The 57,671-nt window shown below is 40.1% G+C and carries 38 protein-coding genes (1 of these 38 running past the window's edge); 20 read left to right on the top strand and 18 right to left on the bottom strand.

From position 1 onward, the window contains the following. On the bottom strand, positions 1-131 hold the 5' portion of the coding sequence (locus H6G08_RS28880; RefSeq protein ID WP_242046314.1) for a hypothetical protein. The gene continues 46 nt to the left of window position 1, outside the view; 131 of the gene's 177 nt are visible here — the first part of the coding sequence; the start codon lies at positions 129-131; its stop codon lies beyond the left edge, outside the window. Between the two features lie 393 nt (positions 132-524). On the opposite strand from H6G08_RS28880, the gene H6G08_RS28875 reads away from it, so the two are divergent. Together H6G08_RS28875 and H6G08_RS28870 are read left to right on the top strand one after the other, a co-directional pair. Further along, positions 525-1,103, top strand: a complete 579-nt coding sequence (locus tag H6G08_RS28875; RefSeq protein WP_190549378.1) for a Uma2 family endonuclease — start codon at positions 525-527, stop codon at positions 1,101-1,103. A 418-nt stretch (positions 1,104-1,521) separates the two neighbouring features. Then, complete coding sequence (locus H6G08_RS28870; protein WP_190549376.1) at positions 1,522-7,878, top strand: AAA family ATPase; 6,357 nt, start codon at positions 1,522-1,524, stop codon at positions 7,876-7,878. A gap of 4 nt (positions 7,879-7,882) precedes the next feature. Here the strand turns inward: H6G08_RS28870 and H6G08_RS38570 are convergent, their stop codons facing one another. The 4 genes from H6G08_RS38570 to H6G08_RS28855 form a co-directional block, all read right to left on the bottom strand. Beyond that, positions 7,883-8,005, bottom strand: coding sequence for a hypothetical protein (locus H6G08_RS38570; RefSeq protein WP_313943082.1), 123 nt, complete (start codon positions 8,003-8,005; stop codon positions 7,883-7,885). A gap of 96 nt (positions 8,006-8,101) precedes the next feature. After that, positions 8,102-8,287, bottom strand: coding sequence for a hypothetical protein (locus H6G08_RS38565; RefSeq protein ID WP_313943080.1), 186 nt, complete (start codon positions 8,285-8,287; stop codon positions 8,102-8,104). Beyond that, a complete protein-coding gene (locus tag H6G08_RS28860) occupies positions 8,284-8,526 on the bottom strand; it encodes a V-type ATP synthase subunit I domain-containing protein (protein ID WP_190549374.1) in 243 nt (80 codons plus the stop codon). The genes H6G08_RS38565 and H6G08_RS28860 overlap by 4 nt, the downstream gene beginning before the upstream one ends. 9 nt (positions 8,527-8,535) lie before the next feature. Beyond that, complete coding sequence (locus tag H6G08_RS28855) at positions 8,536-9,711, bottom strand: response regulator (protein WP_190549372.1); 1,176 nt, start codon at positions 9,709-9,711, stop codon at positions 8,536-8,538. A gap of 654 nt (positions 9,712-10,365) precedes the next feature. Between H6G08_RS28855 and H6G08_RS28850 the strand changes: the two genes are divergently transcribed. From H6G08_RS28850 to H6G08_RS28840, 3 genes are all read left to right on the top strand, one after another. Further along, positions 10,366-11,070, top strand: coding sequence for an RNA polymerase sigma factor (locus H6G08_RS28850; RefSeq protein WP_190549370.1), 705 nt, complete (start codon positions 10,366-10,368; stop codon positions 11,068-11,070). A 517-nt stretch (positions 11,071-11,587) separates the two neighbouring features. Beyond that, positions 11,588-12,475, top strand: coding sequence for a C2 domain-containing protein (locus H6G08_RS28845; protein ID WP_190549368.1), 888 nt, complete (start codon positions 11,588-11,590; stop codon positions 12,473-12,475). A 90-nt stretch (positions 12,476-12,565) separates the two neighbouring features. Further along, positions 12,566-12,778, top strand: a complete 213-nt coding sequence (locus H6G08_RS28840; RefSeq protein WP_190549367.1) for a hypothetical protein — start codon at positions 12,566-12,568, stop codon at positions 12,776-12,778. Positions 12,779-13,428: 650 nt separating this feature from the next. Here the strand turns inward: H6G08_RS28840 and H6G08_RS28835 are convergent. Next, positions 13,429-13,620: a hypothetical protein gene (locus H6G08_RS28835; protein WP_190549365.1), complete on the bottom strand. Its 192-nt coding sequence runs from the start codon at positions 13,618-13,620 to the stop codon at positions 13,429-13,431. 574 nt (positions 13,621-14,194) lie between these two features. Between H6G08_RS28835 and H6G08_RS28830 the strand changes: the two genes are divergently transcribed. Then, positions 14,195-16,270 carry a ShlB/FhaC/HecB family hemolysin secretion/activation protein gene (locus tag H6G08_RS28830; protein ID WP_190549363.1) on the top strand — a complete coding sequence of 692 codons (2,076 nt, stop codon included), beginning with the start codon at positions 14,195-14,197 and terminating at the stop codon, positions 16,268-16,270. A gap of 122 nt (positions 16,271-16,392) precedes the next feature. Here H6G08_RS28830 and H6G08_RS28825 read toward each other — a convergent pair whose 3' ends face one another. Then, entirely contained in the window at positions 16,393-16,689 is a 297-nt protein-coding gene (locus H6G08_RS28825; RefSeq protein WP_096580190.1) for a 4Fe-4S binding protein, read from the bottom strand. A 106-nt stretch (positions 16,690-16,795) separates the two neighbouring features. After that, positions 16,796-18,244 (bottom strand): nitrogenase cofactor biosynthesis protein NifB, encoded by a 1,449-nt coding sequence (gene nifB / locus H6G08_RS28820; RefSeq protein ID WP_190549360.1) that lies wholly within the window; start codon positions 18,242-18,244, stop codon positions 16,796-16,798. A gap of 1,063 nt (positions 18,245-19,307) precedes the next feature. Here nifB and H6G08_RS28815 point away from each other — a divergent pair. Then, positions 19,308-20,255 carry an NAD(P)-dependent alcohol dehydrogenase gene (locus H6G08_RS28815; protein ID WP_190549358.1) on the top strand — a complete coding sequence of 316 codons (948 nt, stop codon included), beginning with the start codon at positions 19,308-19,310 and terminating at the stop codon, positions 20,253-20,255. Between the two features lie 174 nt (positions 20,256-20,429). Beyond that, the gene (locus H6G08_RS28810; protein WP_190549356.1) at positions 20,430-24,524 is read left to right on the top strand and encodes a beta strand repeat-containing protein; all 4,095 of its coding nucleotides are present in this window, start codon (positions 20,430-20,432) and stop codon (positions 24,522-24,524) included. 151 nt (positions 24,525-24,675) lie between these two features. Here H6G08_RS28810 and H6G08_RS28805 read toward each other — a convergent pair whose 3' ends face one another. Together H6G08_RS28805 and H6G08_RS28800 are read right to left on the bottom strand one after the other, a co-directional pair. Further along, on the bottom strand, positions 24,676-26,409 hold the full coding sequence (locus tag H6G08_RS28805; RefSeq protein ID WP_190549354.1) for a ShlB/FhaC/HecB family hemolysin secretion/activation protein: 1,734 nt from the start codon (positions 26,407-26,409) through the stop codon (positions 24,676-24,678). Between the two features lie 456 nt (positions 26,410-26,865). After that, on the bottom strand, positions 26,866-27,228 hold the full coding sequence (locus tag H6G08_RS28800; RefSeq protein ID WP_190549352.1) for a hypothetical protein: 363 nt from the start codon (positions 27,226-27,228) through the stop codon (positions 26,866-26,868). 284 nt (positions 27,229-27,512) lie between these two features. On the opposite strand from H6G08_RS28800, the gene H6G08_RS28795 reads away from it, so the two are divergent. Beyond that, entirely contained in the window at positions 27,513-30,293 is a 2,781-nt protein-coding gene (locus H6G08_RS28795; RefSeq protein ID WP_190549350.1) for a CHAT domain-containing protein, read from the top strand. Between the two features lie 297 nt (positions 30,294-30,590). On the opposite strand, the gene H6G08_RS28790 is transcribed toward H6G08_RS28795, so the two are convergent. The 3 genes from H6G08_RS28790 to H6G08_RS28780 all read right to left on the bottom strand — a co-directional run bounded on the left by H6G08_RS28790 (position 30,591) and on the right by H6G08_RS28780 (position 34,102). Continuing rightward, positions 30,591-31,331: a DUF928 domain-containing protein gene (locus H6G08_RS28790; RefSeq protein ID WP_190549348.1), complete on the bottom strand. Its 741-nt coding sequence runs from the start codon at positions 31,329-31,331 to the stop codon at positions 30,591-30,593. 137 nt (positions 31,332-31,468) lie between these two features. Next, the gene (locus H6G08_RS28785; RefSeq protein ID WP_190549346.1) at positions 31,469-33,361 is read right to left on the bottom strand and encodes a sensor histidine kinase; all 1,893 of its coding nucleotides are present in this window, start codon (positions 33,359-33,361) and stop codon (positions 31,469-31,471) included. A gap of 27 nt (positions 33,362-33,388) precedes the next feature. Next, positions 33,389-34,102 carry a response regulator gene (locus tag H6G08_RS28780; RefSeq protein ID WP_096641852.1) on the bottom strand — a complete coding sequence of 238 codons (714 nt, stop codon included), beginning with the start codon at positions 34,100-34,102 and terminating at the stop codon, positions 33,389-33,391. Between the two features lie 37 nt (positions 34,103-34,139). On the opposite strand from H6G08_RS28780, the gene H6G08_RS28775 reads away from it, so the two are divergent. Next, a complete protein-coding gene (locus H6G08_RS28775) occupies positions 34,140-34,292 on the top strand; it encodes a hypothetical protein (protein ID WP_190549345.1) in 153 nt (50 codons plus the stop codon). Positions 34,293-34,558: 266 nt separating this feature from the next. On the opposite strand, the gene H6G08_RS28770 is transcribed toward H6G08_RS28775, so the two are convergent. Beyond that, positions 34,559-36,301 (bottom strand): matrixin family metalloprotease, encoded by a 1,743-nt coding sequence (locus tag H6G08_RS28770; protein ID WP_190549343.1) that lies wholly within the window; start codon positions 36,299-36,301, stop codon positions 34,559-34,561. A 435-nt stretch (positions 36,302-36,736) separates the two neighbouring features. After that, on the bottom strand, positions 36,737-38,407 hold the full coding sequence (locus H6G08_RS28765) for a glycosyltransferase family 4 protein (protein WP_190549341.1): 1,671 nt from the start codon (positions 38,405-38,407) through the stop codon (positions 36,737-36,739). A 282-nt stretch (positions 38,408-38,689) separates the two neighbouring features. On the opposite strand from H6G08_RS28765, the gene H6G08_RS28760 reads away from it, so the two are divergent. Beyond that, entirely contained in the window at positions 38,690-39,946 is a 1,257-nt protein-coding gene (locus tag H6G08_RS28760; RefSeq protein ID WP_190549339.1) for a hypothetical protein, read from the top strand. 233 nt (positions 39,947-40,179) lie between these two features. Then, positions 40,180-41,502 (top strand): FADH(2)-oxidizing methylenetetrahydrofolate--tRNA-(uracil(54)-C(5))-methyltransferase TrmFO, encoded by a 1,323-nt coding sequence (gene trmFO, locus H6G08_RS28755; RefSeq protein ID WP_190549337.1) that lies wholly within the window; start codon positions 40,180-40,182, stop codon positions 41,500-41,502. On the opposite strand, the gene H6G08_RS28750 is transcribed toward trmFO, so the two are convergent. Beyond that, a complete protein-coding gene (locus tag H6G08_RS28750) occupies positions 41,499-42,650 on the bottom strand; it encodes a DUF3466 family protein (protein WP_190549335.1) in 1,152 nt (383 codons plus the stop codon). The two genes, trmFO and H6G08_RS28750, sit on opposite strands and share 4 nt — an antisense overlap. A gap of 473 nt (positions 42,651-43,123) precedes the next feature. Next, positions 43,124-45,571 (bottom strand): ATP-dependent Clp protease ATP-binding subunit, encoded by a 2,448-nt coding sequence (locus H6G08_RS28745; protein ID WP_190549333.1) that lies wholly within the window; start codon positions 45,569-45,571, stop codon positions 43,124-43,126. A 292-nt stretch (positions 45,572-45,863) separates the two neighbouring features. On the opposite strand from H6G08_RS28745, the gene H6G08_RS28740 reads away from it, so the two are divergent. Next, positions 45,864-46,160 carry a DUF3288 family protein gene (locus H6G08_RS28740; RefSeq protein ID WP_190549331.1) on the top strand — a complete coding sequence of 99 codons (297 nt, stop codon included), beginning with the start codon at positions 45,864-45,866 and terminating at the stop codon, positions 46,158-46,160. A 105-nt stretch (positions 46,161-46,265) separates the two neighbouring features. On the opposite strand, the gene H6G08_RS28735 is transcribed toward H6G08_RS28740, so the two are convergent. Beyond that, positions 46,266-48,266, bottom strand: a complete 2,001-nt coding sequence (locus tag H6G08_RS28735; RefSeq protein ID WP_190549329.1) for an ATP-binding response regulator — start codon at positions 48,264-48,266, stop codon at positions 46,266-46,268. A 187-nt stretch (positions 48,267-48,453) separates the two neighbouring features. On the opposite strand from H6G08_RS28735, the gene H6G08_RS28730 reads away from it, so the two are divergent. From H6G08_RS28730 to H6G08_RS28700, 7 genes are all read left to right on the top strand, one after another. Next, entirely contained in the window at positions 48,454-49,557 is a 1,104-nt protein-coding gene (locus H6G08_RS28730; protein WP_190549327.1) for a glycosyltransferase family protein, read from the top strand. Positions 49,558-49,706: 149 nt separating this feature from the next. Next, entirely contained in the window at positions 49,707-50,480 is a 774-nt protein-coding gene (locus tag H6G08_RS28725) for an SDR family oxidoreductase (RefSeq protein WP_190549325.1), read from the top strand. A gap of 354 nt (positions 50,481-50,834) precedes the next feature. Continuing rightward, positions 50,835-51,230, top strand: a complete 396-nt coding sequence (locus tag H6G08_RS28720; RefSeq protein WP_190549323.1) for a VOC family protein — start codon at positions 50,835-50,837, stop codon at positions 51,228-51,230. A 799-nt stretch (positions 51,231-52,029) separates the two neighbouring features. Continuing rightward, positions 52,030-55,701 carry a PAS domain S-box protein gene (locus H6G08_RS28715; RefSeq protein ID WP_190549321.1) on the top strand — a complete coding sequence of 1,224 codons (3,672 nt, stop codon included), beginning with the start codon at positions 52,030-52,032 and terminating at the stop codon, positions 55,699-55,701. A 333-nt stretch (positions 55,702-56,034) separates the two neighbouring features. Next, on the top strand, positions 56,035-56,631 hold the full coding sequence (locus H6G08_RS28710) for a MiaE family protein (protein WP_190549319.1): 597 nt from the start codon (positions 56,035-56,037) through the stop codon (positions 56,629-56,631). Positions 56,632-56,651: 20 nt separating this feature from the next. Further along, a complete protein-coding gene (locus H6G08_RS28705; RefSeq protein WP_190549317.1) occupies positions 56,652-57,056 on the top strand; it encodes a VOC family protein in 405 nt (134 codons plus the stop codon). 24 nt (positions 57,057-57,080) lie between these two features. Then, positions 57,081-57,596, top strand: a complete 516-nt coding sequence (locus H6G08_RS28700; protein WP_190549315.1) for a leucine-rich repeat domain-containing protein — start codon at positions 57,081-57,083, stop codon at positions 57,594-57,596. Positions 57,597-57,671: the final 75 nt, after the last annotated feature.

The raw sequence follows: 57,671 nt of genomic DNA, 5'->3' as shown, positions 1-57,671 counted from the left end.
AGTGCCAGCCCATCCCAAGAAAGATATAATCTTGATGGTCTGGCAGCACGGTAAATTAATCCCACAATTGCCACTGAAGTCATCATCAATGCCACAACAGCTGTGAAGATATGCTCCTTTGCCAGCAACAAAATATCTGCTAGTTTAACGTGAGCAGGTTGTTCGGTTTCAAAAAAAAGCGTTCTAACTCGTGGGAAAGTTTAGCCATAAAATATCAAAAATTACTACAGTTCATTTCATACCAATTCACGAAATTACTGATACAAATCACTTCCTCTGCCCCTCTGCTTCCTCTGCCCCTCTGCTTGCCTATGTGTATCATTTTTAAAGTGAAGCGGTATCAGCACCCTGCAACCAAGATAAATCACAATCATAACGAATTATAAATCTTTGTGGAAGTTTGTTGAGAAAGCAAACCACAGCAAATTTACATTGCACTGTTGCTTAACAGGTAAACTCAGGGAGTTTGTGCTAGTCTCCCTAAGCTCCAAGCTAAAATCAAAACAAACTCGAAAAATCTTGCTATGGTAGCCTCCCAACAACCGCAAAAAATGACTATCGAGGAATATCTTGCATGGGAACCCCTGCAAGACCTTCGTTACGAATATGTTAGTGGCGAAGTTTTTGCCATGACAGGTGGTACAATTCCCCATAATGATATTGCACTGAATTTTTACACAGCTTTACGTCCACATTTACGTGCTAGAGGTTGTCGAGTGAATGTATCTGACGTAAAAGTGCAACTTACACCTACAAGTGCTTACTATTATCCTGATGTTGTTGTCAGTTGCGATCCTCAAGACTTCAATGCTCGAAAATTTATTCAAAACCCTAAAATAATTGTCGAAGTTCTCTCTCCTGGTACTAGCAGCAAAGATAGAGGCGAGAAATTTACTAATTACCTGCAAATTCCTTCTTTGCAAGAATATTTATTGATAGATTCCGAAAAAATCTCTGTCGAACGCTACTGTCGGGGAGAGGGAAGAATGTGGCTTTATTATCCCTATACTGAGGGAGATAAGATTAGCCTATCTAGTATCGAATTTGAATGTGCGATCGCACTTCTGTATGAAGGCGTTGTTTTGGGAACAGAAGCACAATAGAGTTTTTGATATCAAAGAACAGATTGCGATCGCCCTGGAAACATTCAATAATCCAGTAGACTGGACGAATTATTAATTTCAACCCTACCTCAAACCAGCCTGAAAAATCTGAGATGGGGTGAGATTTAATTAAGTGGTGATGCTGATAGCATTCCTAACTTTATGGACAAGGGATTTAAGAGTAGATATCCCACACAAGCTTTCCTATAGTGATGTGGTGGAGGAATCGAGATCAAGCGGATTGTCAAGCACGAGTAAAATTTTTTGCCTATACTGAGACATTGACAACCTAGAAAGATAAAATATTAGTAACAATATAGACCCAGACATTTACTTAGAAGTCGCTCTATATTTTATAATCATAATTTGCTATAAACTTTATTCCCTAAGCTTTTCAGGCTATTTTGTTACTCTCTATATGATTTCACAGCCAGATGTCACAATTGTCAGCCAACTTTACGAAAGTGCTAATTCATTCGTATATCGAGGCATATTTAATACCAATCGGCAAACCGTAATTTTGAAACTCCTCAAGGAGGATTATCCTACACCTGCCGAACTTTACCGCTATCAGCAGGAATATGAAATTACTCGTAGTCTTAACTTAGAAGGAATAATTAAAGCTTACGAGTTGAGAAAATACGAGAATACCCTTCTGATGTTATTGGAGGATTTTGGTGGAGAGTCTTTAAAAATTCTGTTACCAAACATTTCGTTTTCTTTACCAGAGTTTCTTAACCTCGCTATCCAAATCACAGATATTTTAGGCAAAATTCATCGAAAAAATGTCATTCATAAAGATATTAATCCATCTAATATTGTCTTCAATCCGCAAACAGGACAATTAAAAATTATCGATTTTGGTTTATCTACCCTTTTATCTCAAGAAAATATCGCCCTCCAAAGTCCGAATGTTTTAGAAGGGACATTAGCTTATATTTCTCCAGAACAAACAGGACGCATGAATCGTGCAATTGATTACCGCACCGATTTTTATTCTCTTGGTGTCACTTTCTATGAATTGTTAACAAAACAGCTTCCTTTTGATTCTGATGATGCACTTGAATTAGTCCATTGTCATGTTGCTAAACAACCCCTAAGTCCTCAGGAAATCAACTCAGAAATTCCCATAAATGTCTCGGAGATTATCATGAAATTAATGGCGAAAATGCCTGAAGAAAGATATCAGAGTACTTGGGGAATTAAGGCAGATTTAGAAACTTGTCTGACTCAATATAAAAGCGGTGCTATCCAAAGATTTACTTTAGGATGTCAAGATATTTCCCATCAATTACAAATTCCGGAGAAACTTTACGGAAGAGAATCGCAAATTGAGAGTTTATTGACTGCCTTTGAGCGCACAAGTCTTGGTAAAACTGAACTCATGCTTATTTCTGGATACTCTGGTATCGGGAAATCAGCTTTAGTTCACGAACTCTATAAGCTAATTACTGAAAAACGCGGATATTTTATTAGCGGAAAATTTGATCAACTTCATCGCGATATTCCCTATCAAGCTTTAGTTGCTGCGTTTCAAGAATTAGTGCGTCAATTGCTTACCGAAAATCAATTGCAATTACAACAGTGGCAAGAGAAAATTTTAGCTGCATTGGGAGCTAATGGACAAATTATTATTGATGTTATTCCCGAAGTTGAACTGATTATTGGTAAACAACCTGCTGTCCCCGAATTACCTTTTACAGAAGCACAAAATCGGTTTAATTTAGTTTTTCAAAACTTTATCCAAGTATTTTGTCAAAAAGAACATCCCCTAGTTATATTTCTAGACGATCTCCAGTGGACAGACAGTGCTACATTGCAATTGCTCCAGTTAATCATGACTCATGCTAATAGTCAATATCTGTTTTTGATTGGAGCTTATCGAGATAACGAAGTCAGTGCAACTCATCCGGCTATGCTGACTGTTGCAGAAATGAATCAGCAGGGGTTAGTTGTTAATCATCTCTCCCTTTCACCCTTAAATTTCCATCAAATTAATGAATTCATTGCAGAAACGCTGAAGACTAATTGTATCCATACCCAAAAATTAGCTCAGTTGGTTTGGGAGAAAACACAGGGTAATCCTTTTTTTATTAAGGAATTTATCAAGTCGCTTTATACAGATAAATTGCTGAAATTTGATACTAATGCTGGCTCTTGGTTTTGGGATTTGGAACAAATTATCAATAGTAGTATAACAGATAATGTTGTTGAATTAATGACAGAAAAGATTCAACGCTTATCAGAGTCAGCACAAAAAGTTTTAAAATTAGCTGCTTGTATTGGTAATTCTTTTGATTTAAAAACTCTGGCAGTTATTAATGAGAAAACTCAAAGAGAAACGGCTAAAGAATTATGGGAATCTATGCAAGCCGGACTGATATTACCTATCGGATATGACTACAAATTTATGCAAACAGAGCGAGAATTGCATGAATTAAAAATTACTTATAAATTTGCTCACGATCGCATTCAGCAAGCCGCCTATTTCTTAATACCCGCAAAGGAAAAGCAAGCAGTTCACTGGAGAGTTGGACAACTGTTATTACAAAACACTCCGCCACAGTTACAGCAACAAAAGATTTTTGATATTGTCAATCAACTAAACTTAGGTATTGCAGCAATAGATACTCAAGAAGAACGAGATAAAATCGCTCAATTAAATCTGATTGCTGGGAAAAAAGCGAAAGCCTCAGCCGCCTGGAAAACTGCTGGTAATTACTTCAGAATTGGTAGGAATTGCTTGAGCGGAGATAGCTGGCAAAATCAGTATGATTTAACCTTAATATTATATGTGGAAGCTGCCGAAGTAGCAAGTTCCTGTGGCAATTTTGAGGAAATGGATAAATTAGCTGATATAGTTCTACAAAAAGCTAATTCCTTGCTAGATAAAGTAAAAGTTTATCAAATCAAAATCCAAGCTTATACATCACAAAATCATCCTATACAAGCAATTGATACCGCACTGGCAGTATTAAAAATGTTAGGAATTTACTTTCCCAAAAAGCCGAATAAAATAGATATTTTACTCAAACTAGTAAAGACAAAATTAAGTTTTCTAGGCAAACGAATTGAGGACTTAAGCGAACTGCCAGAAATGACAGATCCTTACAAATTAGCAGCGATGCAGATTTTGTCAGATGTGGTAGCACCTGCTTATTTTGCAATACCAGAACTCTTTGCTTTAATTGTGTTTACACAGGTCAATTTATCTCTCAAATATGGTAATACAGCTACTTCTTGCTATGCTTATGCTACTTACGGATTGATTCTCTCTGGGGAAGTTATTGGAGATATAGAATCAGGCTATCAATTCGGTCAACTTGCTCTGAAATTGCTGAATAAATTCAATGCCAAAGAACTGAAAGCTAGAATATTTTTTGTGGTTAATTTCTTTATTAAACATTGGAAAGAGCATATTAAAGAAACCTTAACACCTTTGCGGGAGGCTTATGTAATTGGATTGGAAACGGGAGATTTAGAATACGCTGCTTATGCGGCAACTTCATACACCCATCATGCATACATTCTGGGACAAGAATTAGCAAAGTTGGAACCAGAAATGGCAATGTATGCTAATTCTCTCAAACAATTGGGACAAGAAACAGGTTATTACTATATCCAAATCAATCGGCAGCTGATATTAAATTTAATGGGAGAGGCTGAAGATAATTGTCGTTTAATCGGTGAGAGCTATGACGAAGATAAAATGCTACCGATTCATCTGGAAGCCAATGCCCAAAATATTTGTCACTATCTCTATTTTTATAAAATATTTCTCGGCTATCTATTTCAAGATTATCAGCAAGCTCTGAAATATACCCGTTTAGTGGAAGAATCCCAAGATAGTGCTGTTGGTAGTATTCCCCTAGCGGATTTCTACATATCTCTAATTTACTTAGCTATCTATGCTGATGTTTCTAAATCCGAACAAAAACGCATCGAAAAGCAGGTGAAAAGCAAGCTAAAAAATCTTAAAAAATGGGCGCATTTTGCACCAATGACTCATTTGCAAAAATTCTCTCTAGTGCAGGCAGAATTGCATCGAGTTTTGGGAGAATATACTCAAGCGATTGATTGTTACGATCGCGCTATTACCTTAGCGAAAGAAAATGACTATCTCAATGAAGAAGCTTTAGCTAATGAACTGACTGCTAAATTTTACCTCAATTGGGGAAAAGCACAAGTTGCCCAAGGTTATCTGATTAATGCTTATCACTGTTATCTGCGTTGGGGTGCGATCGCAAAAGTTAAGGATTTAGAACAGCAATATCCGCAACTTTTGCAGCGTTTTACCAAAACCAATATATCTCTAGATTCACGCCACAGCATACCTAATACTTCTGGTAGTACTGCTGGTGAAGTTTTGGATTTAGCCGCACTGATGAAAGCTGCTGTCGCAATTGCTAGTGAAATTGAACTAGATAAACTCCTCGCAACTTTAATGCGAATTCTGCTATCTAGCGCCGGCGCACAAACTGGCTATCTCATTTTAGAATCTTTGGGAGAATTACGAGTTGAAGCATCTGGTGAGGCAAACTCTGAGCAAATTCTCGTATTGCAATCAACTCCTATCGAAACTTGTCTACCTGCATCAATTATTTACTATGTTGCTAGGACTCAGGAAGGACTGATTGAAAGTAATGTTGCCCGTGAGGGTAGATTTACTCAGGACAAATATATTAAAAAATACCAACCAAAATCAATACTTTGTGCGCCACTGCTGAATCAAGGGCAATTAATTGGGATTGTCTACTTAGAGAATAATCTTGCAGATGATGTTTTTACACCAGATCGCCTGAAACTAATACAAATGCTTTCGACACAAGCCGCGATCGCGCTCAATAATGCTAGACTTTATACTCAAGTGCAATCGACGCAAAACCGATTGAATAAATTTCTCAACGCCATTCCTCTAGGTATATCAGTTCACGATGCCAAAGGACAACTGGTTTATGCTAATCAAGTTTCCCAGCAGTTACTCAAGATTCAAGATTTAGTCAAAGCTGAAGCCGAACAACTTGCACAAGCCTATCGCATATATCGGGCGGAAACTGGACAGATGTATCCATTAGAACAGCTACCCATAGTGCGATCGCTGGGCGGTGAAAAAATCAGGGCGGATGATTTGGAACTACACTCAACTGAGGGAATCAAGCCCTTAGAAGTTACCAGCACGCCAATTTTTGATGAAACTGGTAATGTAGAGTATGCGATCGCTACTGTTCAAGATATTAGCGATCGCAAGCAGGCACAGAAAACCCTGATTGAAAATGTGCGGTTAGAACAGGAAATTAGCGAACGCAAAAAAATAGAAGCAGAACTTGAACAAGCTAAAGATGCAGCCGAAACTGCTAACCGCGCTAAAAGCACATTCCTGGCTAACATGAGTCATGAATTGCGAACTCCCCTAAATGCGATTCTCGGATTTTCTCAGCTGATGAACCAGGATACAAATCTTTCTAGCGAACAAAAAGACAACCTGGAAATTATTCATCGCAGTGGAGAACATTTATTGACATTAATTAACCAAGTGCTTGACTTGTCGAAAGTTGAAGCCGGGCGCATGGTTTTATCCACAACTAACTTCGATTTATATTACTTACTAGCAGATATCGAAGATATGTTTGCATTGAAAGCCAAATATAAAAACTTGCAGTTGCAATTTGACTGTGCCCTTAACGTTCCCCAATATATCTGCACAGATGAAATTAAATTGCGGCAAGTACTGATTAATTTAATCAGTAATGCCATTAAATTTACCTCCTCTGGGAGCGTGTCTGTTAAAGTGGGTAGCAATGCAGACATCCACAAAAACAAGGGAGAAACAACTATTAGCTTTGAAGTCACAGATACAGGAGTTGGCATCGCTGCTGAAGAACTAGAGAATTTATTTCAGCCCTTCGTGCAAACCTCATCAGGGCAGCAATTACAGCAAGGAACGGGATTAGGATTAACAATTAGCCGTGAATTTGTGCGCTTGATGGGGGGTGAAATTACTGTCATTAGTAGTCAAGCTTTTTACTCTTCTGGTACTACTTTTAAATTTGACATACCAGTAGATATTGCTGAAGAATGCGTAATTAAGAATCCATCGAAAAGCGATCGCATTATTGCCTTAGCTCCTAACCAACCTCAATATCGTATTTTAATAGTGGATGATAAAGATTATAACCGCCAATTGTTAGTTAAACTTCTCAAAACCCTGGGTTTTGCAGTCCAAGAAGCTAATAATGGTGAAGATGCAATTAAAATTTGGGATGAGTACTCACCGCATCTAATTTGGATGGATATGCGAATGCCGATAATGGATGGTTATGAAGCTACCAAACGCATCAAAAGCACAACTAAAGGGCAAGCCACTGTCATTATTGCTTTGACTGCTAGTGCATGGGAAGAAGAAAAAACCGTAATTTTATCTGCTGGCTGCGATGATTTTATCCGCAAACCTTTTTACACAGAAACTATATTTGAAATGATGGTTAAACATTTGGGAGTCCGTTATCTTTATCAAGAACAAAAACCACCTTCTCACACTCCTAATCTAACTGTAGAACCGTTAAGTTTAACCGATTTATTCGCAGAAATGCCAAAATCATGGATTATAAATTTGCATGAAGCTGCCCTTGACGCAGATGCAGAATTAGTCTTACAACTCCTAGAGTTAGTTCCTGAATCTCATGCTTTAGTTCGTCAGACTTGCAAAAATTGGGTCAAAAAATTTCAATTTGAAAAGATTTTAGATTTAACTGAACCATTGATTGATGAACAATAAAAAACTAATCAAAAATAGAAACTACATTAATAGTAGATACTCTAAACATCGGCTTTGTGTTTTTCTCAGTTGTCACAAATTCCTCTGCACCAACTGACAATGCCGCAGCTACATGAAGCGCGTCCATAGCGGCTAAACCATATTGACAAGCAATATTATAAGCATCTTGTATTACTTTTTCTATGTCGTTATTCCAGTAAATGACGGCACTAAAGAATGATTCTTAAAATTCAGCTTCTGCCGTTTTTCGATTGTAAATTGCTTTAGGTATTACCTCCATTTTGATGAATTCTCTCGAAGCAAATTCACGGTTTGAATCTGCTAAAACTTCCAAAGCTTTTTCTGAATCTGCTCCCACACCACGCGCCGCAGTTACTAGCACTCCAGAATCAATAAAAGTTATCTTCATGCTTCAGTTTCTTCTAATCCCCCACGACGACTAGCAATTTCTTTTTCAATTTCATCTTGAGTTAATAAAGGTTCGCCAGAAGCAACAATTCGAGAGCGAATTTCGCGTAAACGTTCTCCCAAGGGAGTTTTATTTGCAGAGGTTTTCAAGCGAAGAAATTCCACAAAATCTAAAACTTCCTCTTGTTTGTCTCGTGGAAGGGAACGCCACTTAGTTAATAACTCTTGTTCTGCACTCATTTTTACTACCTACCTCTGATAATTTAGTTTAGCATTGTTCCATATCCCCTGCTCCCCTACCTCCCTCATCTCCCCATCATCTTTAACCTCGCGTACAGTCATCGAAAAGCCATCACCCAATTTCAACGCTATCAATTCATAGCATTTTGTTTGCATATTGGTTACCCAAAAAAATTCTTTTTCCAGGGTTTCTCCTGTTTCAACTACCTGCATTAACTGTTCAAACAATCCGGGAATGAGTTTATTGAGAAATTGCTTCTGTCCTAAATTATTAGTCAATTCTTCTCGTTTTTTATCCAAAATTTTAGCAAAGACAGGATTAACTAATAAATAGCGAAAATCTTCAATTTCTCCAGTTAGCATATCCCTCACGGCTTGCATAGCAGCAATTCCATCTCTGGAACTATTCAACAAACTGGCAAGGAGGGCGCGAGATTGGTAGAGAATTTCTGCGGTTTGTTGATGTTTCTCAATTTCTTGCCGCAGTTGGCGCTTTTGCTGTTGCAAAGTCAGGTGAGTTTGAATACGGGCGATAACTTCTTCAGTTTGACATGGTTTAGTAATATAATCTACTCCCCCCACTTCAAAAGCTTTGACTTTATCAAAAACTTCGTTTAATGCACTGAGAAAAATAATCGGAATATCTGAAGTTTCTGACTCAGCTTTCAGAATTGAGCAGACTTGATAGCCATCAATATCCGGCATTTTGATATCAAGTAAAATCACATCTGGTGGATTGTTGCGGATAGTTCGTAATGCCATATTACCATTAGTAACACTGCGAACTTTGTACCCCTGTTTGCTTAAGATATCGTTTAAAAAATGCAGGTTTTCAATCAAATCATCAACAATTAAAATATTACCTTTCGGGTCTTCAGTTTGATAGGTGTCACTATCGGAAATTTCGAGAGATGATTGAGTAAAGGTAGCACTTCGTCGTAAAAGTAAATGGCGAAAGTTATTTTTAGTTACTTTTTCTTCTAGTAAATCTGAAAGACGTTTCCATAATAATGAGGCTAAATCTTTAATATGCCCCACACTCATATATAAACTATCCGCCACAGCGTTGTAGGGTTCGCTTTCCCAAGCGGCTTTGAGGATTTCTTTCTCCGGGATAGTTAGTTTTTTACCTATTTTGGATTCTAGGGTCGAGTCTACCCATTTGATTGCTTCTTCAAGGGTCATGATATGTTTTTTAAGGGTTTTTAATGAGGAGATAATGTATTTTATTTTATACGTACTATGGCAATTGGCGATCGCTACTACTTCCGGTAAATGTTTTCGTATTTAAATATTATTTACTTTTATAGTTTTACATTAACCGTATTTTCTCGTAAATTTTTCCAAAAGAGAATAGATTTACTATAGTATTTATTTATCATTACCCTTAAGTATTGGTATTATACATTTCTCTTATTAGACGCTTTACCACTTGCTTTTGTGAATTTTATCGAGAGCTAGCCTCAATATAAATACTTGATATTAAAAAATATTTCCAGCAAAATCCGACTCATCCGACCAAAATACCCGACTTTTCCGACTATTACACAGCAGAGAATAGTAGTAACTTTACATACGAGCAGCAAATACCACGCTAGTGAATGTCCAAAACTTTACTAGTATCATTACTAACTCAATATTTATAAGTACAATTAAGTATATATAAATACTGGATTAGCAAAATATATACATTGATTAGTTTATTTACCCAAAAACACTGTAAATCTTCTAAATATAATGCTTCAGCCTAGTTGCGGCTAAAAAGTGAGTAATTTTTTATACGTTAGACCTTGGAAATCGAATTGCAATCAAATTAATTAGATTGTTGAGTGTCACATTATGGTATTTTCTCCAGCAGTTTTCTCTTCATCAGAGCGTAGTGGTTCTGATGATGTAAGTATGACTTTTTGGCAGCAATGGCAACAGTATCAAGATTATCTTTATCGTTGCTGCGTCAAGTGGATGGATGGAAACCCAACTGATGCTGAAGACGCCCTCAGTCGAGCGATGCTGAAAGCTTGGGAGAAGGCGCAAAAGTATGCGGGGGAAATTGCTAATTTTAAGGCTTGGCTCATGACGCTGACTCGTAATCTCTGCGTGGATATTCATCGAGAACGCAGTCGGGGGGCGAATCGAGTTGAGGATATAGAAAATTACGCTTCTGATGAAGAGCAAGGAATGGTTGATTTTGAGAATACGCCCTTATGTGCTGTGGAAAATAGCGAGAGAAACATGGTGATTCGTCGCGCTATTGATAACTTACCGACAAGGCTACGCGAGACATTTATTCTGCACTTTTATCAAGAACTTTCTTATCCAGAGATTGCCCAACAACAAAATATTTCCTATCAGAATGTCTGTAAGCGTATTTCCCAAGCGCGGAAGATTTTACAACAGGAGTTAAGGGGATATTTTATCGGGGAGGAGGGAACGGATAGGGATAAATCTGTGACACCAACTGCAACAAAGTCAGCAATTGGGGAAATGTCCCAGAGGAATGAGGGAGTTGAAGCCAGAGCAGAAGAGACGGTACTTGCAGGATAGCAGGTAAATTTGTCACTACCTGTGCTAAAAGAGGCGCATTTTGGAGACAGTTTTCTTGGGTGTAGTGAGTTTAAAAAATTTGTGCGATTGAAGAGTTCACAATTTTTGTTCGGGAAGCGTCTTATGAATGTAACTATCAACCAAATCATAGTCAATGTAATACCTCTCAAGGGTATGAACAGAAAGCTGTAGGAGTTAACAATACCGTTGCCAATTTACGAGGGTGGGTTGATGATGCTTTCACCATTAACTCGCTGTTATCTAATGTTTGGCAAAAACAATAAGTCCTAAAAATTCCTTCCAGGTTTCCATATTGGATTTTTTTGGCGTATTGTCGCCGTATAAAGGGTTTGAGCTTCCAACCTCCCTTATAAGCTGAACGCTTATGTATGGGTCATTTTGCCATTTTTGCCAAAATTTGTTTACCCTCTTATTTTGGCAAAGGTATTGAGTTAAAGGAATTGGTTGATGATATCGCTTTCAGTAACAAAAATATCTCAGACAAAAGGAGAATGGAATGGCTAAGATTGTATTAAGCAAACTAAAATGTATAAAAACATCAAGTGGCGGTGGTGCGGATGATGTATATGCAAAATTTTTTGTAGATGGACAGCAGACTCAAAAATGGCCAATTTCTGGTGATTATGATATGCGCGTCGGAGATGAAGCATTCATCAACCAGACATTTAGTTTTAATAAAGATTTGAAGGTCGAGCTGTGGGAATATGACAGCACTTCAGCTGATGACTACATGGGTACTCACGTATTTTCTGCAACAGGTTCAGGTTCAGGAAAGATAACGCTAGCCGATCCAAAAGAAGGGAATGTCTATGAATTGGGTTATGAGTACCTGACAACTAAGATCAAGGTCGCCAGGCTTCATTCGGCGAAGTGTGTAGCCATGTCAGAGAGTGTAAATTCTGATCTCGTTAGCAAGGCTGTAAGTTTGTCAAGTGACGTTGCAGCAGCAGCAGCTAAAGTACTGGGTCAAACTCCGAACCCTAAAGCTCAATTGGTTGGACAAGCTCTGGAGGCAGGTGCAACAGTTTTGAAAGGAATTCCAGGCTTGGTAGATGCAATTGGTAAAGCAGGAAATTACCCAGATGAGCTGTACATGACTTTTACTAATCAACCGGGAATTGCAAAGCGGTTTTGGCCTCAACCCGGTAAATACTATGAAATTTATGCGGGTCAAATTGTACGGTTTGATGAATTGCGTTATCCTCTCACTCAGTCTTTAGATGTCAGCCTTTGGGAATACGATTCTGTTTCCGGAGACGATCAACTCGGAAGTTTCGCAATTGATAAGGAGACAGAGATAGGAACTTATGTAAAAACAGTCACAAGTGCGAGTGAAGCTTCTATCTATTTAGTCGCATACACCGTGGCAGAAGAACAGTGGTAATTACACAGTCAATAGATTAAAAGTAGTGCGATTACCAGAAATTGGCACAATGAGTGCGGGTTTTTAGATCGATCTTGGCTCTGACTATCATTGCTTCAGCGCGATCGCCCTACTTATCCAACAAGCGATCGCTCTTCTTTCATCAAAGCCATTTTAGCAAAGAGCGATCGCCCTACTTATCCAACAAGCGATCGCTCTTCTTTCATCAAAGCCATTTTAGCAAAGAGCGATCGCCCTACTTATCCAACAAGCGATCGCTTATCTTTGCTCACAGTCATTTTCACCAAAGAGCGATCGCTCTAGCATAAGATACTACTTCCCTGGTTTGTCTAGATTTATGGCTCGGCGATCGCATACTGCGATCGCTGATTGAATTACCCGACTTTGCAGACTTCATGAGCCGACTTTGCCGACTGACAGGAAGAGGGGAGAGGAATCAGGATAGATAAAGATGCAAAGCAAGAAAGGGGTTGCTGCCAACAACCCTTCGCTGCTTTGCTTATTCACGTCATAGATGTAGAAAAACAGAGGTAAAACAAAGTGAAGAGAATTTGTTTAGCCCTCTTAAATTACTATCAAAAGCGCAGTAGGTAAATGCGTTGACCAAAAAAAAATTAGTGCAGCAATGGATGATGCTAGCGAGGAGAATATTAAACAGTTGCTTGAGACAAAATAAGCTTTTATCAAAAGTGATAATTATTGATAATAAAAGAGCCTAAAATTTGTAATTGTAAGAGTAGCTCAAAAACAAACTATTGCCCGAATTAATCCGTTGCTTACCATCAATTAATTAATTGATGGTAAGCAATTGGTGATAGCCGGACATAATTAAAACCTCCACACCTCAATCCAAGATTATAAGTTTGGAGGTTTAAAAATATTTAATTCATGGTATTAACCAGACATGACTAGTTATCAGAGCAGAAAAAATTCTGTATTAAAAGTTGGCAATTTTACCAGCAATACCAGACTTTTCTACCATTTACGATCCTTTGGCGGCATGCCTGGTTTGTTGTACCTTCAATTTTTTCACCTTGTTGGCTCATTTTAGCTTGGTTATCTTGGCTGCCTTGGTTAATCTGACTAGCGTGTGCGGGAATAGCAAGCGCCATTAATGTGGTAGCAATTAGTAGTGTTTTTTTCATGGTTTAAGTTCCTTAACTCTTGTTTATTTATAACATTAACACTCTGATGTTCGTCAATAAAAATATCATTTATTTTGGCAGCAATTATTTCTTGAGAACAACGCAAAATATTATAGTAAATCCGACTTTTCCGACTTAAATATCCGACTCTACCGACTGACAAAACCAGGGATAAAAAGCCATGATAAAAACTTAAAAACAAAAGTCAATATTCTTAGCTGTCCACAGATTATTAAAAATAGCATTTACTTGCAGAAGATAATTTATTGTCTTCTGTATCTGTTGTGAACATATTATGGTTAACAAAAAATTAGGCAAATTTATCTAGCCATTTCAACTATTAAACATAGTTGATTTTCCAGCTATATTTCTATCTGAGAAATACAAAAAAATTACTCTAATATTTTTGTTCTCTCGCAAACTACAAGTAAGTAGGCACAATTCAATTCAAGCATCTATAGTTTTGCAAAGGAAAAGGTAAAGGTTTTTCCCTTTACCCTTTCCCCTTCTGAATCAGGGATGACATATACCAAGCAAGCCATTATTCATCTGCATATATTCCCTGCTATTCAACATGCACCTGCAAAATTCTCATTGGCGTAACCGTTTCCGGTGTTTGCTCCAGTTGTGTCCAATTATATTAACTAACAGCCTCACTATTGAATCTGCACTGGCAAACACCCCTAACCTATTGCCATTACCTCAACCTGAGCCAATAACCGCCCCCAAACCCCTCACTCATCTTCCACAGGTACCCCAACCATCTCTACTCCCAACCCCTACTTTAGAAGAAGTACTTCCCGGTTCAGCCTTCAGCCCCAACAGTGCGATATCTGAGCAACTCGACGCAAAGAAGACTGAAAAACAACCGACTTTCAATGATTCCCTTCCTCTCCCAACTCCAGAGCAATCCCCATCACTCCCAAACACACCAAAAGCAGCTGTGTGTTCCAAGACAATTTCTGCAGAAGAGTCGGGAACTACTCTAGACGCTTTCACAGTGGAAGAGTTCTTTTTTGTTGTCAATCATCCGGTGTTTACACCAGCAGAACTCAAAAGCTTCACTAAAGGCTACCTTAACAAAGCCCTCTCCCAGGAACAACTGATGCAAGTTGCTGCGGAAATCACCAAACAGTATGCAGCTCGTGGCTATAGTACTTCTAGTGCGGTGGTTTGTATCTCCTCTCAAACCAAACAGCAAGAAAAAACAGCAGCGATTATTCGCGTCATTGAAGGGGAGTTAGAGAGAATTGATGTAAAATCACCCCCTGCTAACAAGGAATATACAGAAAGCTCAAGAGTGCGCCTCAATCCTAACTATGTGCGTTCCCGGTTAGCACTAGCTGCATCAAAACCCCTGAACGTTAACAAATTACAGGCAGCCGTGCAACTGCTGCAACAAGACCCGCTAATTGAATCTGCAAACTTTCGTCTATTACCAGGGTCAAGTCCAGGTAAAAGTATTTTAGAAGTGGAGGTCAAACAAGCAAAATCTTTCAGCGTCTCACTTAGCAATGATATTAGTGGTTTTTCCAATTTGGGAACCTCTCAACAACAAATTGTACTCACAGAAGCTAACTTACTGGGGATAGGAGATAGCCTCAGCCTGGGATATTCTGGTACAGAAGGAACACATAACTGGAATGTTAACTACACCTTACCCCTAAATGCTCGCAATGGAACTCTCAGTTTTACCTACAACCAAAGTCAGGCTGAGGGGATATCTGCGCTGAATGGCTTCGTTCCTTCCCCAGTACAAAGCGTTAACGAAGAAACTTTGGCAGCATCTTCCATCAATTCTTCCTTAGATAGCTTACAAGTATCTGGGAATGCTTCCAATCAAGAATCAACCTTAAGCACTTACGAATTAACGCTGCGTCAGCCAATTATCCGCAGAATTACAGAGGAAAACCTTGGCAATAGAGAAAAGCAGCCAACTTATGAAGAATTAGCCCTCGGTCTAACTGCTTTTGTAGGGGAAAGCCCGACGATTTCATCTCTGCTTCCTTTATCCCTGTCTTCATTGTCTAACGATAGTGGGATGACACGCACCTTTGCACTGCGGTTTTTTCAGGAATTTAAAAAACATAATGCACAAGATAGCATCGAACTGCGTTCTCAATTCAGCTTTGGATTTAATTCCTTTAGTTCTACAAGCAACGAACCCCTAGCCCTGGTGAATTCAGTACCAGCCACATTTGTTTCCTGGCAAGGTCAAGCGCAATGGACACGGATTTTAGCTAAGGATACATTGCTATTGGTGCGTGCCAATGCTCAACTAGCATACCAGACCTTAGTACCTTCAGAACAATTCATATTGGGCGGAAAAGGCGGTTACCTCCAAGATTCTCTGCTCGCTGACAATGGAATTTTCGCTTCAGCCGAAGTTCAACTCCCTGTGATGGCAGTTTTCCGGGGAAAGGGACTGATCCAGGTGATTCCCTTTGTTGATTTTGGCACAGGTTGGAATAGTTCTGGTCAAACCAATCCCAGCCCCAATACGATGGCTTCTGTGGGTTTGGGTTTACAGTGGCAACAGGATCGTTTTACCGCTCGTCTTGACTGGGGAATTCCTTTAATCTCAGTAAATTCACCGTATGGTACAGGGCTAGAAAATGCTCTGTATTTCTCTGTACAATACAACCCTTAATCACTAGTCAAGCCTAAATACACAAATACTAGTACAGCGTGCAATACAGTCAACAGCCCTCATAAATCTCGTTTGCGATGGACTGTCCTCAACGCATCTTTTTAGTTTGATAGTAGAAGCTTCTAAGAATAACAGTTAAACCAACGTTCCCAATAATCTTCTTTATTAGTTAACTTCGCTAAAACGCGGTTGTAGGTGGCAAACCAACCTTCCCAATAATCTGTAGGTTGTTTAACGCAACCATCACAAGTGGGACAACCAGCTTGACATTGAGGTACTGTATGAATACTACCGACGCAGTTTGTGCAAAGTTCGGGGTCAATCCAGCGATTACCATCAACTATTTTGATTGCACCAGTGGGACATACAGACAGACATAAATCACAGGAAATACATTGGCCAGTAATTTTGTAAGCCATGACTATTCTCCTTATGGGGGATTGGGCATGGAGCATGGGGCATTGGGCATTGGGTATAATTTTCCTAGTCTCTAGTCCCTAGCCCCTAGTCCCTAGCCCCTAGTCCCTATTTCTCTAGGCTTTCGACATATTGCTCGTAATATTCCAAAGCAACTTTCTCAATTACGTCGTAAGCTTCAACAGTCTGTATGCCAGCTTTGTGCAGTTCTTCTTTGGGACAGTTCCCAATTTTGGAGACTAAAACCGCTTTGCAATCTGCGATCGCTTTAATAATATTGTCTAGAGTGGCTTCTTCTCCAAATCCACCTTGGCAATAGTGGTCTATTTTGCGGTGACTGATAAAGCGTACTTCTTGACCATCCACTTCGTAAACCTGGAATTCTTTGGCATGACCGAAGTGTTGGTTAACTAATCCACTACCTTTGGTTGCAACAGCAACGAGGATTTTGGGGTTTTTAGCAAATTTCTTGCCAGCTAGTGCCTTTTCTTTGGCTGCTTTTATTTCTTGTTTAAACTTCTCAATACCTTCGTGAACTTCTTGACGTTGTTCTAGGTTATATTCCGGAGCCATTTCCAGGAATTTATCTTTGGTAAATTCTTGGCTGCGGTCTTCTCCTAATAATCCTACAGCATCGGCTCGGCATTGACGACAGTGGCGCATCATTTTCATGTTACCAGCACACTGATCTTGAACTTCTTTGAGTTCTTTAGTACTGGGGCCGCGCTGACCGGTTAAACCGAAGTGTGTGCCGTGTTCTGGTGCAGAAATCAACGGCATGATGTTGTGCAGGAATGCGCCGTTTTCACGAATGAATTTATTTACTTCTACCAAGTGCTGGTCGTTAATTCCCGGAATCATTACCGAGTTGACTTTACACAAGATATCGGCTTCTTTGAGGGCTTGTAATCCTTCCATCTGCTTTTCTAGCAGAATTCTTGCTCCCTCAACACCTTTATAACGCTTGCGCTTGTAGTGAACCCAAGAATAAATCTGTGCGCCGATTTCCGGGTCAATTGTGTTAAGGGTAATAGTAACGTGATCTATATTGAGTTGTTTAATGCGATCGACATATTCGGTCAGCATCAAACCATTGGTTGATAAGCACAGTTTAATATCTGGCGCTTTATCTGCAATTAGCTCAAAGGTACGGAAAGTTTTTTCTGGATTCGCCAACGGGTCGCCAGGGCCAGCAATTCCCAAGACTGTCATTTGGGGAATCTTACCTGCAATCACCAATACTTTGTGCGCTGCTTCTTCTGGGGTGAGTAATTCGCTAACTACACCAGGACGGCTTTCGTTAGCACAGTCATATTTGCGGTTGCAATAGTTGCATTGAATGTTACAGGCGGGTGCAACTGCAACGTGCATTCTTGCGTAGTGGTGGTGTGCGTCTTCGCTATAACAGGGATGCTTGGCAATGCGTTCCTTGAGCTTTTCGTCCATTTCTACGGTGGCGTTGCTTTTGCTGTCGCATCCGCAACCACCTGATTTGGCTTGGGTAGTGGTGGGTTCCTGATTGGAGGAAGTGAGGAGTCCTGTAGACGGTGGTGTCATTGAATTTCGCAAGGGTCGGTGGACTGGCTGCCACTGTGAGAGATGCCGTTGCTACTCTTTATGCCTGGGAATTGAAGTCGCGGCTTCTACTCGTAACTCGCAGGAACTTACTCTGTTGCGGGGTGATGCTGATGATAACATCAAATATTAGAGTAGGGCAGGCTTACAATCCTTGATTTTCGGCTGGTGTGTGTCAACGTTTGGGTCGTGGGTAGAATTTGTGCGTACTGAAAGCCGCGACTTCTATTCACAGAGGCATGGTGCTATCTCATCCCTCCACTCACTTTTCGCTTTTGTTTAGAAGCGTTAAGTGATTGGCGATATATGATTTATAGCAGCCATTTTGGCGATCGCCTGGCTGGTATCTAGGATAGAATTTATTGGATTTATTAAGCTTGTACTCAATTTTTGTAAGTCATATTTTGTAAGCATTTCCAGAATTCAAAAAATTTTTTTCGGGTATGGGTTCTAGTGTTTTCTCATTGGGGTACAAGTATTTCTGGAGTGGGGTACAGGATTTCTTTGTACTCAGATAAAATCCATAACCCACAAGGCTTACAGCTTAATTTTAGATTATCTTTAGACATAATCATCTGTACTCAAACACTTCCCCAACCTCACCCAAAGCTAGTAGTGATAGGGAATTGAGGGGGAAAAACTGGAGTAGTCTACGTCGTTCTACTCCAGATACGTGCGAAATTCAATTCTGTATCCAACATATCATTTTTTTTTGGGTAAAAATGTAATTCATATTGTTTTAAGATTTCATTAGAAATGATGTGCAATAAAGTTGTGAAAGCTTGCCAGATAAGGCTTATAGAATGGTTTACCTATCTATATTAATGCATATAATTCTCAAAAACTTTACTTTTCTCTCGGAATTTTTCTTTTTCTAAAGAAGTCGAAACAGGTATATTTACTTGCTATTTAGTCATTTGTTAGAGACGCGATTAATCGCGTCTGTACAACGGTCAACGGTCAACGGTCAACCGTCAACAGTCAACCGTCAACAGCTATTAAACTGTATTTAGAGAGAAAAACAGGGTAGCAAGGAGGAATGGGGATGAAAGCTGTTGTTATCCGCCGATATGGCTCTGCTGAGGTGTTGCAATATGAGGATGTGGAACAACCGACGATTAAACCTGACCAATTACTTGTGAAGATTTACGCTAGTAGTATTAATCCTGTTGATTGGAAAATCCGCAAGGGAATGTTGCGATTCCTCACAGGTAATAAATTCCCGATGATTTTGGGGTTTGATTTGGCGGGGGAAGTTGTAGAAGTTGGTTCTGCGGTTACAGGTTTTCAGCCTGGAGACGCTATTTATGGAAGTACGGCTGTACCTGGAGGCGCTTATGCAGAATTTGCGGCTGTTCCAGCAAATATAGTGGCTCCTAAACCGACGAATTTGAATTACGAACAAGCAGCTGTAGTTCCTTTAGCTGCACTCACAGCTTTGCAAGCATTGCGCGACCAGGGTAATATTCAGTCAGGTCAAAGTGTTTTGATTAATGGCGCGGCTGGTGGTGTAGGCATTTTTGCCGTGCAAATTGCTAAGGCTTTAGGTACTGTGGTGACGGGAGTTTGCAGTACAAAAAACTTGGATTTTGTCAAGTCTTTGGGAGCAGATAGGGTAATTGATTATACACAACAGGACTTTACCAAAGACACAGAACCCTATGACATTATTTTCGATGTAGTGGGTAAGCGATCGCCTTCTCAATGCAAGCAAGTCCTCAAACCAAATGGTGTGTACATCACCACCCTACCCAGCGTTGAAAGTTTTGTGCAGAGTATTTTAACAAGTTTCCTACCGGGTCAAAAGGTCAAATTTATTTTAGAAAAACCCAATACTCAAGACTTGCTGTATTTAAAAGAGTTGATTGAAGCGGGGAAAATGCGTGTTGTGATTCACCGTACATATCCTTTACAAGAATTAGCAGCAGCCCATACAGAAAGTGAAACAGAACGTGCTGTTGGCAAAATTGCGATCGCTGTCATTAGTCATTAGTCATTAGTCATTAGTCATTAGTCATTGTTAAGAAACCCAACAAAACTAGGGAAATGTTGGGTTTCGCAAAGCTTCAAGCCAACCTACAGTTTTTTTGAAATATTTAGCGGAATTATTGCTAAAACTGGCAATTTTATTAGATACTCAGATTGAAAAGATGAATAGCAGCCACCGATGACAAGAAACTACGGATTACACAAGTGTTTGCAGTTCGGATTGGCAGGGTTAATTGGCTGGTTAAGTATTAGTCTCTTGACAGCAAAAGCCCAGGCGCAACAAAGTAATATTGTCCCCGATAACACCCTTGGTACTGAGGCATCGCAAGTAATTAGTAACTTTGGCGGACAAGCAAGGGAAGTGATTACAGGTGGTGCTATTCGCCAAATTAATCTATTTCACAGTTTTGGTGAATTTAATATCAGTGCGGGACGAGAAGCATATTTCTTCAGTCCTAATGCAGATATTCAAAATATCTTAACAAGGGTGACAGGTAATAACCCTTCAGAAATTTTGGGAAGGCTGGGTACATTTGGTAATTCTCAGCCAAATTTATATTTAATTAATCCCAATGGCATTGTGTTTGGAGAAAATGCCAGTTTAGATGTACAAGGTTCATTTATCGGTACGACTGCAAACGGAATACAGTTTGCTAATCAGGGAAATTTTAGCGCCACCAATCCCCAAGCTGTACCGTTATTAACGGTGAATCCGTCGGCGTTGTTATTTAATCAAATTAATCAAGGGGAAATAATCAACCGTAGTCGTCAAATTTTCACACTGGGCAGTTTTTACTTAATAGGTGGAAATATTACATTTGATGGTGGTATTGCAGGTTCGTTAGGAAATCGTTTGGAATTGGGTGCAGTTGCAGGAACAGGAAATGTTGAGTTAATTAATAGCGGTAATCAAATGCAGTTAGCCTTTCCAGATGGCTTACCAAAAGCAAATATTTTCCTGCAAAATAACGCCTTTGCTTTGACAAGTGGAGGGGGTGCAATTACAGTTAATGCTGATGATATTAGTCTTTCTGGGAATAGTTTTATTAGTTCATTACTTCAACCTGGCGAAGGTCAACCAGGTATTGCTGCGGGAGATGTAGTAGTTAATGCAACTGGCCATATCACGCTGGATAATCTTAGTAGTATTGCAAGTCAGGGTTCGGAAAACTCTTTGGGTGATACAGGAAATATTGTAATTAATGCCCAATCGATTAGACTCACAAATCAAAGCATAATTAATAGTAATGGGCCGAGAAGTCGGGGCAATATTATTTTAAATTTAAAGGATGATGTCAGCCTTGATAACGGTAGTTTTATTAATACTAGTGGAATTTTCAATCCGATAGGTAAATCTGGCGATATTACAATCACAACTGGAAACATTAATTTAACTAATCAATCTGCAATTAATTCTGGCAATATTGGACAAGGGCAAGGTGGAAAGATAACCTTAAAAGCTCAAGAATCTATTTCACTTAATAGTGGCAGTAATATTTCCAGTGCTTCTACTGCATCTGGTTTTGGTCAGGTTAACGATCTGCCTAGCGGTGATATTGAAATCAAAACAAGAACCCTCAAACTTGATGGTAGCAATACCTTAATTAGCTCTTTAAATCTTGATGAGGGAAGGGGTGGTAATATTCATATTTTCGCTGATGACTCAATTTTATTAAATGGTCTTGCTTTAATTTTATCTTCTAGTAATGGTCAAGGTGATGCTGGAAATATTCAGCTTGAAACGCGATCGCTTACACTTACTAACGGTGGCAACATCGGTACGCAATCGGCAGGACTTGGTAATAGCGGAAATTTATTAGTTAATGCTTCAGATTCCGTTACTTTGAGCGGTATAGCAACATTTATCGACCCCCAAACCGGAGACAGAAGTATCATAGGAAGTATACTATCAACCAGCGCTTTTGGTACTGGTAAGAGTGGAGAATTAACTATTAATACGCAACGATTGAGCATTAACGATGGTGGAGATATTACTACTATAAGTCGTAGTCGTGGAGGAGATTTGACAATAAATGCCAAAGACTCAGTAGAAGTTGTAGGTAACTCACCTAATAAACTCAGCGCTATCTCTACTAGTACTATAGGGTCTGGGGATGCAGGGAGTATGAGGATTAACACAGGTCATTTAAGTATTCGTGATGGAGGACGAGTACTTACTTCTACCTTTGGTAAAGGTAATGGAGGAAATTTGACTGTGAATGCTGACCGTAGCGTGAAACTCATTGGTTCTTCTGCTGACGATCGTTTTTTTAGTGCTTTGGCTGCTGCTGCGGAAACAGGTTCAACTGGCAATGCAGGAGATTTGACGATTACCACCCCAGATTTACTTGTGCGAGATGGGGCACAGGTTAGCACTGCTACATTTGGTGCAGGTAAGGGAGGTAATTTATTTGTAAATGCCTCAAATAAAGTAGAACTGATTGGTATCTCTAAGAATAGTCAAACTATTAGCGCCTTGGGTACTTCTGCTCAGACAGGCTCAAGTGGAAATGCAGGAAATTTGACTATTGAAACTCAAGATTTATTTGTACGAGATGGGGCACAGGTTAGCACTGCTACATTTGGTGCAGGCAATGGAGGAAATTTGACAGTCAATGCAAGCGGTAGCGTAGAAATAATTGGCGCGTCTGCTAATGTACTTTTTAATAGTAGATTGAGTACCCAAGGCTTAACAGGAAACGCGGGAGACTTAACGATTAACGCCCAAAATTTACTTGTGCGCGATGGCGGACAAGTGGATGCAGCTACATTTGATCGGGGTAAAGGGGGAAATTTAACTGTTAATGTCACAGGTAAAGTAGAACTGATTGGCACATCCCCAGATGGTAGTGTTCCCACTGTTTTATCGACTTCTGCTCTTGCAGGTTCAACTGGGGATGCGGGAGATTTGACAATTAACGTCCAAGATTTATTTGTACAAGATGGGGCGCAGATAAGTGCGGCAACATCTGGTAGAGGTAAAGCAGGTAATTTGGCTGTAAACGCTTCTGGTAAGGTAGAACTAATTGGTACCTCTGCTGATGGTAGTTTTTCTAGTGGTTTGGGTGCTTCCACTAACCAAGGCTCAACAGGCGATGCGGGAAAATTGACGATTACCACCCAAGATTTAATTGTGCGAAATGGGGCAGCAGTTAGCACTGCTACATTTGGTGCAGGTAAAGGCGGTAATTTGACTGTCAATGCTGCTAATAGCGTGGAACTAACTGGTACATCTATTGATGGTCGTTTTTTAAGTGGTTTGAGTGCTTCTGCTTATGCTGGGTCAACTGGTGATGCAGGAAATTTGCAGGTTGATACCCAAAATTTACTTATAGGAGATGGGGCACAGATATTTACTGGTACATTTGGTGCTGGAAAAGCTGGAAATTTAACTGTTAATGCTTCAGGTCAAATTGAATTGATTGGTAGGTCTGCTGATGGTCGTTTTCCTAGTGGCTTGTTAGCTTCTGCTGAACCCAACTCAAGAGGTAATGCAGGAGATATGAGGATTAACACTCCTCAATTACTAGTAAATAATGGTGCAGAAGTATTGGTCAATGCAAGAGGAATAGGTAATGCAGGAATTATGACTATCAATGCTGATACTATCCGCTTAGATAATCAAGCTGCTCTCAATGCTAATACACGCAGTCCCAATAAAGACCCCAAGCGCGAACAAGCAACAATTAACCTCAACACGCAAAATTTAACCCTACGTCAAGGTAGCAGCATTACTACTAATGCCACAGGCGAAAATGTCATTGGTGGTAATATTAATATAGATACAAAATTCTTAGTTGCGGTAGAAAATAGCCGCATCAGTGCTAACTCAGACAATTCTCGCGGTGGTCGAGTAATAGTTAATGCTGAAGGTGTATTTGTTGGTTCTCAACCTAGCGATGTTTCTCAATTTATTACAGCGACTTCTGGTGTTGGTTTATCGGGAACTGTTGATGTTAATTCCCCTGATAATAGTTCGATTCAAAATAGCCTGACGGAATTATCCCCTAACTTAATTGACACTAACGCCCTGATTGCGTCAAGTTGTATTGCTCGCAGTAATCAGCGACAAGAAAATTCGTTTATCATTACAGGTTCTGGTGCTTTACCTGCTAATCGTCCTGGGGTTTTGATTTCTAACTATACCACTGGTGAGGTAAGAAGTATCGCTACTACAGCGCGTCCTTGGAAAAAAGGCGATCCGATTATTGAAGCGCAAGGTTTTTATCGTTTAAATAATGGTAAGTTGTTATTAAGTCGAGAATGTTCTTGATGGTTGACTGTTGACTGTTGACTGTTATACGGGCGGGTTCACAAATATTCACACTGATCAACGATAATTCTCAATAAACCCGCCCCTACTGACTGTTGACTATTGACTATTGACTATTGACTATTGACTCTTGACTGTGGTTACTGAGCTATCACCATGAAATCGGTTGATAGCGCAGGGAAAAATTAAAGCCATTATCTTGTAAAGAAGTACCGCGATCGCTCTTTTCAATCAATGGTATACCATAGTCGGCACGTAATACTAAACCCCTAACAGGTTGCCAATTTATACCTAATCCTACACTAGCAATGGTTTGAGGATCGGGGTTGCTAGCGCGATTGTTCCAAACTGTGCCAATATCAAAAAATGGAATTAACTGTAGCGTTTCTACATTAGCTGCTAGGGGAATTCGGACTTCTATCCCTCCTGCTACGCCATTGTCAGCGACAAGTTGATTTTGACGATAACCGCGTACTGTATCTGCACCTCCAAGGCTAAGTTTTTCTAGGGAAAGTAGGGAATCGGGGGTGAGTTGGGCGTTAATTTTTGTCAGCATTAAGATGCGGGGTGATAAACGTTGTACCCATTGAAATTGTCCGATCCAGGCGAAAAAACGCCCATCTGTACCGCTATTATTAACTGTGGAATTAAATGCATCAATGCCAAAACTAAATTGCGATCGCGCGGCTAAAACACTGTTAGGATTACGTTGTAGCCAGTCTTGCGAAAAGCGAATGACTGTAACTCTGGATCTCCCATCTTCCGGGCCTTCGGTAAAGGAAAAGGGAATATCATTAAGTATATAGGTTTGACTGCGGCGTAAATCTAAAGCTAAACCGAGAGCAAATTCGCTGTTAGGAGTGCGGATGAGAGGTTGACGGATATTCACAGCTAGGGTTTGCGCCTCGCTACGAATATCTAAATCGCGAAATTCGCTGTCAATAATTCTGCTACCACTGTTACTGTAGCGGATACCCAAAGTCCCATCTAAAGCGTTAAAGGGAATGGCGTAACTAATATTGAAAGTATCTAAACCTTCCGTCAGCGCATATTCAGCATTGAATTGATCGCCAAACCCCAATAAATTATCATGGGCAATAAAAATACTACCTTGTTCGGAACCGACGCTAGGTGATTGGTTATTGCTAAAGCTAACCCCGGCGTGAAATGCTGGTGCTTCGGTGATTTTCACCTGTAAAATATTGCTAGCTGGGGAACTTCCGGCGGTTAACTCAGCATTGATTCGTTCAATTACGGGATCGATTTGTAATAATTGTAATGCTTGTTCTAATTTTTTTTGGTTTAAGGGCGTACCTGCAAATCTAGCAATTCGCGATCGCACATATCCTGGTTGTAATCTTTGCAACCCTGTAATCGCAATATCTTCGAGTTCCCCTTCTACTACTTGGATTTGCACGATACCGCTAGCTATATCTTGATTGTTGGGAATAAATGCGCCACTGGTGATATAGCCGTTATCAATATAGAGTTTAGTAATTTGCGATCGCAGTTGCAATAATTGCGCAAAGGTAATTTGTTGATTTTCTAAGGGCTGTTTTAATTCATTAATCTCTTTTTGTAAGACAGTAGCGCCGATAATTCTAATTTCTTTAACCAAAAATTTTTCGTCACTGGGAAAAGTTGTGTTAGGTAAATTTTCTTGGGGAGGTGATGGAAGTATGGGAATATTCTGTTGGGGTGTTGGTAACGCAGGGTTTGGTGTGGGGGATGGTAGGGGAATAGTTTCATCTACTTTCTCTGGTGTATTAGGGGGAATTGTGACGCCAGATGGTGGTGTAGATTGAGCAAATACAGCAATTGGAGTTATGCTGATGCAGGTAAGTAACATGAAAAAAAGCTTTTGCAATCGCCAGTAGACACCCATTATTTTATGTAATTAATTTATTTATATTTATAAAAATTAGACATATTAATTGACAATTAAGGCTCAATATGTATTTCGATTAAATTACATTTTGATTTTGCCAATCTTTTTACAAAATAGATAAAAAATTCCTATTTAATTTTTGCCATATAAGTACAAAACCTAGATAAGCTGATGTGCAGCTAAATTGTGTAACACGAAAACGCAAAATTATTGTAGTGCGGGCATCTTGCCCGCGTCTAATACACAAATTAAATAAACAACAGCTTATAGTGCGGCATTTACCACCATAAAAATAATTTACTAATGACCAATCATAGCCTGAATTTGATTTCGACCTGACTGAAGTGTATTATGTTATGTATGTCGATTTGATAAAAATTTTACAATATTCTGATAATCTACTTGATGATTGCATAAAGATGCAAATCATCAAGTTCCAAGTTGGCAATACTACTATTTATGGTCGCCTCCGTGACCATAGAAAGTTACTGTATATGTATCGCAAAGATTAGTCCGCCCAACATCATAACTACCATCGCTATAAATAGCTTTGATATCATAGACGCACTGATTGCTGTTATTGTTAAATGTCACGCTTTCATAGGTTCCACTGACAATATCGGAGTCTAGAATATTCCGTCCCCAATATTCAGATAGTTGTGAAGATACATATAATCTAGTAATTTCTAATTCGTTATTGTTGTAAACGATGAAATCGCGTCTATCTCCGGCGAGGGCAGTTTGGTTAGGGAAGGGGAAGAATGGTAAAGTAAAAGTGGCAGCGATTAAGGTATTGCGCAGAAATTGAGACAACATAGTTAACCTCTCACTTGAATTTAGCTATAATTTAGAAAACATGCAGCAGTCATTGTTGATAAATTGACTTGTTTTGTGGCTGTAATTTATTAACCTTGACTTTAATACTCAGATTACGCGACAAAAATTGAAAATGCATTCACCATTTATGTATAGATAGTTGCAGATTTCTGATTCTCAGATTGCAGTTTTCTGCAAAATTTGGTAAATTGCAGTTTTTATCGTTGATTTCTGGTAACTTAAATAACAAACATTAGAAAATTATACTCTCTGTCAGGTGCTATATGCAGATATTGCATAAGTTTTCTCAGTTATTTCCAGGGATAATTGATTTTTGCATCCAGCCGAAACTGAAATTACATCGACAGCGATTAAATAAAGGATTATTTTTATTATCCCTAGTTATTTGTTTACTTTGGGGACAACTGGTAGCAGCACAAACTCCCAATGTAAATTTATTGGTTGAACAAGGAATTAAAGCATATCATGGGGGGAATTTTACCAAAGCAATTGAAAGTTGGAAACAAGCAATTAATGAAGATAAAAACAATCCCACAGTTACGGCGGTAATTCAGGAAAATTTAGGGCGGGCTTATCAACAAATAGGAGAAAATGCGGCGGCGATCGCATCCTTCACAGCTGCAATTCAAGACTATGGTAGAGTAGAAAATATACAGCAAGTCGGGCGGATGAAGTCGGAACTTGCTCAAGTTTACAACAATTTGGGACAGCCTCGCAAAGCGATCGCGCTGTTATGTGGCAATCTAATAGAGAAATTACCAAGCTACGAAAAACCCAAAAATCAGGAAATTAGCTGTATTCCTGAAAGTGCTAGCCAAATTGCTAGTAAATATAATGATAAAATTGCGCAGGTAGCAGCTTTGGGGATTCTTGGTGAAGCATATCGTCTGACGGGAAATTATGAGCAAGCAATTAAATATTTACAAGCCGGACAAAAAATTGCTCCTGAAGATTTTTTAATTTTAAATAGTTTGGGTAATGTTTATAATAGTCGCGCTCAATTGCGAGATTTACAAGCCGATTCTGCTAAGAAAGCCGGAATTATTAGCAAAGAAAAAGAATTAGCACAGCAATCTATTAGCGATTATCATCAAGCCAAAGAATATTTTCAAGCAAGTGTAAAAAATGCCCGCGATCGCCAACAATTTATCGGAGAAATAAGGGGATTATTAAATTTAATTCAGTTGGGTTCCCAAAGCAATCAAAATAAAGTCTTGCAAGATGATGAATTTAATCAAAATGTCACAGCAGCTTTGCAAGTTTTAGAAACTGTACCGGATTCGAATACTAAAGTTTATGGCGGAATTGAACTCGCTTATTTACAGCGCGATAGTCAAGGAACTACTCTTTTTACTGCTTGTCCTCAGCGCTTTTTAGCCGATGAAATTGTAGTAGATTTACTCAAAAAATCTGTATTAGCGAGCGAAAATTTACAAGATAATCGCCTAATTTCCTATGCTAACGGTGCTTCAGGACATTATTGGGAATGTCAAGCTAATAATGCCAAAACATTAGATAAAACTAAACTAAAGACAGCCTTAAAATATACTCAAGCAGCAATCATTGCCGCAGATAATAAATTAAACGCTAAAGATAGCTTATATTTGTGGGAGTGGCAAGCTGGGAGAATTTTCGATAAACTAGATAATTCAGAAGCGGCGATCGAGGCTTATCAACGGGCATTTGATATTCTAGAAGATATCCGCGAGGATTTGTTAACAGCCGAACGGGATGTACAATTTGATTTTCGTGATGTTGTTCGTCCTTTATATCAGAAATTAGCACAATCGCGGCTAGAATTGCTAGGAGTTGGGGCAATAGCAGACGAAAAGCGCGCCAATGAATTATCCGCAGTCGTGAAAACTGTTGATGCTTTAAAATTAGCTGAATTACAAAATTATTTTGGCAATGATTGCATTTTAAGCGGGTTAAATCCTCAACAAGTAGGAGAACTGTTACAGGAAAATAGTGCAGCTTTTAAAAATACAGCATTTTTAAGTTCGATAATTTTAGAAGATAAAACTGGCATATTATTACAATTACCCGATCGTCCAACCAAATTTAACTGGATTAAAGACCCCAATCAACCAGGTACGGATAAAATAGTAAGCAGTGCTACTCTACAACAAAAAATCGCTGAATTTCGCCAAGGATTATTAAGAAAAGAAGATATTAATTACGATCCAACAATTGCCGCACAGCTTTATGATTGGATAATTCGCCCCTTTGTGGCGGATCTGGAACTAAATAAAGTGACAACTTTGGTATTTATTCAGGATGGATTTTTGCGCAGCGTACCAATGGCTGCACTTTATAACAGAGAAAACAAACAATATTTAGTCCAAACCTATGCAGTAGCTACAACTCCCAGTTTACGACTAACAACGCCCAAGTTACGCGATCGCAGTCTCCAAAAAGCATTAATTTTGGGTGTCACCGAAACAGCAACAATAGAAGGTAAAACCTTTGCGAAACTAACTGCTGTAAACGATGAAATCAGCACCATACAAAATATCTTTCCGCAAAGCCAACCTTTAGTTAATGAAAATTTTGTTCCGGAGAAGTTTCAACAAACACTCGAAAAAAGTACATATCCAATTGTTCACATCGCCAGTCACGCGCAATTTGGTATCATTCCCGAAGATACCTTTATAGTCACAGGTAACAACAAAAAACTGACCATCAGTCAATTAGAAACTGCTCTGCGCAACCTCAACAGTAAACCCGATAGCGTCGAACTTTTAGCATTAACAGCCTGTCAAACCGCAGTTGGCGACGACCGAGCTACACTAGGATTAGCAGGAGTAGCCTTACAAGTAGGGGTAAAAAGTGCGATCGCTTCTTTATGGAATGTCAACGATCAATCCACATCAGAACTAGTGAAAGCATTTTACACCAACTACCGCAATGCTGGTATGACTATTGCCCAAGCATTACAAACAGCCCAAATCAGAATGATTGATGCAAAAAAACAGGGTTTAAATCCCCTATATGAGCATCCGGCTTATTGGGCTGCTACAATTGCGATCGGTAATTGGCTTTAAAGTCGCCTTGTTATATCTAAAATACCCAATGTAGGGGTTTAGCACTGCTAAACCCTCCTAAGCGCGAATCTATCACTTTCTCTTCCAGATATTCTAGAGGGCATGGCATTGCCATGCCCCTACAGGCGTTGTATTCTTTGTTGAAATCGCTATAACTATTTTATAGGAAAAAGCTAGGTTCAAAACCTCGCCCCTAGTGGGCGAAAGAATCCTTGTTTCCCAAGGTAGGTAGAAACCCCACCCCTTGTGGGTGGCTGTCTTTAATTTTGAATTTTGAATTTTGAATTTTGAATTGATTCATCTTGAGCGATCGCTCGCAATTTTTTGCAGATTTTCGATGCGTTGCTGAATATTTTCTTTGTTTGCTTCGTTACCTATCAGCATTTCCGACTCTGCCAAATCTTTGACTAAACTTGCGCCTATTGTGCCTAAGTTACCATGATTATTCGCTTTAATTGCTTCTTCCATTGCTTCATACCATAGTTCGCGTTCAGCATAATAATTTACGCTTTCGGGAATGCTAGTAAATTGTTTTTTGGTAAATTCTGGCGGATTGACAACGGTAAATTCTGCATGGCTAATTATGGTGTCATTGTCGCAGTCAATAGCGATTTGCCATAAATAGATTTTACCTACCGTTAGTTCAGGATAATCAAGGGGAAGTTTGAGTTTGTTAATTCCTACAGTAGCGGGTATTTCTTTAACTGTGCCAATGATTTTGGGGTTGTCTTTTGACTCAAGTTCAAACAGCCGAAAACGCACATTTTGATTGCTAGACATATACCAAGCTAACATGGGGCGCGTAGCTGTAGTTTTGCCAATAAATGTTTGCGGCGCAAGTTGTGTCAGGGGAATTCCGCTATTAGAACTAGAACAACCACGGGAACCACCCGCACTAGTATATCCGCTAGCTGGTTTGCGATCGCGCGGTTTAAATTGAGCAAATGCTGGTAATGCAGTCATGAGAAAAATCCAGCCTACAACCAAGCTTGTTAGTCTGTAGCTATTTCGCCAAAACGCAAAATATTGATGACTCATAGTAAATGCTCTTGATTTTATAGCTATCTTTAACTTGTAAAAATCTTACCAGCCTCAACTTGATATTCAAACATTATTAATAATAATCTTACAATTACTGAAAAATTAATCACTAATACCTTTAATATAGGATGTAATTACGAATTATTCTGGCTCAGTTTCCAACTCAATTCGCAGAGAGTACCGCGAGGGGAAATTGACTCGCGGTGAAATTCTCCCCCTAATTGTTTCGCCAGAATTTTAAAATTTTTTGTGCCTTTACTTTCTCTCTTCGATTGAATTCCACAACCGTTATCTTTCACCGATAATTTATATGTATTTTCGCTATAAATACCCGATGCTTGTACCCGCTTCACTCCTTGGGCATGTTTACCCACATTACATAAAGCCTCTTCTAGAAATAAACATATTCCTCGTTTATCTTCTCTACTTAAATACTTATCATCAATTGGGTCAAAATTGCGGACTTTTACTTTTAAAGTTTGAAAATATTCAAAATCATTGCGCTCTAGGGTGCTAGAATAGACTTCATATAATAAATCATGTAATGGGCGGTTTAATTCCAAAATCACACCGCTACCTAAACGTAAAATTTCTTCTTTTGTTAAAGCTTCCAGTTTGAGAAATTCACCCAATTCGCGAATTTCTTTATCCAGTTTTTCAAATTGCGCAATTAATTGTTCGTAGGGAATATCCCGCGCTCGTATATGCTTTAAACCATAGGCGAGGGTTTGCAAAGGGCCGTTATGAATGACAGTAAAAGTATGCTGGATAGTATTTTGACGTTCGCTAATTTGCGATCGCAAGAATTGATCGTGTTGGTAAAACGCAAAAGCACTCAACCCTAGCCCATTTATCACTAATATCAGCAAATTCGGGACAATGGGAATCCATATCCCCCACACCGATAACATCAGATAGCCAAAGCTCAACAGACAAAATATTGCTAACCCGACACTGAGCAGATTTTTCCATGCAGATTGCGTAATTCTGCCGATAACTAGGGGTAGAAAACCCCAAATAACTATCCATGCATACTCCCCAGCATCATCCCAAGTATGTAACATTGGGCGCTGATCAATTACAGTACTCAAAATTTGACTAATTACATGGGCGTGATAGTCAATGCCATAAATTTGACCGCTCAATTTGACTTTTGGCAAGGCAGATGTATAAAATATATCACCTGCGCTTAGATTGCGGTTGCCTACTAAGATAATGCGATCGCGCAATAATTCGCCATCAACCTTCCCAGAAATCACATCACGCAGCGACACTACAGTAAAAGGCTGAGGATTATTGCGAAAATTCATTACAATATACAATCCCCCATCATCAACCCCAACATAGCTACCAAAATTCTTGTGAATTCGCGGTAATTCTACACCCCGAATCATGATAGTATTAGGGTCACGAATTCCCGTGTCTAATGAAATTTTTTTGGCATCTAAATACTTAATAACTAACTGCAAAGCCAAAGAATATTTATCTTCGTCTTCAGGATTTTTAGGATTGGCTGTATACAACAAATAGCGGCGATTTTTACCATCTTGATCGTGAGGTAAATCGACAAATCCCACCCGTTCTTGTGGCAGACTTGGAGGTGGTGCAGTTTCTTCAGGTGGTAAAATTTTTTCAATGCCAATAATTTGCGAATTTGTGCGTAATATCTGAGCTAATTGTTGAGCGCCAGGTTCTACAGGTACATTTTTAAAGATATCTAAGCCAATAGCGAGGGGTTGATAAGTTTCCAGCTTGCTGAGTAACTCTGCAATTTTGACATCAGGAACCGGATATTGTTTTACCCATTCAATATCTTTTTCATCAATCCCCACAATAACTATACGTTCATCAGGCTGTTCTTGGGGACGCAAACGCAACATTGTATCGAGAAGCATCCATTCCCAAGACTGCATTCCCCCAAGTAGGCGGATGAATATCATCACTATTAATACAATAATCCCCGGAGGTGCAGCTAACGACCACAAACCAAATTCTTGGCGAATGCGATTCCAGATTCTCCTTTTCATTTTACTTGCCCTTGAATCGTCTTTTGATTAATCAATTAGACCAGCTTCACGGGCACGAATTTCGGTAAGAATGCGCATATTCTTGCCGCTTTGCTTGCAATCTTCAGGATATACCCCCAAAACATCCTGAATCTTCGTCCAGTAAGTTCTCACGGCTCTTTCTGACTTATGCATTTTCTCAGAGATAGCTTTATCAATCAAACTCTCTTCAAAAGCCAAGCGCAACACCTCCAACCATTCGGGTTTGAGTTCAATTGCGGTTTTAATTTCTTTAGTGTGCGTCGCCCCTTGAAGTGCTAAATTAACTCGCATCAGCATTTCTGCTTCTGGTAATCCTTTATCTGCGATCGCAAATCCACCTTGATGATTATCTATTTCATGTTTGATGCGGATTAAGGCTTTAACATAACTAGTTTGCACCATGAAATTTTGCTCTGGATATTCTTTGAGCAAAGTTTGCAACAGCTTAATTCCCGTATCAATTTCTGCGGTTTCCCCTGGCTGATAAGGAATCGATAAATCCATCATAATTAACGCAAAGGGCTGATGAGATTTCAATTGTGAAAGCGTCTCAATTCCCGTCTGCGCTTTCATAATCTTAGCTTCGGGATACTCTCTTTTTAATACATCCAGGGTACCCGTCAAAATTAATTGATGGTCATCAACAACAAGAATACCCAGCTGTGTATTCACTGGTAACTGTCCATAAATTTCAGATTCTCTCACATTTACAAATAGCATATTTTGGGCATAGGTTTCTATAATTGACGTAAAATCGATGAGTTACAGCCTATTTCAGCAAATTATCTGTACTCAGCAACGCCGCATTTTGCTGTATCTGCATATTTTAATCAAAGAGCGATATTTAACCTATGCACAAAAGTGCAAACCTGTACCGCAAACGATATCAAGGATAGCCGTAGCCAGATAGATGAGGACATCAAGCTAAGACAAAATCCTTTCAAGGCTGTCAACAGTCAACACTCAACAGTCAACACTCAACAGTCAGTAGGGGCGGGTTTATGGGAGATTTTCATGAATCAGTGAGGATATCTGTGAACCCGCCCGTACAACAGTCAACAGTCAACAGTCAACAGTCAACAGCTATATATAAGTAAAGGCACAACCATCATCTTGGTTGCGCCCACAACATCTTCAGTAATTCACGCTTTTGTCATCTGCAATCTTTAGCCAGCATTAAGCCGTCACGAAAATATCTGCATTAGTTAAAGACAGCCCGGTATTGAGGGTAGCAAATTGAATTTTAGCGATCGCTCCTGTACCATCTCGATCGAAGAACAAACCACCATTATTGCGATCGTAGATAAATCTGTGACTGCTTGTCGTCGCTGCAGAACCGATAACAAATTGACTAGCCGCGATCGCTGCACCAGCAACTAACCCGCCACCAAACCCAGCCGCCGACACCACAATTGTATCATCAACTACGCTAAAATCAGTAATTCTATCAAGACCTGGGCTAGAAGAATTGAAAGTAAAGCGATCGCCACCCGTGCCACCAGTCAGAGTATCATTACCCCCACCACCCACGAGAATATCATTACCAGCCCCACCAGTAAGATTATTATTAGCACTGTTACCTGTAATATTATTATTCAGATTGTTACCAGTGCCGTTAATTGCTGCTGTACCCGTCAAAACCAGGTTTTCTAGCTCTGCTGGCCCTAAATTAAAACTATAAGCCGACTCAACAGTATCTACACCTTCACCAACATATTCATAAATAGTGATGTAATTATCGCTACTAAAAATATAGCGATCGTTGCCAGTACCACCATAAAGCGTGTTAGTACCACTACCACCATTGAGGGTATCATTCCCTGCCCCACCATAAATAGTATCGTTGCCACTACCACCATTGAGGCTGTCATTACCAGCGCCTCCATCGATCAGATCGTTTCCACCGTCACCAAAAAGATAATTATTGTACTGATTTCCCGTAAGCGTATCATTGTAGTTGCTGCCAATAGCATTTTCAATGACACTGATACCACCCTGAGAATTAGCAATTGTAAATCCGCCTTTAATACCAACTACTTGGCTAATAAAGCCGCCAGCATTGGGGTCATTATTTGCCAAAGTCGCATTGTTTAAGTTGATAATGACCGAATTTGTTGCCCCTTGACCAGAAATTGTATCTGTTCCGCCTGCATCCCAAATACAAGACCAGTAAGTGCCCACCTGATTATTATAGGTTGGAAGATAGTAGACATTATTACCAGTATTGTAATTGCGATTTATACCATAAATATGTTGAATAGCAGCAATATCAAAAGCCATCGGCCCCGCAGCATATCCCCAATTTGTCTCATACCCAGGCGAATAAGGGCTGTCAATAACAACATAAGACATAACTGTCGTTAAAAACTGATTGAGATTCAAATCGCCAAAATCTTCAGGGCCATCAACACCAGGAAAAACAGAAGAATTTCCGCCATGATCGTGGGGATGAGCTAATCCTAATGCATGACCAATTTCATGGACAAAAGTATAGTAGCCATAGCCACCAACTACAAGAGCCGCATCAGGATTAGCTTGATAAGCTTCCCAGTTAATTAAAACATCTCCTTCGCCAAACAGATTGGAAGATTCTCCTGGTGGCATAGCCATACCTAGTACGCCATAAGAACCAAAAGCATAAGAATCAGCACTATGAAGAGTTAGTTCTGCATTACCATCGTTAAAACCAGAATACTCAAGCTGAAAATTTGCCACATTAGCCCAAGCTTTTAAAGCATTAGTATAAGCTGTGACTTCAGCATTGTATAAAGGATAGTCCCAGGATTTATTATCAACAAAAGAGTAAGTCAGCTTTCTATTGTCGTTTTCAATTCTCCAACGACTACCCCATAGTAAACTATTTACATAAATTGAATTAGTTTGAGTTACACCACTTGTAGAGCCAACAAAAATAGACATCTCATCCCCCTTTTGAGAACGATAATCAGCAATTAATTTTTGAGTTTGCGACTAGATTTAGCCAATATTTTTCGGCTGCATATTGGCTCAAAATTTATGCTTATATCGTGGAAATTAAAATCTTTAACAATTAACAGAATAAAAAAAATAAAGAAATTAGTCCTTCAGCTTTTATGCAAACATAGATACAACTTTTAGTACCGATACCCGCAATATCCTGTATCTAAATGTGCAGAAAACTGTATTGTCATTAGTCATGCAATACCCTGTAAGGTATCGCATCAACAATTGATACCAATTTGAAACAAGAATGCGACAGATGGTAGGGGCACGGCATCCACAATCTTCTCGTATATACAATCATCTTACTGGTGCCGTGCCCCTACAGTGTGGTCTATTTACCTGAAAATCGCTGTAATTTATCCTCAGCCCTGACTAGGAATTAATACGCAGCACATCAAACTTAAGTAAATACAGCAATGTACGGGTTAATTGCTCAACTGGAACATCGCGATGGGAATTGAGGATGGTGTCAATTGAGACTGTGCCATTTTGAGCGATCGCATTTAAGATTGCATCTATAGTTGAATTGGTGTTTCTTCTGTCTGCACCAAAATTAGTAATCCAATTTTGCCGAATTCGTTGGAGATTTTCTGGTGTACCCATCGCCCCCAATCCTAATACTAAATCTGGGCTGGGTGTGTTACTGGTGTAATGGGCAAATAATCTAAAGGGATCGTCACATAAAGGTATGGGTGGGCTACTTGGTTGTAATGGTACAGACATTGGTGCAGTGGCGCGAATTTCTGCTAATTCTTGCCATAAATTTTCATAAGCGGCGATAACCACTGACCAATCGTAGGTTTCTCTGGCGCGTTTTCTCCCATTCTCGCCCAGACGCTTTCTTAATTCCGGCTGAGTAATTAATTGTATAACTGCGTTAGCAGCTGCATCTATATCTACTGCCACTACCATTGATGAATGAGCTATATAGGTGCTGTAATTTAAAGTATTATTGTGATAATCTGCGGCTAAATCTAAACTTAACCCTGGTTGAGGCATGAATGTAGGAATTCTCAAACCGTCAATTTCATGGCGCACAGATTCTTGATAACCATCCCAATCGGAGACAATTACAGGTAAACCCGCAGCCATCGCTTCAATTGGCGTGAGTCCAAATGTTTCTTGAATATTATCTACTAAAGAGATAAAAATATCAGCCGCCGACCAAATCCCCGCGCGGATTTCTGGTTTGCGCCCATCGACAAAAATACAATTAACTGAGGGACAAAAAGTTTGCGCACTTTGGATAATACCAACTTTCTCTTTCTCATCTTCAAACCAGCCAGCCAAGACAAAATTCATTTTAGTATTGGTGGCTTGGGCGGCTTTTTCTAAGGCTAAATACATCGGTACAGGGTGGGCTTTGGCATAAAAGCACAATCGCCCAACAAACAACACTACAATCTCATCTTGAGGAATACCAAGGGCTTGACGTAAACCGCGCCTGATATTCTCTGTATTTTCACCATGATCAAAAGTATCGCAATCAACACCCAAAGGAATCACTGGTAGTTGAAGATTAATTTGTGGTTTAGCACCGATGCGTTGGGCTAAATATTCAGCCCATGTATCAAAAAGACGATCGACAGCATTTTTTACTGCCATAGATGTGCAAATAATAGCATCCCAAGGCTGAACCGGGGCGATGAGTGCATCACCAATACCATCCATCACGCCCATACTTGCAATTGTATGGGTGACACCGCAGATACTATAACCCCGTTGATTATCAAATCTTCGCGCCCAAGCCAGAGAAGAGAGGATAGGATCTGGATGATAGATAGTTCCAGCTTGTGCGAGTACTTGATGATTGTTGCTGGGTAGCCAGGTAACTTGACGCCGACGTTTCATCCAAGGTTTAATGCGATCGCAAAATTCCATAAATTCCCCTTGGCTAGAAGTGTAACAATAAAGGAAATCGGCTGTTCCATGTTGTACTAGAGCCTTGAGGAAACCTTCACCCGCAGCTTGACGCCCTAGCAGTCTGTTTCCAGAGGTATCGTAACCATCTTTTTTATAAAAAATTGCAGCAGTGTTATTCATATATGTTTATTTTAGGAATAAGGCAGGAGGCAGAAGGGGGTTAAAAAATGGGTCTTATAAGTGTGGGATAGTGCAAGTAAGTTACTCATCAATTTTTGCTTATTAGCATTGCATTTTATCATTTGCATTTTCAAAAGTTCATCAAATTGACTGTAATAACTTTTTGACTATCAAGTTTTATAACTTCGGGTTTGGGTACTACTTGATTTAAGTTGTTTTCACATTGGCGATTTATAAACGCATAAATTAAATTGGAAGCGCTGTTATTTCTCATCATGCCAAATGTTAGTATTTTTTATTCATGGCGTTGCTGAATCAAAAGTTAAATTTGCCCAGCCTTTAAAACATCTCATTAAAGATGAATTATTACAGCGCAGTCAAGAGCTACCATATTTCCATTCTGGGTTTTATGCCGATGTTCTCAATAAAAAGGATAAAATCTGGAATTGTATAGATAGAGATTTACAACAGCAGAAGCAACAAAACCCAAATATTAATCTTCAAGATATATTTCGTGGGCAAGAAATCAGGCGAGAATTTATCTCTGATTTTGTCGGAGATGCTTTCACTTACCTAAACACGGAACGTGGCGCGAAAATCCGCGAGTCTATTTTTGGAAATTTAGAAGATTTTATTTTAGCTCACCCCGAAGAACAAGAGATTCACATTATTGCTCATTCTATGGGTACAGTAATTTTATGGGATATTTTGTTTTCTGATAAATTTTCTTCTAACGATGCTGCATTTAAAATTCGCTCACTAATACTTGAAAAAGTTAACCTCAAAAGTATTACTACGATGGGGTCACCTATTCTTTTATTCAATATGATTTTTGATGTTACCCCTGAACAGGTTAATAATTTTGCGCGGTTATTTTATAAACAACCTATCAGATGGACAAATATCATTCATTCTTCTGACCTAATTGCCTATCCTATAAGCTCTAGCTTAAAGCTAAGTGATTCATGTAATTTATTAGTTCAAGACAAATTTATATCAACATTAGCCAATGATTTAGAAAAAACTGTACGTACTGTAGCTAATTCTGCTGCTGTTGAAACCGCTAGTAATATAAATCCAGGCATTAATCAAGCTTTTTCCCTCGCCGCGATCGCATCAGGTGCAGCAGATGGTCATGTTAATTATTGGAAATGTTCTCAAACGGCAAAAATCATTGTAGATAATATGTTAGGAGATGAGGAGAAAATATTAAATCTTGTTATTGAGCGTTTAAAGAAAGTTTCGGGAATGACAATCACTTCACTTAAAACTACAGAATCAGCAAAAAAGACAAATCCAAAATTGGACAATACTTGGGATAATTACTTTGGAAATATTGATAAACTCACAGAGAGTTTCCCGTTTGCAGATGGCATTGGAAAATTAAGAATGCGAGATAATCTTGCTCAAATTCCCCATGTTTCTGTTTATAATAGCGATGGTAATTGTCAATTTAGAGGTTATGTTGGCTTATTCCATGCTGAGGGACTGAGACAAGAAGTACAAAATATTAAAGCAGAATATAGGTTAAAAACTTAATACACAATTTTATTAATTCATAGCGAATTGGCTTGTGAAATACTCTGCGAAACTTTGCGCCAACCTCCGCGTTCCTTTGCGTTTAAAAATTGATGAACTTATGCAAAACGGTACTTATTTTTCATCATCCACGAATTCGTAGAGTGTGCCTAAGTCCTAAATCATTTATCATTACTATATATAAATAATCCCAGCAAAGCGGATTTAATAATTTAGGAATCGACATTGTAACTATGACTCAACAACCGATACAAGTAATTGGAGGTGGACTAGCTGGAACAGAAGCAGCATGGCAAATAGCCCAAGCCGGAGTACCGGTGATTTTGCACGAAATGCGGCCGAAACGCTTTAGCCCTGCCCATCATACAGAACATCTGGCAGAATTAGTCTGTAGTAATTCCTTTGGTGCAATGGCGAGCGATCGCGCTACTGGATTATTACATGAAGAACTGCGGCAACTCAATTCCATTGTCATAGCTAAAGCCGATGAACACGCAGTTCCCGCCGGTGGTGCTTTAGCTGTAGATCGTGGACAATTTAGCCAAGAGTTAACCGAAACTCTATCCCACCATCCTTTAGTTGAATTTCGTCGCGGTGAAGTCCCAGCTATCCCTGAAGGAATTGTAGTTTTAGCTACAGGCCCCTTAACGAGTCCCGACTTAGCAACAGATATCCGCAGCTTGACGGGGATGGAATACCTCAGCTTTTTTGATGCCGCTAGCCCGATTATTGTGGGAGAATCGATTAACCGCGATATTGCTTTTATGGCTTCTCGCTACGATAAAGGCGAAGCAGCTTATCTCAACTGTCCCATGAATAAAGAGCAATACCTGCATTTTTGGTCAGAACTCAAGCAGGCGGAACAAACAGAATTAAAAGATTTTGAACGAGAAACGGCGAAATTCTTTGAAGCTTGTCTCCCCATTGAAGAACAAGCGCTGCGGGGTGAGGATACGATGCGTTTCGGCCCCTTAAAGCCAGTAGGATTATCTGATAGCCGCACCGGGGAACGTCCCTATGCTGTGGTACAGTTGCGCCAAGAAGACAAAGCCGGTCAACTGTGGAATATGGTAGGATTCCAAACTAATCTGCGTTGGGGCGAACAAAAGCGCGTCTTCCGCTTAATTCCCGGCTTAGAAAATGCTGAATTTGTGCGGTTGGGAGTGATGCACCGCAATACATTTATTAATGCACCCCAATTAATGCACCCAACTCTGCAATTTAAACAGCGTCCGACTTTATTAGCCGCCGGACAATTGATTGGGACTGAAGGCTACACGGCGGCGGCTGCTGGTGGTTGCTTGGCAGGAATTAACGCCGCTAGATTAGCTTTAGGGAAAGAAACTTTAACTCTGCCACCAACAACGATGATGGGGGCATTATTTGAGTTTATCAGTTCGGCATCCCCGAAACACTTCCAACCAATGCCGCCAAATTTCGGTATTTTCCCGGAATTAGGCGTAAAAATCAAGAATAAACAGGAACGTTACGGCAGATACCGCGATCGCTCTTTAACTGATTTAGCTAATTGGAAAACCGATCAATTGTCAAATTAACCTTGGCTGAGGCCATATTGGCGACGACGCAAATACAATAAAGCCGCCCCCGCAATTATACTACCGCCGATGGTCATCGGTTCTGGTACTGATTGCGGTGATTTAGGCGTTAATAAAAAGGCGCGATAGTCAAATGAACCAAATCTGCTATATCCGACAATTTGACCTTGGTTATTAATCGCTGTCGCCACATTTAGCCGCCATTCTGAGTTAGGGTCAATGAGAGTATTTAAATCTACAATGCCAGTACTCTCACTCCATAAAAAGGCGGTACTGTAGGGTACAGATGCCACCCCGACAACTTGACCTGCATCATTGATGTCATAAGCATAGCTAGCGGTGTCATCAGGCGATTCAGGAATTCGGCCGGGGAGTGCGCCGAGGTCGATCGCGCCTGTACTTTCACTCCACAAAAAAGCGCGATCCCTGTAATATTCATTGATGTTACCTGAATAACCTACTACTTGACCAAGATTATTAATCGCCGCCGCAGAACTGAAATCTTTATTTGGCAGCGTGCCCAGGTTTTGCATACCTTGAGTTTCATTCCACAAAAAGGCGCGATTATCAGAATTTCCCACTACTTGACCTGCATCATTTATGTCAGCCGCACTACTGGACGATCCACCACCCAGAGTACCAAGGTTAGTCATACCATTATTGCGGTTCCATAAAAAAGCGCGATTACCCGAATTACCCACTACCCAATCTTGATTATTGATAGCGATCGCCTCACTACTAGACTGATTGGGGAGAGTACCCAAATCTACCATCCCTGTGTTGCGATTCCATAAAAAAGCGCGATTATCCGAATAACCTACCACTTTACCTGCATTATTGATACCATTGGCAACACTATTATCCTTTCCGGGGAGAGTACCGAGATCGTTAATACCCGTGCTACTTTTCCATAAAAAGGCACGATTCAGATAATCGCCGAAATAACCTACTACCTCGCCGCGATCGTTAATGTCATAGGCATAACTAAAAGGTTCACCTAGACTACCTAACTCGGTGACATCATACATGACTGCTGCCATTGCTGAGGCGTTTATACCCAATGACATTGCCGCCGTACCGCCTAATAATAAAGTGAGATTTTTGACCTGACTTTTAACTATTGTTTTTAAGTTGGTAATAGAAGTCATGTAATTCTCTCCTGTAATTGCTGGGAAATTGGGCTATCTTGAATAAATGCTCTTGATCAAACAACCTCTAAAGATATATTCACTTGTATTGAATATTTCACCCTGCTGCCAGTTAATCTACATACCTGGGAGAGATTTTTATCAGGAATCATCTGATTTAGTAACCTGCATCAATAATTTGTAATTCGTCATCAAACTTATTACAAAACTCCTAATCTTCACCTTCTTCTCTGCGCCTCTGTCTTGAAAAGTTCTGATCGGAGGAAGCCTCCGCTCAGACTTTTCGCTGCGCCTCTGCGTGAGACAAAAAAAATCCCTGGTATTTCTACCAGGGTTTGAAAGAGCTATTACCATTTCACTTCAGTTCTATCAAGGATACTCCTCTCTTGCTCTTCTGCGGCAGGCAGGAATGTGGAATGGTTCTCATATGTTACCGCAAAAGTGACATGGTATAAATCAATGCAAATTTACCATTAGCCAACATTTGCCAGCAGTAACTCCCGTTGCTCTGATTTTTGGATGTGTACCTGTCCGTCGTCGTTGACATCAGCAATGGCTGTGTCACCAGTGACGATTTGACCAGATAGCAAAGCTTCCGCGAGGGAATCTTCCAACAGGCGCATAATCGCACGACGTAATGGTCTGGCACCGTAGCTGGGGTTGTAACCTTCTTGAACTACCAGTTCCTTGAAGCGGTCTGTAACTTCTAAGGTAATTCCTTTTTCTGTCAAGCGACCAGCAACTTCGCGCAGGAGAATCTCAGAAATTTGCTTGACTTCATCCTTGGAAAGTTGGGTGAAGACGATAATGTCATCGAGACGGTTGAGGAACTCTGGACGGAAGTAAGCTTTGAGTTCTTCATTTACCAAGTTACGGATGCGGTTGTAACTAGCATCGGCTTGGTTGTCGAAGTCGAAGCCTAAACCACCGCCACCTTTTTCAATTACCTTGGAACCGATGTTAGATGTCAAGATAATTAAGGTGTTCTTGAAGTCTACTTTTCGACCTTTGGCATCAGTAAGATGACCGTCATCTAACAGTTGCAGCAGCATATTGAATACATCGGGGTGCGCTTTCTCGATTTCGTCGAAAAGCAACACTGTGTAGGGTTTGCGGCGCACGGCTTCTGTTAGTTGTCCGCCTTCGTCGTAGCCTACGTAACCAGGAGGTGAACCAATGAGCTTGGATACTGTATGGCTTTCCATGTATTCGGACATATCGAGGCGAATCATGGAGTCTTCGGAACCGAAGAAGTAAGCTGCTAAGGCTTTGGCTAGTTCTGTTTTACCTACTCCAGTAGGGCCGGAGAAGATAAAGCTAGCAATTGGGCGATTAGGACTCTTTAAGCCGACTCTAGCGCGACGAATGGCGCGAGAAACGGCGGTAACTGCTTGTTCTTGACCGATGAGGCGCTGATGCAGGGTATCTTCCAGATGCAACAGTAACTCAGATTCGGATTCTGTGAGTTTGTTGACGGGTACGCCAGTCCAGGAAGCGACAATTTGAGCGATGTCTTCTTCATCAACGACTGGTGTTTTGGCGGGTGTACCACTTTCATCGCCGTTGAGTTTGGCTTGGAGTTCTAATTCTTGATCCCGCAGCTTTCCAGCTTTGTCGAAATCTTGCAGTCTAACTGCTTCTTCTTTGGCTTTGGTAACACCAAGAAGTTCGCGCTTGAGTTCTTTGTTAGTAGAAATCTGGGAGTTGCGCAGACGCACGCGAGAACCGGCTTCATCAATCAAGTCTATGGCTTTATCTGGCAAAAAGCGATCGCTAATATAGCGGTCGGACAATTGTGCAGCTGCTAATACCGCAGCGTCGGAAATTGTCACTTTATGATGTTGCTCGTATGCTCCCCGCAAGCCGTAAAGAATTTCAATGGTTTCTTGAACTGTGGGTTCGCCGACCAGAATCGGCTGAAAACGCCGTTCTAAGGCTGCATCGCGCTCAATATGCTTACGGTACTCATCTAAGGTGGTTGCACCAAGACATTGCAGTTCACCTCTAGCTAAGGCTGGTTTAAGGATATTGGCTGCATCTAATCCGCCTTCTGTACCCCCCGCACCAACTAAGGTGTGAATTTCGTCAATCACGAGGATGATATTGCCAACGGAGCGAATTTCCTCAACGATTTTCTTGATCCGTTCTTCAAAGTCACCCCGGAAGCGAGTTCCGGCGACTAGCAAGCCCATATCGAGGCTGATGACTTGCTTGTCTTGCAATACTTCGGGTACGTCTTGGTTAATTATCCGTTGCGCCAGTCCTTCCGCGATCGCAGTTTTACCAACTCCCGGTTCGCCAATTAATACGGGATTGTTCTTACTGCGGCGACCGAGAATTTGAATTGTGCGTTCAATTTCTTTATCGCGCCCTACAATTGGGTCTATTTTGCCTTCTTGCGCTAGTTTGGTGAGATTTCTGCCAAATTCTTCCAAACTCAGTGGTTGATTGCGTTTTTGACTACCACCAGCAGCGTATACAGTCGCATTTTCACCTAAATAACGGATGACTGCACTACGGATAGTTTTTAGGTCAACGCCTAGATTTTGCAATACTTTGGCGGCTACACCTTCGCCTGCTTCAGTTAAACCTAAAAGTAAGTGTTCTGTATTAATGTAGTTGTGCCCCAGACTATGAGCTTCTTTAAATGATTGCTCAAATAGGCTTTTTACTTTAGGAGTAAAAGGAATTTCCGGTGGTACAAAACCAGAACCCCTACCAATAATTTTTTCGACCTCGCGACGTGCATCTTTGAGATTTACGCCCAAATCGGTCAGTACTTTAGCAGCAACCCCAGTTCCTTCTCCCATCAGCCCGAGGAGAATTTGCTCTGTTCCTACAAAGTTATGTCCCAGGCGACGTGCTTCCTCCTGAGCTAGCATTATTACTTTAATTGCTTCGGAAGTGAAGTGTTCAAACATAGCGGGTTCTTGCTCCCTTGCTGCTTGTACTTTGGGTGAAATACTCTTCACCCTTATCTAAAGTTTCATGTATTTTCTTAATGACAATGTATCTTTATTTAAAGTTGAATGACAGTAGTGAGAGCCGTAAGATTTCGGGTGGGGTTGCCGTCGTTAATTTTTGCCAGAGAATATTGGTGAGGTGAGAAGTTGTAATTATGACAGTGACCTCTTCAGTATGAACGTTTGACTTCTCTAGGCCTTGGCTGTGGGCTAAACTGAAAACTCATGACTCGTAATTGTAGGACTAACGATGGCTGAAGCATCTGGAGGTAAAGACCAACAACATCCTTTGCAAAACCGCGATCGCCCCACTATTGATATTCTACTAGCTCAGGAGGCGACAGACTATAACTTAGCAGAACTTGCTCGGTTGAAAATTCGCTATCAAGGGTTTCCCGGAGCTAGAGAGATTCAACAGGACTTAGATCAAGTTTTGCAACGTTGGGGTTTAACAGAAGCCGAATTATTTGAAAAAACTCGCCAAATCCACGATATAGGCGGAATATACAAAAGTCGCGGCAAGAAGGAAGAGCAGGATTGGAACTAATACCAATTCAAAATTCAAAATTCAAAATTCAAAATTAAGGAATTTCCCAATGCCCAATGCCCCATGCCCAATGCCCCATGCCCAATGCCCAATGCCCAATGCCCACTAAATACTACTTTGCGAATGTTTTGACCCTGCCTCCGCATTTAATATTACCTGTAAACTTGTGAATAGTTCCTGAAATGTATAGGGTTTGGGTAAAAATGTGGTGATACTATCATCCAATGTTGCCAGTAATTCATGATTAGAAGTTAAACCACTCACCACAACAATTTTGACTTCGGGATTAATTTTTTGCAGTACCCGAATCGCCATTGGCCCGTCCATTGATGGCATCATCATATCGATTAAAACAACACTAATCTCTTTTTGATGTTTTGTATATAACGCTACTGCTTCAATGCCATCTTTAGCGACTAAAACTTTGTAACCATTTTTTTCTAAAGCTGTTTTCGTAATTTCCCGAATTGATTCTTCATCATCAACAATGAGAATTAATTCGCCATTTCCTGCTGGTAATTCATCATAGCTAGTTAAGGGATTATCTATTTCTAGGTTCTGACTAGCCTGGAAATAAATTTGGAATTCTGTGCCTTTACCAATTGCACTCATAACTTTGACAAAACCATTGTGGCTTCTGACAATACCCATGACTGTAGATAAGCCCAAACCTGTACCTTGTCCGACTTCTTTTGTCGTAAAAAAAGGTTCAAAAATTCTGTCAATTATTTCTTGAGGAATTCCCTTACCTGTATCGGCTACGCTAATCGTCACATAAGGGCCGACTTGGGCATCCATATTCATGCGCGCGCAGTTACTATCAACCCAGATATTTCTCGCCGAAATTTTCAGTAAACCGCCCTCTGGCATGGCATCACGGGCATTAATACACAGGTTCAATAATACTTGATGAATTTGTGTGGCATCACCTGAAATATTCCACAGACTTTGTTGAGGAATATCTAGATTTACAGCTATAGATTTAGGAAAGGTTTGTTTAACAATTTGTTCAATTTCGGCAATGATATTTTTTACCTGTAATGTGATAAATTTACCTTCAAATCCGCGAGAAAAACACAACACATGTTTGACTAAATCGGCTGCCCGTTTAATATTGGTTTCTAGGATGGCGAGCCATTGTTTACTATTTTCGTCTGCTAGCTTAATTTCTAATAGCTGGGCAATCATTAACATCGGTGTCAGCGCATTATTTAAATCGTGGGCAATTCCGCTAGCTAATGTCCCAATACTTTCCATCCGTTGCGCTCGTAAAAACTGGGTTTCTAGTAGTTTTTTCTCGGTAATATCAGTGTTGACAATTAATATTGATTTTGGCTGTCCCGCCAAATCTGGCATAACTGTCCATCGACTAGAAACGATGATTTCTTTACCTGTTTTAGTTTTTTGATATAAATCACCTTGCCACAAGTCATTTTTAGCCAAACTTTTGTGGATTTCTTGCAGTTGATATAGTGTTTCTGGTTTGTACAGCAGGGTGTTGGCATTTTTAGCGATCGCTTCTGTTTGCGTCCACCCATACAGATGTTCTGAGCCTTGATTCCAAAAGCGAATTTGGTTATTTAAATCTTGGACAATAATGGCATCTGTGGTGATATCTAACAAAGCTGCCTGTTCTTTGATTTTATCTTCTGCTTGCTTGCGTTCGTTAATTTCTGCTGCTAAATATTCATTCTGTTCTGTGAGTTTTTTGGTCAAATTTTGCAAGCGCAGATGAATTTTAATTCTTGCTATTACTTCCTCATTATCTAGGGGTTTGGTAATGTAATCTACTGCGCCTAAATTTAACCCTTTAACTTTATCCACCTGCTCTGCAAGGGCAGTTAAGAAAATCACAGGAATATTTTCCGTAACAGGATTACTTTTTAACCGTCGGCAAGTTTCAAAGCCGTCAATTCCTGGCATTAAAACATCTAATAAAATCAAATCCGGCGAGGCGTTCTCTGCTATATTAATAGCGTTGATACCGTTGTCTGCTACTAATACTTTAAATCCTGTTTCTTCTAAATATTCCAGTAATAATTTTAATTTTTGGTAATTGTCATCTACGAATAATATGACATTTTGCTTGTAACTAATAGCATCCATTCATACCTCAAAAAATACTTTTCAAACTTGACTAATTTATATTAAATTTCAAATTTTATTCTTGGACATATATGCCGAGTAATCAGCATCTACGATCTATATTACTGTGCTTCGTGTATCAAAAGTCAGTTGTTAAATTTTCCCAGACCCAGTAAATTAATTGTGGCCTATAGATACATTCTCTTTGATGGAACGCCCTATTTTATACATGGCCATTACTAACCACGGTTTTGGTCATACGACGCGCATGGCCGCAATCGCTGACACAATTCAAAAATTGTGCCCGGAAGTTCTCCTCATTATGGTGACTACTGCGCCACACTGGTTACTTGATTGCTATATTGACGGCGATTTTATTCATCGTCCTCGGGCTTTTGATTTGGGTGTAGTACAAGCAGATAGCTTGACGATGGATCGAGCAGCTACTTTAGAAAAGTTATTAGAAATTAAAAAAAATCAACATTCTTTGATCGCTGGGGAAGTTAATTTTATTCGGCAAAATTTTGTCCATTTGATTTTAGCGGATATTCCCTTTTTGGCTTCAGCGATCGCTAAAGCAGCAAATATTCCTTGTTGGTCGGTGAGTAACTTTGGCTGGGATTTGATTTACCGGGATTGGGGAGGAGAGTTTTTAGCCATCGCTGATTGGATTAGTAATTGTTATGCTCAATGCGATCGCTTATATCGTCTCCCATTTCACGAACCGATGTCAGCATTCACCAATATTATAGATGTGGGTTTAACAGGTGGTTCGCCGCGTTATGATGCTGATAACCTGCGATCGCATTGGCGGATTACCGCACCTGTAGAAAAAACAATTCTGCTAACCTTTGGCGGTTTGGGTTTACAACAATTTCCCTACGATAACCTACAGCATTTCCCCGATTGGCAATTTATTGTGTTCGATCAATCTGCGCCAGATTTACCTAACTTGGTGAAGATTACCGACCGAAAATACCGCCCTGTAGATTTTATGCCAATTTGCGGGCAAGTTGTTTCTAAACCTGGTTACAGTACTTTTGCTGAGGCTACCAAATTGCAAGTACCGCTTGTTACGGTTACGCGGGAAGATTTTGCAGAAGCCGCTTTTTTAATAGCAGGGTTAGCTAATTATAATCAGCATCAAATCCTTAGCCCAACTGAATTTTTTCAAGGTAATTGGGATTTTCTACGTCAACCTCTATTACAACCCAAGCTATCTCAACCGATAGCCAAAGATGGCAATGAAGCGATCGCAGCTGCTGTCATAGAATATTTTCAAGCTAGTCAATCACGAGAAAATCTCTCTTAAGAGTCAACAGTCAACCGTCAACCGTCAACAGTCAACCGTCAACCCTATTTTCAATTTAACAATCGCAAAACTCCGATCCATAAGTGGAGTTTTTCATTAGTTCCGAATTATTGGACAATGGACAATTGACTCTTGACTCTTGACTAACAATGATTTCCCTACAAAATCAAATCATTCTCATCACTGGCGCAAGTAGTGGTATTGGTACTGCTTGTGCCAGAGTATTTGCTAATACAGGCGCAAAATTAATTTTAGCGGCGCGGCGGCTGGAACGCTTACAGGAACTAGCTGAGACGCTAAAGAAAGAATTTAATACTGAGGTTTATTTAATACAGTTAGATGTGCGCGATCGCGCTGCGGTAGAAGCTGCGATTTCTAGCCTACCTCCCGCCTGGGCTGATATTGACATTCTCATCAACAATGCAGGATTGAGTCGCGGTTTAGACAAGTTACATGAAGGTAGCTTTGCCGATTGGGAAGAAATGATTGATACCAATATTAAGGGCTTACTTTACCTTACCCGTTATGTAGTGCCGGGGATGGTAAAACGCGATCGCGGTCATGTGGTAAATATTGGTTCTATAGCCGGACATCAAACCTACCCCAATGGTAATGTCTATTGTGGGACGAAAGCTGCTGTCAGAGCCATTTCTGAAGGTTTAAAGCTAGATTTATTAGGTACGCCGATTCGCGTCACTTCCGTCGATCCTGGGATGGTAGAAACGGAATTTAGCGATGTGCGGTTTCATGGCGATACCGAACGCGCCAAAAAAGTTTACCAGGGAGTTACGCCCCTAACTCCTGATGATGTAGCAGATGTCATATTTTTCTGCGTCACGCGATCGCCCCATGTGAATATTAATGAGATAGTCCTGATGCCTGTAGATCAAGCTAGCGCCACCCTGGTGAATCGGCGCACGTGAGGAGGTGAGGGGACAAGGGGGACAAATGACAATTGTACAGACGCGATTAATCGCGTCTCTAATAACTATTTTGCGATCGCAGGTAAAAACATCTGCGATTTTTTATTTTCACAAGTTGCAACTCATAATCATTTCGACTATGATTTATTTAGAGTGACGAAATAAATAACCCCAGCGATGGAAAGCCTAGTCATTATGTTTTTAGATACTGGCTTAGAGTAGTGTCTCTAAACTTTCAACATGATGCTTAAAATCTCTTGTTTATCTGCGCCTCTGCGTGAAATTTATTTAAGTTTATTTAACAGCCAAAACAATAATTATTAACCTTACTTTTCTAATTTATCGGAGAAAATTATGAGCATGATTCGCTTTGAACACATCAACCTTTCTTGTAAAGATATCGATGCCACGAAAAACTTTTATCAAACTTTATTCCCAGATTGGTATGTAAGAGCCGAAGGGGTATTCAATGGCGATCGCTGGATGCATTTTGGTAATAACCAATTTTATCTAGCTTTGAATGACGATTCACAACAAGAGCGAGTACATAAACCTTATGAAAGCATTGGTATTAATCATGTTGGCTTTGTAATTGATGATGGCGAAGCTATGCAAAAATTACTAGAAGCTAAAGGAATTGATTATTACACAATGACAGCCGCCGAAACCAAGCATAGAATTTATGTCAACGATCCCGATGGTAATGAAATTGAGCTAGTTGAATATAATCCCGACTATAGCTTGGCTTAGTATGTATAGGCTGGAATTTTGCTGACTTTAGCGAGATTTAGATCCCCGACTTTTTGAAAAAGTCGGGGATCTGGGCAGCAACTTTTGCTAAAGTAAGATTCCTTAAATCTATCATTAGATAGATGCAAAAAGAATAATGCATTTATTCTATATCATAAGGATGATCTACCAGTTTGCAATCTATTAAAATAAAGCGATTAAAGCTAAGATGGTGATATGGAAGCTTAAAAGCTTCAAAGCGCCTATTTTGAGCGTTTTCAGACGCAAGGGAAAAATAGACAAATATCATTAGTAAAAATTAAGAGTAATCCTCAAATCTATAAAAATCAAGCGTGCGTTAGTTGTAAGTCTTAACGCATAAGAATTGTTTTCACAATGGCAAAATCCCGTAACTAAATATGAAAATCTCTCTGCCCCTGTGCTATATTCCCTATTTTCAAGGCATGAGGAAGAATAATTTTGATATTTATTACCTAGTTGATACCTCATTGATTTGCAAAATGCGGTATCAATATTTTGTCTGTGATTTTTGCAACAAAAAAAATTAATATTGGCTTTTTGCATCTGCTTGTAATCTATTGACAAGCAAGGTATTCATAGACATATAAATTTATGTTTTTATGGCGATACAAAATATTTTTGTGAATAGATAACCTAAAAATTAAAGAAGTCAGAGCTAGACTAAACTCGGCTAAAATCTTGAAAATTCCACCTGAAAAATATTGCCAAAGCACAAATTTTCTCTACCCATTTTCATGGTGACTTTTGGCGATCGCAGATAAAAACTATTGAGTATAATATGCAAAATGACCATATCTTCGCATTACCGACTCTCGCACAGGTAATCGATCCCCATCCTTTGACGGTTACACCCGATACTACTGTAATGGATGCGATCGCTTTTATGAGTCAGGCGCGAGATAGAAGTTGTAGTTTAGATGATGGAAAGTCCACATCAACACTGAGTTCTTCCAATTCAGGACTCAATAATTATGTGTTAGTGACAGAACAAGCAAATCTACGCGGTATCTTTACTGAAAGAGACGTAGTCAGACTAATTGCTACAGGGGTAAACTTAGCAAATATTAAAGTTGCTGAAGTGATGACACAACAAGCCATCACCCTGCAATACAGTGCTGCTTACAATGCGGCGATTCCCCTATCTCTGATGCGTCAGCATCAAATTCGCCATCTTCCGATTGTGGATAAGCAGGAAAAATTACTAGGAATTGTCACTCACAACAGCCTGCGTCAAGCGCTCCAACCTGCTAATTTGCTGAAATTGCGCCTAGTTCGGGAGGTAATGCTGACTCAGGTAATTTATGCACCTCATACCGCCTCTGTACTCGATTTAGCTCAATTGATGAACCAGCATCGGGTTAGCTGTATCGTCATTGTCGAACCCCAAGCAGCAGACAACAGTGAATTACTTTACCCCATAGGTATCGTGAGCGAGCGAGATATTGTGCAATTTCGGGCTTTAAATCTGGATTTAGCCCATACCCAAGCAATAACAGTCATGAGTTCGCCTTTATTTACTGTCAAGCCAGAGGATTCAATGTGGGCTGCTTATCAACAAATGCAGCAACGTTATGTCCGCAGATTAGTAGTAACAAGCAATCGCGGCGAACTCTTGGGAATTGTCACTCAAAGCAGTTTTCTCAATGCCATCGATCCCTTAGAAGTATCGAGTGTAATTGTCACATTACAACAGCAAATTGCCGACAAAAGTACTGAACTTGGCCAAGTCAGTCAGCAATTGCAGCAGTTAGAAGTAGAACTGTACCAGAGTAACGAGCGTTTAAAACTAGCCCTAGAGGCTGCTCACGCTGGCTCTTGGGATTGGGACATGGTGACGAATGAGACAATTTGGACACCTTACCATGAGATTATCTTTGGCTATCAACCAGGAACCCCAAACCGCAGTTATCAAGATTGGGCGGATCGAGTTCACCCTGAAGATTGGGAGCATATTAAAGGTTGTATGCAAAAAGCGATCGCCAATCGACAAAACTATATATGTGAATATCGGATAATTCTTCCAGATAATCAGATTCGCTGGGTGAATTCTCGTGGTAGTTTTTATTATAATCTGCATGGGCAAGCAATACGCATGGTGGGAGTAGTAGATGACATCACCGAGCGGAAACTCGCAGAATCAGCCCTCCGTCAAGCCAGTGAAGAATTAGAAATCCGTGTAGCACAGCGAACTGCTGAACTATCTCAAGAAAAACAAGCATTTCGAGCGCTAGCAGACAATGCACCCGATATCATTGCCAGATTTGATTCCCATTTCCGCCACCTCTACGTGAATCAAGCCATTGAAGCGGAAACAGGTTTACCTGTTCATCAGTTTATCGGTAAAACCAACGAAGAGTTAGGAATGCCAGCAGCTCAATTAGCGATATGGAACCAAACCCTGACAAAAGTATTTACCACAAAACAGCCAGAGGAAATAGAATTTGGATTTCCCAGCCCCAATGGTGTGAAATATTACCAAAGTCGTTGTGTGCCAGAATTTGACCAAAATGGCACTGTCGCGTCAGTACTCACAATCACGCGCAATATTACCCAGCAAAAGCAAGCAGAAATTGCCTTGCGCCAAAGTGAAGCCAAATATCGCTGTATTGTGGAAACTGCTATAGAGGGTGTATGGGCTGTAGATGCGGAGGGGAAAACAACCTTAGTTAATCAACAAATGGCCTCGATGTTGGGCTACACCATCGAGGAAATGCAGGGAAAATCGCTGTTTGAATTTATGGATGCACAGGGAAAAGCGATCGCCTTACAATATTGGCAACGTCGGCAACAAGGCATTAAAGAACAGCACGACTTTAAATTTTGCGATCGCAATGGTTGTGATGTTTGGGCGATTGTCTCTGGAACTCCCATGTTTGATGAAAATGGTGAATATATCGGTGGTTTAGCCATGATTACCGATATCACAGGGCGCAAACAAGCAGAAGAGAAAATGTGCGAACAAGCAGCCTTAATTGATATTGCTACAGATGCGATTTTTGTCACCAATCTGCACAACAAAATCTTATTTTGGAGCTTAGGATCTGAGCGCTTATATGGCTTTGATGCCGCCGAAGCTATCAAGAAGACAGCCCAAGAGTTATTTAATGATGATGCATCTCAACTCGCAACAGCAATGAAAACTACTTTAGATAAAGGCTGCTGGCGGGGAGAATTGGAGCAACGTACCAAAGCAGGTACAAAAATTATCGTCGAGAGTCGTTGGACTCTGGTGCAGGAAGAATCAGGAGAACCAAAATCAATCCTGATTGTCAACACTGATATTACAGAAAAGAAGAGTCTAGAAAAGCAATTTTTACGGGCGCAACGTCTGGAAAGTTTGGGAACTCTAGCTAGCGGTATCGCCCATGACCTCAATAATATATTTACACCTATTTTGGCAATTTCTCAACTTTTACCATTAAGAATTCAAACAGTTGATAGCAAAACCCAAGAATTAGTGGAAGTATTAACTAAAAGTGCTAAACGTGGCAGCGACTTAGTTAAACAAATACTCATGTTTGCTAGAGGAACAGAAGGTAAACCCATCTGTTTACAAATTGGACATTTACTTTTAGAAGTAGCAAAAGTTATTACACAAACATTTCCTAAATCTATTGAAATTACCACCAACATTCCTGTAAGAACTTTGTGGATGGTGAAAGGCCATCCTACGCAAATGCATCAGATTTTTATGAATCTTTGTGTCAATGCTCGTGATGCGATGCCCAATGGTGGAACTCTCAATATATATGCTGAAAATCAGTTTATTGATGAAATTTATACCCGGATGGATGTTAATGCCCAGGTGGGAAATTATGTGGTTATTACCATTGGCGATACAGGTACAGGTATTCCCCCAGAATTAATGGATCGGATTTTTGACCCTTTTTTCACCACCAAAGAACCTGGTAAAGGCACAGGATTAGGGCTTTCTACTGTGATTAGTATTGTCAAAAATAGTGGGGGTTTTGTACAAGTATTCAGTCAAGAAGGTAAAGGTACAAAATTTAAAGTTTACTTACCAGCCATAGAACAAGCGAGCGATGAGCAAGTATCATCGACAACAATACCCAAAGGAAACCAAGAGCTAGTGATGATTGTCGATGATGAGGTAATGATACAATTAGCCACCAAAACATCACTAGAACAAGCTAATTATAGAACCTTGATTGCTAAAGATGGTATTGAGGCGATCGCGATTTACGCCCAGCATCAGCAGGAAATTAATTTAGTGTTGATCGATATCATGATGCCGAGTTTAGATGGATTGACAGCTATCCGTACCCTCAAAAAATTAAATCCTCAACTCAAAATCATCGCCACTAGCGGATTACCTACTCACAGTCGCGAAGCTTTAGCAGCTGGTGCGCAAGAGTTTTTAGCCAAACCCTACACAGCCGCAGATTTATTCAGTACTTTATCTGAGTTAATCGCTAAAAAATTGCAGTAGTTGATCCATCGATTAACCAACAAACCGCCGTCACCCTAGAAGGGTGCGGCTAACCGAACAAAGCCTGCCTCTGCAGGCTAAAGAAATTGAGCCTGCAGAGGCAGGCTTTGTAGCTTTAGCCCCAGGCTTATAGCCTGCGGGCGATCTTTCGGGCAAGCGAGACAAGTGTTTAGATCAACATTGAGGGTTTTAACCCACCATTCCCCAGCAGTATCCTTCAAGAAGTCGGGGATCTAGGAACTCGCACTCTTTAGCCCAATCGCCCCAGACCAGATTAAAATCAATGTGCTGGGCTATCTCAGCTACATTGAGATATCTGGAGTTTGTCATCCTGTGCTTACTGAATTACCAAAAATCAACGCCCTCAAACAACCTACCAGTTCCGCTTGGGTAGAACAAGCGATCGCTAATTTAGATATAATTTTGCTCGACCATTCCCACTGCGAACGTAAAGCTGCGGGGGTGGCATTAAATTTTATGTTTCGCTACCCTTCCAATGCGAAAATGGTCAGAGAATTAACTGCGATCGCGCGTGAAGAACTAGAACATTTTGAACTCGTCAACCAGTGGCTAGAACGCCGCAACATACCCCTCGCACCCTTACCACCACCACCTTATGGCGCAGGTTTAAAAGCACAAGTTCGTCCCCAAGAACCAGATAGATTTTTAGATTCCTTACTCGTTACCGGATTAATAGAAGCACGCAGTCACGAACGCTTAGGATTATTAGCTACACACTGTCCTGAGCCAGAATTAGCCAAGTTTTACAAAGGTTTGATGGCATCTGAAGCCCGTCATTTCGGTACTTATTGGGTACTAGCCGATACTTACTTTGACCGTGAAATTGTCATGCAACGGCTCGATGAACTCGCAATAGTTGAAAGCGAGCTGTTAGCAAAATTACACTCAGAGCCTAGAATTCATAGTTAGTAAATTAACGTACTTGAATTATGAAACTTCAGTTAACACACCTCAGACTACTCGTATCCAATTATAAAGAGACTTTTTTGTTTTACCGGGATCTACTGGGATTGAAAGTAGATTGGGGTGATGAAGAAACTGGATATGCCGAGTTTAATACCGGATCTATTCAGCTAGCTGTATTCAAAAAAGAATTCATGGCTCAAGTCATCCCCAGCATCAATCAGCCTTCATCCTTTGCTAGTCAAGATAAAACATCCTTAATTTTTGCTGTCGATAACGTCGATGAAGTTTATCAACGGCTTAAAGATCATAATGGCATTCTTATGGCTCCACCTACAGATCGTCCAGACTGGGGAATCCGCACAGCTCATTTTCGCGATCCCGATGGCAATTTAATTGAGATATACACCAACTTAGGCATCCTTAGTTAAATTTTCTTTGCCAGCTACTAGCCAATGTCTGAACTACAGCCAAATCAGAGTCCGAACTTTCGCCGCTTTGCAGATTGGTGTTTACACAAAGATAGCCTCTCACCCAAAGCCAGACATACAGTTGAGCAACTGTTGGCGGAAGTTATTAGTTCTGATTGCTACCAAGCAGAGCAACAACTTGCAAGCCTTATCAGACTGAGGCTATACAATGAGGAAATTTACGATATAAATCCACTGTCTACATTAACCAATCTGGCTTACTTAGAGTTAACTAAGAATCACATTTGTGACATTAGTCCATTATCTAGTTTAAGTAATCTGCGTCACTTGGCACTCGGTCATAATCAGATTACTGATTTTAGTCCGTTGTCTAGTCTACCTAATTTAACGAAGTTATTTGTCTGGCGTAATAAAATCAATGTGGATTTGAGCCAATTTTCCTCACTTATTAATTTGACTCTACTAGATGTTAGTTACAATCAAATTTCTAGTTTGAGTCCACTATCTAAGAGGATGTTTGAAAAGTCGGACAGATTGTAAAAAAGCTCTCTCGGTATACGCTGTGAATAGATAGTAGACAGCACCGAGAGAGCAACATGAGTAAAGCATATCCCA

It is taken from the genome of Calothrix anomala FACHB-343 (assembly GCF_014696435.1).
In the GTDB taxonomy this organism is placed as follows: domain Bacteria; phylum Cyanobacteriota; class Cyanobacteriia; order Cyanobacteriales; family Nostocaceae; genus Aulosira; species Aulosira anomala_A.
Note: the sequence above shows the minus strand (reverse complement) of the source record. Positions and strands in the feature narration are given on the sequence as shown.

Excerpts from the sequence above, each read along its gene's own strand:
- H6G08_RS28860 (WP_190549374.1), bottom strand. The coding sequence starts at position 8,526 with ATGAGTGCAGAACAAGAGTTATTAACTAAGTGGCGTTCCCTTCCACGA.
- H6G08_RS28765 (WP_190549341.1), bottom strand. The coding sequence starts at position 38,407 with ATGAATAACACTGCTGCAATTTTTTATAAAAAAGATGGTTACGATACC.
- H6G08_RS28775 (WP_190549345.1), top strand. The coding sequence starts at position 34,140 with ATGAGTTACAGCCTATTTCAGCAAATTATCTGTACTCAGCAACGCCGC.
- H6G08_RS28740 (WP_190549331.1), top strand. The coding sequence starts at position 45,864 with ATGGCTGAAGCATCTGGAGGTAAAGACCAACAACATCCTTTGCAAAAC.
- H6G08_RS38570 (WP_313943082.1), bottom strand. The coding sequence starts at position 8,005 with ATGGACGCGCTTCATGTAGCTGCGGCATTGTCAGTTGGTGCAGAGGAA.
- H6G08_RS28850 (WP_190549370.1), top strand. The coding sequence starts at position 10,366 with ATGGTATTTTCTCCAGCAGTTTTCTCTTCATCAGAGCGTAGTGGTTCT.
- nifB (WP_190549360.1), bottom strand. The coding sequence starts at position 18,244 with ATGACACCACCGTCTACAGGACTCCTCACTTCCTCCAATCAGGAACCC.
- H6G08_RS28725 (WP_190549325.1), top strand. The coding sequence starts at position 49,707 with ATGATTTCCCTACAAAATCAAATCATTCTCATCACTGGCGCAAGTAGT.
- H6G08_RS28805 (WP_190549354.1), bottom strand. The coding sequence starts at position 26,409 with ATGGGTGTCTACTGGCGATTGCAAAAGCTTTTTTTCATGTTACTTACC.
- H6G08_RS28795 (WP_190549350.1), top strand. The coding sequence starts at position 27,513 with ATGCAGATATTGCATAAGTTTTCTCAGTTATTTCCAGGGATAATTGAT.
- H6G08_RS28810 (WP_190549356.1), top strand. The coding sequence starts at position 20,430 with ATGACAAGAAACTACGGATTACACAAGTGTTTGCAGTTCGGATTGGCA.
- H6G08_RS28780 (WP_096641852.1), bottom strand. The coding sequence starts at position 34,102 with ATGCTATTTGTAAATGTGAGAGAATCTGAAATTTATGGACAGTTACCA.
- H6G08_RS28825 (WP_096580190.1), bottom strand. The coding sequence starts at position 16,689 with ATGGCTTACAAAATTACTGGCCAATGTATTTCCTGTGATTTATGTCTG.
- H6G08_RS28720 (WP_190549323.1), top strand. The coding sequence starts at position 50,835 with ATGAGCATGATTCGCTTTGAACACATCAACCTTTCTTGTAAAGATATC.
- trmFO (WP_190549337.1), top strand. The coding sequence starts at position 40,180 with ATGACTCAACAACCGATACAAGTAATTGGAGGTGGACTAGCTGGAACA.
- H6G08_RS28870 (WP_190549376.1), top strand. The coding sequence starts at position 1,522 with ATGATTTCACAGCCAGATGTCACAATTGTCAGCCAACTTTACGAAAGT.
- H6G08_RS28815 (WP_190549358.1), top strand. The coding sequence starts at position 19,308 with ATGAAAGCTGTTGTTATCCGCCGATATGGCTCTGCTGAGGTGTTGCAA.
- H6G08_RS28800 (WP_190549352.1), bottom strand. The coding sequence starts at position 27,228 with ATGTTGTCTCAATTTCTGCGCAATACCTTAATCGCTGCCACTTTTACT.
- H6G08_RS28760 (WP_190549339.1), top strand. The coding sequence starts at position 38,690 with ATGTTAGTATTTTTTATTCATGGCGTTGCTGAATCAAAAGTTAAATTT.
- H6G08_RS28750 (WP_190549335.1), bottom strand. The coding sequence starts at position 42,650 with ATGACTTCTATTACCAACTTAAAAACAATAGTTAAAAGTCAGGTCAAA.
- H6G08_RS28745 (WP_190549333.1), bottom strand. The coding sequence starts at position 45,571 with ATGTTTGAACACTTCACTTCCGAAGCAATTAAAGTAATAATGCTAGCT.
- H6G08_RS28875 (WP_190549378.1), top strand. The coding sequence starts at position 525 with ATGGTAGCCTCCCAACAACCGCAAAAAATGACTATCGAGGAATATCTT.
- H6G08_RS28705 (WP_190549317.1), top strand. The coding sequence starts at position 56,652 with ATGAAACTTCAGTTAACACACCTCAGACTACTCGTATCCAATTATAAA.
- H6G08_RS28790 (WP_190549348.1), bottom strand. The coding sequence starts at position 31,331 with ATGAGTCATCAATATTTTGCGTTTTGGCGAAATAGCTACAGACTAACA.
- H6G08_RS28735 (WP_190549329.1), bottom strand. The coding sequence starts at position 48,266 with ATGGATGCTATTAGTTACAAGCAAAATGTCATATTATTCGTAGATGAC.
- H6G08_RS28835 (WP_190549365.1), bottom strand. The coding sequence starts at position 13,620 with ATGAAAAAAACACTACTAATTGCTACCACATTAATGGCGCTTGCTATT.
- H6G08_RS28845 (WP_190549368.1), top strand. The coding sequence starts at position 11,588 with ATGGCTAAGATTGTATTAAGCAAACTAAAATGTATAAAAACATCAAGT.
- H6G08_RS28700 (WP_190549315.1), top strand. The coding sequence starts at position 57,081 with ATGTCTGAACTACAGCCAAATCAGAGTCCGAACTTTCGCCGCTTTGCA.
- H6G08_RS28770 (WP_190549343.1), bottom strand. The coding sequence starts at position 36,301 with ATGTCTATTTTTGTTGGCTCTACAAGTGGTGTAACTCAAACTAATTCA.
- H6G08_RS28855 (WP_190549372.1), bottom strand. The coding sequence starts at position 9,711 with ATGACCCTTGAAGAAGCAATCAAATGGGTAGACTCGACCCTAGAATCC.
- H6G08_RS38565 (WP_313943080.1), bottom strand. The coding sequence starts at position 8,287 with ATGAAGATAACTTTTATTGATTCTGGAGTGCTAGTAACTGCGGCGCGT.
- H6G08_RS28715 (WP_190549321.1), top strand. The coding sequence starts at position 52,030 with ATGCAAAATGACCATATCTTCGCATTACCGACTCTCGCACAGGTAATC.
- H6G08_RS28730 (WP_190549327.1), top strand. The coding sequence starts at position 48,454 with ATGGAACGCCCTATTTTATACATGGCCATTACTAACCACGGTTTTGGT.
- H6G08_RS28830 (WP_190549363.1), top strand. The coding sequence starts at position 14,195 with ATGCACCTGCAAAATTCTCATTGGCGTAACCGTTTCCGGTGTTTGCTC.
- H6G08_RS28785 (WP_190549346.1), bottom strand. The coding sequence starts at position 33,361 with ATGAAAAGGAGAATCTGGAATCGCATTCGCCAAGAATTTGGTTTGTGG.